Genomic DNA, 52,178 nt, shown 5'->3' with positions numbered 1-52,178 from the left:
ACGGCGAGATGTGAACTGTGGCAGGCGCTAGCGGTTTGAGCGGCTTTCTTTTGCCTACTTTTCTTTGCCGCTGGCAAAGAAAAGTAGGTGCCGCCCCGCACAGGGGCAACACCTGCATACCGACGCGAAAACAAGAAAAGGCCAAAGCAGCCAAAAGCGAAGCTCAAGCAACAACCCGCTTCCTAAGCCAACCAGCAGCATTAAGCGCAGGCTTCTCGAATAGCCGATAGAACACCCAGGCAACGGGAATCACGCCGAGCGTGAACCCAAACGAAGGCCAGATCGAAGTCTGCAGCTCGGAGCGAAACAGTAGCGACCCGAGCAGCACGAAGAGCGGCAAATGAATGAGATAGAGCGAGTAGCTGAAATCGCCGATCCTGGAGAACAGCGCCTGCAGCAAGCCGGGAGAAGCAGGCGCAGGCCGCGCAAGAGCCTTGACGAGATAGCAGGCAAACGCACAAGCCCAGAGCTGGAACGCCCCAAACTGCCCGAAGTGAAACGCCACACAACCGGCCACGGCGAAAAGCCCCGCAGCAGGGTAAGCAAACCGAAACCCCGACGACCCGCGCAAACGCACTTCGGCGATCCATGCGCCGAGCATCCACGAGAACCAGTACGACGTGAAAACGATGATGTCATGCCGCTCCAGCGTCAACGCGGAAACGACATTGATGAGGGCCACGGCGGCAAGCACGCCATTCAGGCCGAAACGGCGCCGCGCAGCGAAGAGCAGCGGGTACAGCAGATAGAACTGCACTTCAAGCGAAAGGGTCCAGAGCGCGCCGTTCGAGCCATACGTCTTGCCGGCCACGCCCTGCAGCGAGAACAGGTTCACGAAGAAATCGCGCGCCCCGATCTCGTTGATTTTGTGGCTCACAGGTAGCAGCGAAAGGCTGACCGAATCCAATGCCAGCGTGAGCAGCAACGCGGCGAGCAGAACCGGATAGATGCGCACGAAGCGGCGCAGCCAGAACTGCCGCGCGTCGAGCCGGAAATCGGGGTTCGAAAAGAGCCGCGCAGCGCCGCTGCGGTGAATGCAATAGCCGCTGATGACGAAAAAAATCGGCACGCCCGCCGATCCCCACGCGATGGGGAACGTCAGCCACGCGGCAAGGGTGCCGGGGCTCGCGAGGCTGGCATGCAGCTGGTGAAACGCGCCCATGCCGATCCAGGTGACCTGGCGGCAATGGAAATAGGCCACCAGCAGGGCCGCAAAGCCACGCAGGGCTTCGATCAGATGCTCGCCGGCAAGCTCGCGGGCCGCGGCCACGGGCCGCGCTGCAGTGGCAGCGGCGGCAGGCAGGGCGGATGCAGGCGGCATGGCGGTTTGGAGTACGGGATCGCTCATCGGTGTCAGCCGGTCCTTGGGGAGAGTACCCGGCGATCTTAGGGGCGCGCGCGCGAGGGAAGTAAGCAAAATATTTTCAAAATGTATTCGCGCGGAAATCAGAAATGGAGAAATAAATGGATTGAAAAACAAAGCGGTTTATTTATCGAATTTGGAATGCTAGTTTGAGTGTGATCGACTATGGTCGCTGGAGAATCCGATGAACCTGCACTTGCTGGCCGGCGTGGCCGTGCTGTTGATACTCGTGGGGGTGTCCGCGTATCGCGAGGCGTTGCGCAATGAGCCTATCCGGCGCGCACGCACGCGCTCCGCCGCCTTGCCGCCCGCCGACGAAGCGGAGTAGACTGCGCCCGAACAAGGCGCGTCATTGACACAGGATGGAGCAGGAAATTCATGCCGATCTGTCTGGAATTATTCGGTATGAATGGCAATAATTTCCGGTGTTATGCTGGAAGCGCGCAATCCGAATTTATTGGCCTTTTTTTATTCCATAAAAGGCGCTAAACAATTTTATTCAATACAAGAATCTGCCACGGCAGAACCTCGGGGAAGTCGGCTTGCCTCGCAGCGAGACCGAGACTCAAACGAACGATCTGGGAATGGACATCATGCTGAAAGTAACCAAAGCGGTATTTCCTGTTGCAGGCCTTGGGACGCGCTTCTTGCCCGCCACCAAGGCGAGCCCCAAGGAAATGCTGCCGATCGTCGACAAGCCGCTCATTCAGTACGCGGTGGAAGAGGCGATCGCTGCGGGGATTACCGAAATGATCTTCGTGACCGGCCGCAGCAAGCGCGCGATCGAAGACCATTTCGACAAGTCGTACGAGATCGAATGCGAACTCGAAGCCCGCAACAAGCAAAAGCTGCTCGACGTCGTTCGCAGCATCAAGCCAGCCAATGTGGACTGCTTCTACGTGCGCCAGGCCGAGGCGCTCGGTCTGGGCCACGCCGTGCTGTGCGCGGAAAAGCTCGTCGGCGGCGCGCCGTTCGCCGTGATTCTCGCGGACGACCTGCTCTACAGCCCCACGCCGGTCATGAAGCAGCTCGTGAACACGTTCAATCACTATCACAGCTCGGTGGTGGGCGTCGAATCGATCGCGCGTGAAGACAGCGCGTCGTACGGCATCGTCGACGGCCGCGAGTGGGAAGAGGATGTGTTCAAGCTGTCGGGCATCGTCGAAAAGCCGGCGCCGGAAGTCGCGCCGTCGAATCTCGGCGTGGTGGGCCGCTATGTGCTGATGCCCACGATCTTCGAACATCTGCGCGCGCTGAAGCCGGGCGCAGGCGGCGAACTTCAGCTCACCGATGCCCTGCAGTCGCTGCTCACCGATGAACAGGTGCTCGCGTACCGCTACATGGGCACGCGTTTCGACTGCGGCAGCAAGCTCGGTTACCTCAAAGCGACGGTGGAGTTCGCGCTGCGCCATCCGGAGGTCAAGGAGGAGTTCGAAGCGTATCTGCAAGCGCATCTGCCGGCGGCGCTGGCCGCTGCGGCATAAAAACTCCATAGCGGCACAACCACGCTACGGGGTACTTCAAGCGCGCGGGCTCAGGGCCCGCGCGCGTTTCGCCCATCTCGCATCACCTCCCCAACATTCTCCGCGAACTGGCCTTCCCGCGTCGCCGTGACAACTTTGCAATCGTCTCCGGTGTATAACGGTTCTGACGGGCATGCCGAATGCGCACAGCGCGTCGTTTGCGTTCGTGCTGCGTGGCGGGCCGCTCGTGCGGCGGGCATGCGGCGTGAATATCCCAACGATTTTGTACGGCATTCCGGGCCGGTTTGGCGCGCGGAACTCCCGTAATTCAACGCGTGTCCGAAGGCCAGAATCCAGGCACGCGCTTCATGAAGGAGAAACCGGCCATGACCAGGCACCTTCCCGTGGCAGGCAGTGAACATCCCGCACCCGCCGGCGCGCAGTGTGTCGGCGCTTGCGACCCGGCGGAGCGCTTCCGGATCGTGCTGATCCTGCGGCGTCAGGCGTCGGCGGAATTTCACGAGCTGGTGGACCGGCTCGCCGCGAACGATCCCGCCGCGCAGCCGGTGTCCCGCGAGGAATACGAGCGGCGCTTTGGCGCGAGCGCCGCCGACATCGAGCGTGTCGAGCAGTTCGCGAGCGCGCATGGGCTCGCCGTCGATCAGGCCGATGCCTCGGCGCGCCGCGTCGTGCTCTCGGGCACGGTGCAGCAGTACAACGCCGCCTTCGGCATCGACCTGCAGCACTTCGAGCATCAGGTCGGCAAAACCACCCATCACTTTCACCAGCCGAGCGGCCCCCTGCATTTGCCGGAAGACATGCACGAGGTCGTCACCGCCGTGGTGGGGCTCGACAATCGCGCGAAGGCGCAGCCGCACTTTCGCATCGTGCCGACGAATCTAACCAATGCGCCGGCAGCGGCAGACGCACCCGGTGCCCCCATCCGCCCGCCAATCCGCGCCGCGCGCGCGGTGACCAGATCGTTCACGCCTTTGCAGCTCGCGGAGCTTTACAGCTTTCCCGCGGGCGACGGCAGCGGCCAGTGCATTGCCGTCATCGAAATGGGCGGCGGCTACGACACGGCGGACCTCAGCGCGTATTTCAACGAGTTGGGCGTGAGCGCGCCGCGCGTGGAGGACGTCTCCGTCGATCAGGCGACGAACGCGCCGACCGGCGACCCCAACGGCCCCGACGCCGAAGTCACGCTCGACGTGGAGATCGCCGGCGCGCTGGCGCCCGGGGCGCTGATCGCCGTGTATTTCGCGCCGAACAGCGAAGCGGGTTTCGTCGATGCAGTGAGCGCCGCGCTGCACGACAGCCAGCGTAAGCCTTCAGTCATCTCGATCAGCTGGGGCGCGCCGGAGTCGGCGTGGTCGCAGCAAACGCTCGGCGCGCTGAACGACGCGCTGCAAACGGCCGTCGCGCTCGGCGTGACCGTGTGCGCGGCTTCGGGCGACAGCGGCTCGTCGGACGGCGTGAGCGACGGCGCCGATCATGTCGACTTTCCCGCCTCGAGCCCTTACGCGCTCGGCTGCGGCGGCACGCACATCGCGGCGTCGAACGGACGCATCTCGCAGGAAACCGTCTGGAGCGAAGGCGAAAACGGCGCGACCGGCGGTGGCGTGAGCGCGACGTTCGCGCTGCCGGACTGGCAAAAAGGCCTGCGCGTGGTGCGTGGCAGCGGCGGGGCGGGCGCGCTGGTGCGGCGCGGCGTGCCCGACGTCGCCGCCGACGCGGATCCCGCCACGGGCTACGAAGTGCGGGTGGCGGGCGCGGATACGGTGGTGGGCGGCACGAGCGCCGTCGCGCCGCTGTGGGCGGCGCTGATCGCGCGCATCAACGCGGCGCGCAGCACGCCCGTGGGCTTCGCGAACGCGAAGCTCTACGCGCAGCCCGGCGCCTTCAACGACGTGACGAGTGGCAGCAATGGCGACTTCTCGGCGGCGCCGGGCTGGGACGCCTGCACGGGCCTCGGCACGCCGGTGGGCACCAAGGTGGCAACCGCGCTCGGCTCGGCGTAGGATGAGCGCGGCGTACCACTGCGACGCGAGTTGAGCGCGAGAGTCAAGCGGCGGGCGCGATGCGGGTTGTATCCGAGGTTGCATTCGAAGTTGCATTCACTGTCTCAAACGCAAACACACAGAAAGTGGAGACGACATGAACGACGAAGCGCAGTCCACCAAGGGCAACGGCGGCGCTCAAGGGGCCAGCCCCGCGAGCGGCAACGGCAAGCATCGCTCCCAGGCCGATCAGCCGTGCTTCGATCCCACGGCTTACGGCAACGGTCCCGACGACTTCGTCACCGACATGACCGAGAACGCCGCGATCACGCATCACGCCATCCAGATCGGCAAGGAAGTGATTGCCTATACGGCAACGGCGGGTCACCTCGTGACGGTCGATCCGAGCAGCTCGCAGCCCAACGCCAAGATCTTCTACGTGGCGTTCACGAAGGACGGCGTGCAGGCGCAGGACCGTCCCGTCACGTTCTTCTACAACGGCGGCCCGGGCTCTTCTTCCGTGTTCGTGCTGCTCGGCTCTTATGCGCCCAAGCGCATCAAGACCTCGATGCCGGGCTTTACGCCGCCCGCGCCCTATACGCTCGAAGACAATCCGGACAGCCTGCTCGACAAGAGCGACCTCATCTTCATCAATCCGGTGGGCACGGGCTATTCGGCCGCGATCGCGCCGCATCACAATCGCGACTTCTGGGGTGTGGATCAGGACGCGGATTCGCTCAAGCAGTTCATCAAGCGCTACCTGACGGCGAACGATCGCTGGAATTCGCCGAAGTTTCTCTATGGCGAGTCGTATGGCACGGCGCGTAGTTGCGTGCTGGCCTACCGGCTGCACGAGGACGGCGTGGATCTGAACGGCATCACGCTGCAGTCGTCGATTCTCGACTACACGCAAAGCGGCAATCCGGTGGGCGCGCTGCCCACGGCGGCGGCCGACGCGTGGTATCACAAGCGCCTCGGCGTGACGCCCGCGCCGAAGGACTTGCAGGCGTTCGCCGCGCAGGTCGCGCAATTCGCACGCACCGATTATCTGCAGGCGCTCTCGAAGTTTCCCGATCCGAACGACAAGAGCATTCCGGCCACGCTCAAGACCTTGTCGCAATACACGGGCATCGACACGCAAACGCTGGAGTCGTGGAATCTCGACATCGCCTCGTACGACAGCCGCGGCAATTCGCTTTTTCTCACGTCGCTCCTGAAGGACAAGGGCGTGGCGCTCGGCTCGTACGACGGCCGCGTGACCGCCATCGACACGGGCATTGCCGGCAACATCGACCCCAACTCGGGCGGCAACGATCCCACCATGACGGCGGTGAGCGGCGTCTATACGGCGATGTGGAACAGCTACCTGAACGAGCAGCTCAAGTTCCGCACGAACTCGTCGTTCACGGACCTGAACGACCAGGCGTTCAGGAACTGGAACTTCGGCCATATCGATCCGACGGGCGCGCAAAAGGGCGTGGACGCGCAGGGCAACATCGTGCTCTACACGGCCGGCGATCTCGCGGCGGTGATGGCGCTGAATCCGGATTTGCGCGTGCTCTCGGCGAACGGCTACTACGACTTCGTCACGCCGTTCTACCAGACCGTGATCGACCTGCAGAAGATGCCGCTGCTCGACCAGAAGGTGCGCGACAACCTGAGCGCACGCTTCTATCCCTCGGGTCACATGGTGTATCTCGACGCCGGTTCACGCACGGCGCTCAAGGCCGATCTCGCGAAGCTCTATCAGGTCGCCGTGACGGACCGCCCTGCGGTGGCGCGTATTCGCGCACTCCAGCGCATGAGCACGATGAGCACCATGCATCACTGATGCTTTCGCAGGCGTCGGCGCACGCGTTTGCATGCGGTTATGGCGTGCGCCCCTGTGCCATGGCTTCGAGACACGCGCGCGCGTCGCCCTGCACGAGACGCGCCGCGCACGCGATCATCAGGTTCCTGGCCAGGCCGAAATCTTCCACCAGATAGCCGCGTTCGCACACGCGCCCCTGCGCGTCGGGCACGGAAGGCACGCGTTCGATGAGCGTGCCTTGGTCGGATGAGTAGGCCCAGATTTCCTTGCCGAGTGCAGCCGCATAGCCGATCTCGAAGGCGGTGCCGGAGTCGGGCTCGCCGGGGCCGCGAAAGTCGTTGACGTTTGCCATCACGATATCGGCGGCGCGGATCGATTCGACGTTCGCGCGATAGATCCACGCGGCCTGGCGAGGGCCGTCGAGGTCCGCGGGCGCTTGCGCGTCGAGCGGATAGACGCCCTCGAAGCCGAATTCCGCACACGCGGCGACGAGGCGTGCGCCGTGCTCGCGCGCGTCGCGCCGGAAGACGTCGAAGCCGGCGAGATACACGCGCGGGCGGCGGGGCAGCGGGGTCGAATTCATGGCGCGCGGTCCTCCAGTGCAAGGGGTCGTCGAGACCCGGTTCGACGATTCTAGCGCCTGGTCCCGGGCCAGCGAGGTTTCTTGCGTCTTCCTGTTGCTTACAAACGATTGACAACAATTGTTGTCCCTCGCTACGATCATGCACTTTGCATCGTGCCGTGCGCCGTTGCGCGGCACTGGCTTTGCACCATCATGTTGGAGACCATGAATACGATCGCCGGTGGCCAGTCGAAGGCCTCATTACAAAATCTCGAGACGCGCGCCTATTCCAAGGCGACATTGCGTCTGTTGCCGTTTCTTTTCCTCTGCTATGTGGCCGCGTATCTCGACCGCGTCAACGTAGGCTTCGCCAAGCTCCAGATGCTCAGCGACCTGCAGTTCAGCGAAACCGTCTACGGTCTCGGCGCGGGCATTTTCTTCATCGGCTACTTTTTCTTCGAAGTCCCAAGCAATATCCTCATGCACCGCGTAGGCGCGCGCGTGTGGATCGCGCGCATCATGATTACGTGGGCCGTGCTTTCGGCGGCCACGCTGCTCGTGAAGACGCCCACACAGTTCTATTTCGTGCGCTTCCTGCTGGGCGTGGCCGAGGCCGGCTTCTTCCCCGGTATCGTGCTCTATCTCACCTACTGGTTCCCGGCCGCGCGTCGCGGCCGCATGAATGCGCTCTTCATGATCGGCATTCCGATCGCGGGCGTGCTGGGCGGCCCGCTTTCGGGCTGGATCCTCTCGGCCTTCACCGGCACGAACGGGTGGACGGGCTGGCAGTGGCTCTTCGTGATCGAAGCGCTGCCTTCGCTCGTGCTGGGCGTGATTACGGTCTTCTATCTGCCCAACGGCATTCGCGCGGCGAACTGGCTCTCGGACGACGAGAAGGCCGTGCTCGAACGCAATATCGCGCAGGACCAGGCCGGCAAGGGCCACGCATCGATCGGCTCGGTGTTCGCCAATGGCCGCGTGTGGCTCATGGCCGTGATTTACTTCTGCTGCATGATGGGCCTGTACGGCATCAGCTTCTATCTGCCCACGCTCATCAAGGCGAGCGGCGTGAAGAGCGCGCTCGACGTGGGCCTGCTCACCGCCATTCCGTACGCGTGCGCCGTGTTCAGCATGCTGTTCGTCGCGAAGAGCGCCGACCGCACGGGCGAGCGCCGCTGGCACTTCGCCATCGCTTCGCTGGCATCGGCAATCGGGCTGTATTTCAGCACCGTGTTCGGCCACAACGTGCCGCTCGCCATGCTCGCGCTCTCGGTGGGCGCGGCCGGCATGCTCGCCACGATGCCCGTGTTCTGGACCTGGCCGAGCGCGATTCTCGCGGGCGGGTCGGCTGCCGCCGCCATCGGCATGATCAACTCGATCGGGAACCTCGCGGGCTTCGTGAGCCCGTCGATCATCGGCTGGATGAAGGACGTGACGCACAGCACGAACGCGGGCATGTACTGCGTTTCGGCGGCCATGGTGCTGGGCGCGGTGCTGGCGCTGCTGCAGCCGAGGAAGCTCGTCAACGGCTGATCGCGTGCGCCGCGACGATTGCGCAGCATGAGCGATGAAAGCAGCGGCCATGTCCGCTGCTTTTTTCATGATCGGTTTAACATCTCGGGACACCCTGGTATTTCCCGCATGTTGCGCGACGATCGATTGTGGCGACAAATGTATGCTTCGACCGCGCAAAATAACGGCGAGAGACGAAGCGTGACGACGAGGAACGACCCATGAACCGACTGAAGCTATTGTCGCTGGCTTGCTGGGCCATCGCGCCATGGCTCTCGCTGCTGCAGCCGGCGGCCGCCCAGGTCGCGCAGCCTACGCTCGAGAAGATCCGCTCGGCGAACATCATCGCCATTGGTTATCGCGAGACTTCGGTGCCGTTCTCTTACGTGATCGGCGACAACCAGGTGATCGGCTTTTCGCAGGACATCTGCGACAAGGTGATCGACGCCGTCAAGCTCAGGACGAAGCGCCCGAACCTGCAGGTGCGTTTCATTCCCGTCACTTCGCAAAACCGTATTCCACTCGTGCAGAACGGCACGGTGGACCTGGAGTGCGGCGTCACGACGAACCTGAAGGCGCGCCAGGCCCAGGTGAGCTTCTCCAATACGTTCTTCGTCGCGACCACGCGCCTGCTCACGCGCAAGGACTCGGGCATTCACGACTTCGCCGATCTCGCGGGCAAGACGGTGCTCACGAACCAGGGCACGACGTCCGAGCGCATCTTGCGGCGCATGAACATCGACAAGCAGATGAACATGCGCATCATCAGCGCGCGCGATTATGGCGAGGGACGCGCCACGCTCGAATCGGGACGCGCAGTCGCCTACATGATGGACGACGTGCTGCTCGCCGGCACGCGCTCGCTCACGGCGAAGCCCTCCGAATGGGTGATCGTGGGCACGCCGCAATCGTCGGAAGCCTACGCCTTCATGATGCGAAACGGCGACCCGGAGTTCCGGCAACTCGTGAACGACACGATGGCGGCGCTCATGAAGAGCGGCGAAATCAATGCGATGTACGCGAAGTGGTTCGAGAAGCCGGTGCCGCCCAAGGGCGTGAATTTCGAGTTTCCGATGAGCGAACAACTGCGCGCGCTCTATGCTGCGCCGAACGACCGCGCCTTCGATTAGCGCGGCGTGCCCGTGCGAACCGTGAGATGATCTCGATCCTGGCGCGGCGGAAGGCGCGGGCGGGTCATTGGCGCGAGCGTTGAGGCGCGCGTATGAGTCGTGGCCGCCGATGCGCGCGACGAATCAATTAACGTGTAGCAAGCGGGAAAGGCGGGAGCGGACATGCAAGAAGACGGCAGCACGGTGGTGATCGTTGGGGCAGGGCACGCGGGCGGCAACGCCGCGGCGCTGCTGCGGCAATATGGGTTTGGCGGCCGCGTCGTGCTGGTCGGTGAAGAACCGGTGCCCCCTTATCACCGGCCGCCGCTCAGCAAGGCCTATTTGAAGGGCGAGGCCGACGTCGAGCGCCTGTGGCTCAAACCGCGCGCGTTCTACGACGAGCAGCGCATCGAGCTGAAGCTCGGCGCGAGCGCGCAGTCGCTCGACCGCGCGAGCCGCACGCTCACGCTCGCCGACGGCAGCCAGCTTCAATACGACAAGCTGATTTTCGCCACCGGCTCGACGCCGCGCGCGTTGACGGTGCCGGGCCACGATCTCGCCGGCGTGATCGCGCTGCGCTCGCTCGCCGACGCCGACGTGCTGCGCGAGCGCGTGAAGCCGGGCGAGAAGCTCGTGGTGATCGGCGCCGGTTATATCGGCCTCGAAGCGGCAGCGGCGGCGCGCCAGCTCGGCCACGAGGTCACGGTGCTCGAAGCCGCGCCGCGCGTGCTGGGCCGCGTGACGGGCGAGACCGTTTCCACCTTCTACGCGAACGAGCATCGCGCGCAGGGTGTGGAACTGCGCCTGAACGCGAAGATCGAGGCGCTCGTGGGCGAGGGCGGCAAGCTCACCGGCGTGAAGCTCGCGGACGGCGAGATCGTACCCGCCACGCTCGCGCTGGTCGGCATCGGCATCCTGCCGAACGAGGCGCTCGCGAAAGCGGCGGGCATCACGTGCGCCAACGGCATTCAGGTGGACGACGACGCGCGCACGAGCGACCCGGACGTCTTCGCGATCGGCGATTGCGCGCACCGGCCGCTTGCGCACTATGGCCGCGCGGGGCGGCTGGAAAGCGTGCACAACGCGGTGGAGCAGGCGAAGCTCGCGGCCGCCGCGATCGTCGGCAAGCCGCGCCCCGCGTGCGACGCGCCGTGGTTCTGGTCCGATCAGTACGACCTCAAGCTGCAGACGGTGGGCCTGCTCGAAGGCTATGACGAGGCGATCGTGCGCGGCGACCCTGCCGCGCGGCGCTTCGCGGTGTACTACCTGAAGGAGCGCGTGCTGCTCGCGGTCGACGCCGTCAATTCGATGCCCGATTTCCTGTGCGGCAAGAAGCTCGTGGGCAAGGGCGTGAAGCTCGACCTTGATGCGCTGCGCGATCCCGCCACCGACATGGGCAAATTCGCCGCCGCGGCGCTCGCCTGAGCGGCCAGTCGAACGATGAAGTCAGGGGGCGGTGACGTCCCCGCTATGTTCGCGATCGGGATACGCTGCGCGCCGGATCAACACGCCCCGCAGCCCGATCGCCCGATGCCTCCCTCCGTCAACCCCGCCCCCGGCACCCCAGCGCGGCCTCCAGTCCCGCGCTTTGGTCCGCGCTTTGATCCGCATCGTCACGCGTCTCGGCTAGAATGCGAACGCGGCGCCGCCCATGAGGCGGCTCAATTCGATCAACAAGCCGCGTCAACCGGTGTTCGCGCCCGTCCGAACGCCGCCACTCGAGGAGAGTGACGCAATGGAACAACGCTCCCGTTTTGGGGCGAGCCTGCTGCCGTACCTGCTCGTCGGCCCGCAGCTTGCGGTGACCGTGATCTTTTTCCTGTGGCCGGCCGGGGTGGCGCTCCTGCAGTCCACCCAGGCGCAGGACGCCTTCGGCACGTCGTCGGTCTTCGTCGGCTTCGCCAACTTCACGCGGCTCCTGCGCGATCCGCTCTATCTGGCTTCGGTCCAGACGACGCTCGTGTTTACGGCGCTCGTCACGTTCGGCGGCCTCGCCATTTCGCTGCTGCTGGCAGCCATGGCGCACCATGTGACGCGCGGCAAGCGCTTTTATCAAACGTTTCTCATCTGGCCGTATGCGGTCGCGCCCGTCATTGCCGCCGTGTTGTGGGGTTTTCTGTTCAACCCGAGTATCGGCCTCGTGACTTTCGCGCTTGCACGCTTCGGCGTGACGTGGAATCACGCGCTCAACCCCGGCCAGGCCATGACGCTCGTTGTGATCGCATCGGTCTGGCAGCAGATCAGCTATAACTTCCTGTTCTTCTACGCGGGCCTGCAGTCGATTCCCCAATCGCTTTTCGAGGCGGCCGCCATCGACGGCGCGGGCCCGGTGCGGCGCTTCTTCGGCATTGCGTTCCCGCTGCTTTCGCCCACGAGCTTCTTTCTGCTCGTGGTGAACGTGGTCTACGCGCTCTTCGACACCTTCCCCGTGATCGATGCGGCTACGGGCGGCGGGCCTGGCCAGGCCACGCGCACGCTCGTCTACAAGATCTTCGACGAAGGCTTTCGCGGGCTCGACATCGGCAGCTCGGGCGCGCAATCGGTCGTGCTGATGCTGATCGTGACCGCGCTTACGATCTTCCAGTTCCGCTTTATCGAACGACGGGTGCAGTACTGATGGTCGAGAACCGCAAATACTTCAACCTGTTCTGCCACATCATGCTGCTGCTCGGTGTGGCGGTGGTGGCCTTTCCTGTGTACGTGGCGTTTTGCGCCGCCACGATGAACGAGAAAGAAGTCTTCTCGGTGCCGCTCTCGCTCGTGCCGGGCACCCATCTGTTCGCGAACATGGCCACCGTGTGGAACGTGGGCACGGGCAGCGCGGCGAGCCCGTTCGGCGCGATGCTCATGAACAGCGTCATCACGGCGCTCGTGATTTCGGTGGGCAAGATCGCTATTTCGATCATCTCGGCCTACGCGATCGTGTTCTTCCGCTTCCCGTTCCGGCGTCTCGCGTTCTGGCTGATCTTCGTGACGCTCATGCTGCCCGTGGAAGTGCGCATTTTCCCCACGGTGCAAGTCGCGGCCACACTGCATCTCACGAACACCTACGCGGGCCTCACGCTGCCGCTCATCGCCTCGGCCACGGCCACGTTTCTGTTCCGCCAGTTCTTCCTCACGCTTCCCAACGAGCTGATCGAGGCCGCGCGTATCGACGGCGCGGGGCCGCTGCGGTTCTTCTGGGACGTGGTGCTGCCGCTTTCCAAAACGAACATCGCGTCGCTGTTCGTCATCACGTTCATTTACGGCTGGAACCAGTATCTGTGGCCGATTCTCATGTCGAGCACGGCTTCGATGACGACCGCCGTGGTGGGCATCAAGAGCATGATTTCGAGCGGCGACGCGGCCACGCAATGGCATCTCGTGATGTGCGCGACGATGATCGCCATGCTGCCGCCGCTCGTGGTGGTGCTGGCCATGCAGCGCTGGTTCGTGCGCGGCCTCGTGGATGTGGAGAAATAAGCATGAATGCAATTCGGGGGACGGCATGGCGGCATTGAGCATACGGGGCGTCACGAAGTCGTACGACGGCGCGCAACAGGTGTTGCACGGCATCGACGTGCAGGTGGCGGACGGCGAATTCATGGTGCTCGTCGGCCCGTCGGGCTGCGGCAAGTCCACGCTGCTGCGCATGGTCGCGGGGCTGGAGACCGTTACGTCGGGCGAAATCGCCATCGGCGAGAAAGTGGTCAATCGCGTGGAGCCCAAGGATCGCGACATCGCCATGGTGTTCCAGAACTACGCGCTTTATCCGCACATGACGGTCGCGCGCAACATGGGTTATAGCCTCAAGCTGCAGGGGCTCGACCGCACGACGATCGACTCGCGCGTGGCGGCCGCCGCCGAAATCCTGGAACTGGGCAAGCTGCTGGAGCGCAAGCCGCGCGAGCTTTCGGGCGGCCAGCGCCAGCGCGTGGCGATGGGCCGCGCGATCGTGCGCGAGCCTTCGGTGTTCCTGTTCGACGAGCCGCTCTCGAACCTCGACGCGAAGCTGCGCGTGCAGATGCGCCTGGAAATCCAGCGTCTGCATGCGCGCCTGCGTACGACGAGCCTCTACGTCACGCACGACCAGATCGAGGCGATGACGCTCGCGCAGCGCGTGATGGTGCTCAACGGCGGGCGCGCGGAGCAGATCGGCACGCCCAGCGAGGTGTACGACCGGCCCGCTTCGATGTTCGTGGCGAGCTTCATCGGCTCGCCGGCCATGAACCTGCTGCGCGGGCGCGTGAGCGACGACGGCCGGCGCTTCGAAATGGCGGGCAACGGGCCGCATCTGCCGCTTGGCGATGCGCCGGCCTGGCTGCCGAAGGGCGCCGATTGCGTGCTGGGCGTGCGGCCCGAGCATATGCACGCGCGCGGCGCCAACGAGCCCGTCACGCTCGAGGTCGAGACCTGTGAGCTGCTCGGCGCGGACAACCTCGCGCACGGCCGCTGGGGCAGCGCGGATGTGGTGGTGCGTCTGCCGCACGAAACGCGGCCCGCGCCCGGCGAGCGGCTGGCGGTGCACTTGCCGCCGGCGCGCCTGCATTTCTTCGATCCGGCGACGGGCAAGCGTTTGGGCTAGGCCGTGCCTGCCGGTGCCAACACCGCGGCCTGCGCGCGAATGCGGCGCTCGCCGCGGTCCCGATTGTCGTAAACTGTCGCATCGCGCAGGCGCAATGCCGCCTGCGCCATTCGTATCGGCAAGTACCGGCGCGTACCGCACGTACCGGCACCAAACACGAACAGGCGACATGGCCGCAATCCTTTTTCTCCGCTTCCTCGCCCCATCTGCCCAATCCGCGCGCAACGCGTGTCAGGCGCGCCGGAGCCTCGCTTGAGCGCGCGCGACCTGCCCACCGGGCTGATGCTCGTTCACGGCAATCAGCCCGAGCGGATGCGCGACCTGATCGTGAGCTGGATCGGCCAGAACCCGATCGCGCCGCTCGAAAAGGAAATGTTCCTCGTGCAGAGCAACGGCATCGCGCAGTGGCTCAAGCTCGCGTTTGCCGCCGATCCCGAGGAGGGCGGCTGCGGGATCGCGGCGGCGTTCGAAATGTCGCTGCCGTCGCGTTTCCTGTGGCAGGTGTATCGCGCCGTGCTCGGCAACGACGCGGTGCCCGCGGTCTCGCCGTTCGACAAGTCGCGCCTCGTCTGGCGTCTCATGCGTATGCTGCCGGCACTGCTCGACGAGCCGGGCTATCAGCCGCTCAAGCGCTTCATGGCCAACGACGAGGACCAGCGCAAGTGCTTCCAGCTCGCGCAGCGCGTGGCGGATCTGCTCGACCAGTACCAGGTCTATCGCGCGGACTGGCTCGCCGCGTGGGCCGCGAACGAGGACGTGCTGATCGATGCGCGCAACGCGCGCGTGCCGTTGCCCGAGGAGGCGCGCTGGCAGGCGGCGCTGTGGCGAGCGCTGCTCGCGGACGTGGGCGCGCAGGCGCAAGACGGCATCGGCTTGCGCGACACGGGGCGCGCCGCCGTGCACGAAGCGTTCATGGCGCGCGCGCAGTCATGGCAGGAGGGCGACGCCCGGCCGAAAGGCCTGCCGCGCCGGCTCGTGGTGTTCGGCATTTCGAGCCTCGCGCGCCAGTCGGTGGAAGTCCTCGCGGCGCTCGCGCGCTGGAGCCAGGTGCTGATGTGCGTGCATAACCCCTGCATGCATTACTGGGCCGACATCGTGGCCGACCAGGACCTGCTGCGCGCACGCCACGCGCGCCAGCGCCGCCGCGCGGGCGCGCCCGACCAGCTCGACGAGGCGCAGCTGCATCTGCATTCCCAGCCGTTGCTCGCGGCCTGGGGCAAGCAGGGGCGCGACTTTATCGGCCTGCTCGACGAATACGATAGCGACGAAGCGCGCGAGACGTACACGCCGCATTTCACGCGCATCGGCCAGCGTATCGATCTGTTCGACGGCGAAGACGCGCTCACGCTGCTCTCGCAGTTGCAGGACGACATTCGCGATCTGCGGCCGCTCGGCGAGACGCGCGAGCACTGGGAACCAGTCAATGCGCAGGAGGACGAATCGATTCGCTTTCACATCGCGCATAGTGCGCAGCGCGAAGTGGAGATCCTGCACGACCGCCTGCTCGCCGCGTTCGCGGCGGACCCCACATTGCGTGCGCGCGACGTGATCGTGATGGTGCCCGACATCGAGGTCTACGCGCCGCATATCCAGGCCGTGTTCGGCCTGCTCGACGGCAACGATCCGCGCAGCATTCCGTTCAGCGTGGCCGACCGCGCGCAGCGCGCGTTCGACCCGCTCATCGGCGCGCTGGAAATGCTGCTTGCGCTGCCGTACTCGCGCGTGACGGTGAGCGACGTGCTCGACCTGCTCGAAGTGCCGGCCGTGCGTGCGCGCTTTGGCATCGACGCCGAAGACGTTCCCACGCTGCGCAACTGGATCGACGGCGCGAATATCCGTTGGGGCCTGCATGCGGGCCAGCGCGCGAGCCTCGGGCTCCCCCAGGCCGACGAACTGAGCGCACCCAACAGCTGGGCGTTCGGTTTGCGGCGCATGCTGCTGGGCTACGCCGCGGGCGAGCGTGCGGGCGCATGGCGCGGCATCGAGCCGTACAGCGAGATCGGCGGGCTCGACGCCGCGTTGCTGGGCCCGCTCACGCGCCTCGTGGATGCGCTCGACCACGCGTGGCGCACGCTGCGCGAACCGGCCACGGTGGAAGCGTGGTGCGAGCGTCTGCGCGCGTTGAAGGCGGCCTTTTTCGCGGCGCAGGACGAAGACGCCTACACGCTCGACCGCCTCGACGGCGCGCTCGAAACGTGGCGCGAGGCCTGCGATGAAGCCGCGCTCGCGCAGACCTTGCCGCTCGCCATCGTCGCGGAGAACTGGCTCGCGGCGCTCGAAGGCGGCGGCCTCTCGCAGCGCTTCTTCGCGGGCGCGGTGACCTTCGCGACGCTCATGCCGATGCGGGCGATTCCGTTCCGGCGCGTGTGCCTGCTCGGCATGAACGACGGCGACTACCCGCGCAGCCGCACGCCGCTCGACTTCGACCTCATGCGCCGCGACTATCGTCCCGGCGACCGCTCGCGCCGCGAAGACGACCGCTATCTGTTCCTTGAAGCGCTGCTCTCGGCGCGCGACCATCTGCATGTTTCGTGGATCGGGCGCAGCGTGACCGACAACACGCCGCGCCCGCCCTCCGTGCTGGTCGGACAGTTGCGCGATCATCTCAAGGCCGGCTGGCGGCTCGAAGGCAACGAAGGCAACGAAGACAACGATGGCGAAGCGCTGCTCGACGCGTTGACGATCGAGCATCGACTGCAGCCGTTCAGCCCGGACTATTTTCCGCCGCGGCCGGAAGAGGCGACGCTCTACACGTATGCGCACGAGTGGGGCAAACCCGCACAGGTGCGGCCTGCGGTTGAAGCGAACGCGGAAGTCCTCGCGCCGACTGAACGCGACGAGCCGCTGTCGATTCGCGAACTCGGCGAATTCCTGCGCGAGCCGGTTCGCAGCTTCTTCCGGCAGCGTTTGCGCGTGGCCTTCGAAAGCGAAGACGCGGCGAGCGAAAATCACGAGCCCTTCGAGGTGGACGCGTTGCAGGCGTGGCAACTCCAGGGCGAACTGATCCGCGCGCAGGTCATGGCGATGGAGCGCGGCGAAGACGATCTCGAACCGGCCGCGCTTGCGCGCCTCGAGCGCATGCATCGCAGCGGCGACCTCGCGACCGGCGGCTTTGGCGAGGTGATCGGCGAAGAACTGCTCGCGCCCATGCCCGAGCTGTTCGCCGAATATCGCAAGGCGCTCGCGCGCTGGCCCGAGCCGCTCGAGCGTCAATACGAAATCCGTCTCGATGCGACGCTGGAAGGCCGCATCGTTGCGCTCGACGACTGGCTCGACGATTTACGTGCGGGTCCGGACGGCGCACTCGGCCGCGTGATTCTGGAGCCGGGCACGCTCGTGAAGGACAGCCGCTATCGGAGCGACCGTCTCGTGCCGTATTGGGTCGCGCACGTGGCCGCACAGATTGCGGCCGGGCCGGTGACCACGGTGATCGTGAGCAAGGTGGGCGTGGCGGAGTTCGCGCCGCTCGACGCGCAGGTTGCGCGCGACTATCTGCTCGCGCTGCTGGCCGCATGGGACAACGGTGCGCGCCGGCCCTTGCCGCTCGCGGTGAGGACCGCGTTCGCATGGCTGCGCAAGTTGCCCGATCCATTCGACGGCACGCGCGCGATGGTGCCTGCCGAAGCGTGGGAAGCCGCACGCGCGGTCTACGAGGGCAATGGCCGCACGCCCGGCGAGCGCGAGACGAATGCGTATTTGCGCCGCGCTTTCCCCGCTTTCGACGCGCTCGTCGCCGACGACGATTTCATCACGCTCGCCACGACGCTGCTGCTGCCGGTAAGCCGCGCGCCGCTCGCGTCGTCGCGTACGAAGCGGGCCTCGAGCGACGCAGGAGGGACGGCATGAATCCGCTCGGGAATATGGACGCACAAGTCCTGGAGCCGCTGCGCTTTCCGCTTTACGGCAGCCGCCTGATCGAAGCGAGCGCGGGCACGGGCAAGACCTTCACGATTGCCATGCTGTACGTGCGCCTCGTGCTGGGGCACGGCGCGCTCAACGCAGCAAGCGACGAAGCCGATTTCGATGGCGAGGCGCGCACGGCGGGACGGGCGCTCACGCCGCCCGAAATTCTCGTCGTGACGTTTACCGATGCGGCCACGAAGGAACTGCGCGAGCGCATTCGCGCGCGCCTCATCGAAGCCGCCGAATGCTTCCGCGTCGAGCCTGAAGACGTGCCCGGACGCGAGCCGGGAGAAGACCTGTTGCACGACCTGCGTGAGGACTATTCGCCGGAGCAGTGGCCCGCGTGCGCACGCCGCCTGCAACTGGCGGCCGAATGGATGGACGAGGCCGCGGTCTCGACGATCCACGGCTGGTGCAACCGCATGCTGAGCGAGCACGCGTTCGACAGCGACAGCCTCTTTTCGCAGACGCTCGAAACCGACCAGACAGAATTGCGCGCGGAAGTCGTGCGCGACTACTGGCGCACCTTCATGGCGCCCCTCGACGCGGCGAGCGCCGCTGAAGTGAGGGCATGGTTCGCGAGTCCCGACGAATTGCACAGTGCGATACGCGGGCTGCTCGCGCACGCCGAGCTTTTGCCCGATGCATGCGACCCCGACGCGGCACTAGCAGACGCCCGCAAGCGCGCCCGCGACGAACTCGAAACGCTGAAGGCGCCGTGGCGCGTCTGGATCGACGAGGTCGAGGCGTTGCTCAACGCGGCGCGCGCGGCGAAACAGTTCGACGCCAGAAAGCTCAATTCGAAGCACGGCGAAACATGGATCGGCAAGCTGCGCGACTGGGCCAACGATCCCGAATCCGCGCATCCGGGCTTCGACGACAAGGCGGCCGTGTGGACGCGCCTCACGCCCGCGGGCCTCGCCGAGATCTGGGTGAAGGGCGAGCCGCCCGGGCATGCGGCCTTCGTGGCGATGGAACGCATGCGCGAGTCGCTCGCTTCGCCGCCCGAGGCGAAACAGGACCTGCTGTGCCACGCGGCGCGCTGGGTGGCGAAGCGCTTCGAGGAAGAGGAGGCGCGCCGCTCGCAAATGGGCTTCGACGATCTGCTCACGCGGCTGCGCGCGGCGCTGCAGCGGGAGAACGGCCCGCGTCTCGCGGAAATCATCCGCAAGCAGTACCCGGTCGCGCTGATCGACGAGTTTCAGGACACCGACCCGGTTCAGTACCAGATCTTCGATGCGGTCTATCGTATCGCCGAACACGACACCGAAACGGCAATCATCCTGATCGGCGATCCGAAGCAGGCGATCTACGCGTTTCGTGGCGCAGACATTTACACCTATCTGCGCGCGCGCCGCGCCTGCGAAGGGCGGCTCTATACGCTCAAGAAGAATTTCCGCTCGACGCGCGCGATGGTCGAGGCGGTGAACCGTTGCTTCGAGGCGGCGGAGTCGCGGCCCGAGGGCAGCGGTGCGTTTTTGTTTCGCAGCCCTGATGGACGCGAAAACGCGTTGCCGTTCGTGGTTGCCGATGCGCATGGACGGCCCGAGAAGCTGGTTGCCGCCGGTGCGGCGCTGCCCGCGCTCAACGTCTGGTGGATGCCGCCTGCGGCGGATGGCAAGCCGCTCAGCAAGGGCGCGTATCTCGCGGGCATGGCCGGCAGCTGCGCGACCGAGATGGTGCGCCTGCTCAATCTCGGCCAGGAGCAAGCCGCGGGTTTCTCGGGCGAACGCGGCATGCGGCCGTTGCAGCCCGCCGACATGGCGGTGCTCGTCAACAACCGCAGCGAGGCGCAGGCGATACGCGAAGCGCTGGCCGCGCGCGGCGTGCGCAGCGTCTATCTCTCGGATCGCGACTCGGTGTACCAGACGCCGCAGGCCGAAGAACTGCGCTTCTGGCTCGCTGCCTGTGCCGAGCCCGACGACGGCCGCCTCGTGCGCACGGCGCTCGCGACGCCCACACTCGGGCTCGCATGGGCCGAACTCGACCGGCTCGGGCACGACGAGATCGCGTGGGAGTCGCGCGTGCTGCAGTTCCGCGAGTACCGCGAATGCTGGCGCAGGAAGGGCGTTCTGCCGATGTTGCGCCGCTTGTTCAACGACTTTCACATGCCGCAGCGCTTGCTTGGCGAGGCGGCTGGCGCAGGGCTCAATGGCGAGCGCGCGCTCACCAACCTGCTGCATCTCGCTGAACTGCTGCAACAGGCGAGCACGCAGCTCGACGGCGAGCACGCGCTGATCCGCTATCTCGACGAGCAGCGCGAAGACGAAAGCGCGGGCGGCGGGGGCGACGCGCGCCAGTTGCGTCTGGAAAGCGATGCGGGACTCGTGCAGGTGGTGACGATTCACAAATCGAAGGGCCTCGAATATCCGCTCGTGTTTTTGCCGTTCGCGTGCGCGCACCGCGCCGTCAAGCCCGACGACGTGCCGTTCAAGTGGCACGACGAAGAAGGCGAATTGCGCGTCACGCTCGAAGCCGACGCGCACGTGCTGCGCCAGGCCGATCGCGAGCGCCTCGGCGAAGATCTGCGCAAGCTCTACGTCGCACTGACGCGCGCGCGTTACGCGACCTGGGTCGGCTATGGACCGGTGCAGGGCGTCGAGGCGAGCGCGTTCGGTTATCTGCTGGGCGGCGGCGCGGCCATTTCTGCTGAGGAAACCGAAGCATTTCTCGAAACCTTGCGTGGCTCGTGCGCGGACATCGCCGTCGCGCCCGCTCCCGAAGCGCGCCGCGACGTGCTCGCGCTGCGCGACACCGGCGCCGCGCGCGGCGAGGCGCGCACGCTCGCGCATCGCGAGCGCGAACGCTGGTGGATCGCGAGCTATTCGAGCCTGAAGACGCTCGAAACGTCGATCGGCTCGGGCGTTCCTGTCGAAGCGGACGATGCGCGCGGCGCACCCGACACGCGCAGCGAGGACGTGTTCCTCGAACTGCTCGACGCGAGCGTGCCGCCCGAGGACGACGAGGCATACGCAAGCGTCGGCGAGGCACTCGTCGCACCGGCGCTTGCGCCGATGCACGGGTTCGAGCGCGGCGCGGATGCGGGCACCTTCCTGCACGAACTGATGGAATGGGCCGCCAACGAAGGCTTCGCCGAAATCGCGCAGGACGAAGCGCGCGTGCGCGACATGGTCGCGCGCCGCTGCAGCGTGCGCGGCTGGTCGCACTGGATCGAGACGCTCACGGCGTGGATGCTGGAACTCGTGCGCACGCCGCTGCGTCTGCCGGACATCGAAGGCGAGCGCGTGGCGCCCGTGGCGTTCGCAGCGTTCGAACCCGGCGCGTATATGGCCGAACTGGAGTTCTGGGTCACGGCGCATGCCGTCGATACGCTCGCAATCGACGCGCTCGTCACCGAATTCACGCTGGACGGCGAGGCGCGCCCCGCGCTCGACGCCGCCACGCTCAACGGCATGCTCAAGGGCTTCATGGATCTCGTGTTCGAACACGAAGGCCGCTATTACGTGGCCGACTACAAGTCGAACTGGCTCGGCCCCGACGATGCGTCCTACACGAGCGCGAAAATGCGCGCGCAGATCCTGCATTCGCGCTACGAACTGCAATACGTGCTCTATCTGTTCGCGCTGCACCGCCTGCTCAAGTCGCGCCTGCCCGATTACGACTACGACCGCCACGTGGGCGGTGCCGTGTATCTGTTCCTGCGCGGCGGCCGCGCGCCGGGGCAGGGGCTGCATTGCGAGCGGCCGCCGCGCGAGCTGATCGAACGACTCGACGCGCTCTTTGCGCGTCGCAACGCGCTGGAGGATGTGGCATGACGAGGCGCCGCACGAAAGGGCAGGACGGCCTCACCGGCGATCTGTTCGAGCATCTGGACATGCCGGACGCCGCGCCGGAACCGAGGCTGGGCGCCGCGCGCGAAACGGCCGCGCAGATGCTCGGCGTGCTCGACAATTGGGTCGAGCGCGGCTGGCTCCGTACGCTCGATGCCGCGTTCGCACGCTTCTTGTGGACGGAAGCGCCGCACAGTCCGCCGTTGCTGCTGCTGGCGGCCGCGCTTGCGAGCCATCAGCTTGGGCGCGGTCATGTGTGTCTCGACCTGAAGGCCACGCTGGAGGATCCGGCGTTCGCGCTGTCCCTGCCGCCCGACGGGCCGCAAATGCTGGCCGCGGTGCCGGCGCAGCCGCCTGCCGAAGTGCTCGCGGGCGTGACACTCGCGCAGTGGCGCGCAGCGCTCGCGGTGCCCGATCTCGTAAGCGAGGAGACGGCGATTGCCGATGTGGCACAAGGCAATGCGCCGCTCGTGCTTGCGGACACACGGCTCTATTTGCGGCGCTACTGGCAATACGAGCAGGACGTGCGGGAGGGCATCGAGCGCCGGCTCACACGCGCGGCACAGCTTGAAGCCGCGTTGCCGCTCGACGTCGCGCACGCGGCGCTCGACGCGCTGTTCGCGCCGCGTAACGGCGAGCCAGGAGCCGGTCAAGCTGCGCGCGCCGCCGACTGGCAGAAGCTCGCGTGCGCGCTCGCCGCGCGCAGCGCGTTCAGCATCGTCACGGGCGGGCCGGGCACGGGCAAGACGACGACGGTCGTGAGACTGTTGGCACTCCTGCAGACACTCGCGCTCGGTCGTGCGGGGCAGGGAACGCGTGCCGCGCGGCCCCTGCGCATCCGGCTTGCCGCGCCCACCGGCAAGGCCGCGGCGCGCTTGAACGAATCGATCGCGGGCGCGGTGGAGCGGCTGCCCTTCGATGCACTGCAGGCGCACGTCGATGCCGTGGCGCTGCGCAATGCGATTCCGACCGTCGTGACCACGCTGCATCGCGTGCTCGGCACGCGGCCCGGCAGCCGGCGCTTCAGGCACGACGCCGCGAATCCGCTGCCCGTGGACGTGCTCGTGATCGACGAAGCCTCGATGGTCGACCTCGAAATGATGGCCGCCGTGCTCGACGCGCTGCCGTCCTCCGCGCGTCTCATCCTGCTCGGCGACAAGGACCAGCTTGCCTCGGTCGAGGCCGGGGCGGTGCTGGGCGAATTGTGCGACCGCGCGCGCGAAGGGCACTACACGCAGGCGTCGCGGGCGTGGCTCGAAGCGGCCACGGGCGAGCGCATCGACGCGGCCATGCTCGACGCGCACGGCCTGCCGCTCGACCAGGCCATCGCGATGCTGCGCGAGAGCCATCGCTTCGCATCGGAGAGTGGCATCGGCGCACTGGCCGAACTCGTCAACATGGGCGATGCCGTGGGGGTCGCGAAGATCTGGTCGCGCGGTTACGAGGATCTCGCGCGCCTCGTGTGTCCCGCCGACGATGACGGCCCGTTGCGCTCGCTGATCGTCGATGGCCGCGTGGGCGAACACAGCGCCGCGCAATCGCAGCGCCTGGGCTACCGCCACTACCTCGAAACGATGCGCTCGACCCGGCCCGAGCCCGGCGCGACGCCCGAAGCACTGTCCGGCTGGGCCGCTGGCGTGCTCAAGGCGCATGGCGCGTTTCAATTGCTGTGCGCGCTGCGGCGCGGTCCGTGGGGCGTCGAAGGTTTGAACCGCCGCGTGGCGCGCCTGTTGCACGAAGAAGGGCTCATCGACCCGCACGGCGACTGGTACGCGGGCCGGCCCGTGCTCGTCATGCACAACGACTACGAGCTTGGGCTCATGAACGGCGATATCGGCATCGCGCTCGACCTGCCCGTTGCAGCGGGCGAGCCGCCCGTGCTGCGCGTGGCCTTCCCGGCCGGCGACGGCTCGGGCGGCGTGAAGTGGGTGTCGCCGAGCCGGCTGCAGGGCGTGGAGACGGTGTTCGCGCTCACCGTCCACAAATCGCAGGGCTCGGAGTTCACCCACGCGGCGCTCGTGCTGCCCGATACGTACAGCCCCATTCTTACGCGAGAACTCGTCTACACCGGCATTACGCGTGCGCGTTCGTTTCTCACGCTCGCGATGCCCGAGGGGCGTTCCGTGCTCGATCGCGCGGTGCTCGCCAAGGTGCAGCGCGCAAGCGGCCTCATGGCCGGACTCGCGCGCGACGCTCAGGCTGCGTGAGCGGCCGGCGAATAAGCCGAGGGCCGCTTATAGCGGCCCTCGACTTGTGCTGCATGCGGCTCGCGGCTTAGACGATGGTGAGCGTCACGTCGATGTTGCCGCGCGTGGCGTTCGAATACGGACACACGATATGGGCCTTGTCGACGAGGGCCTGCGCGGCCGCGCGATCCATGCCGGGCAGCGAAATCTTCAGTTCGACTTCAATGCCGAAGCCATTCGGAATCTGGCCGATGCCGACATTGCCGGTGATCGAGACATCGGCGGGCAGGGCAATCTTGTCGCGCGCCGAGACGAACTTCATCGCGCCGATGAAGCAAGCGCTGTAGCCCGCGGCGAACAGCTGCTCGGGGTTCGTGCCGTCGCCGCCCGCGCCGCCGAGTTCGTGCGGCGTGGTGAGCTTGAGGTCCAGGTTGCTGGCGGGAATGACGGCGCGGCCATCGCGGCCGCCGGTGACGTTGGCTTCGGCGCGGTAGAGGACTTTTTCGATCGACATGACAGGCTCCTTTGAGCAAAGACGGTTCGTTGAAGGTACGGGGGAGTACGGCATTCAATTTAGTGGTGCAAGGCGACAACCTTGTGCACCAGGGTCCAGCAGAAGAGCAGCGCTTGCGAATTTCCGGTCGTCAATTTCTGCATTCTATCTACCACCAGATAGATTTCCGGCCGTCGAAACACGTTCATGATGCTCCTCTTTCTAGCTATCTATCAGAAGATAGAATTCATGGCCCAATAAAAGAGGCGGCTAGCCGCCCCGTTTTACGGGCAAGAATACGTTACTGAGCCACGCGCCACATGGCTTCGACATCTTCGAGGCGCGACTTCGTGTGGAACAGCCGGCTCGCCAGCACGCTGCCCTGTAAGGCCGCGAACAACGTACGGGCCGAGCTTTCCGGCTTGCCCCTCACGACCAGCGTGCCTTCTTTCGCGCCTTGAGCCAGCACCTCGGCCAGCCAGTTTTCGTTGGCGCGGAAAAACGCCTGCACGGCGTGGCGCACGGTTTCCGGCAGCGACTCGATGTCGGCGGCCAGCATGCCGCACAGACAGATCTGGTTGCCGTCGCCCAGCGTCTTGCCGAACAGCCGCGTGTACGTAGCCAGCTTTTCGCGCGCCGGCAGCGCCGCGTCGATCGATTGCAATCCCGCCATGACTTCACCGCTGTACTGGCTCACCGCTTCCAGCACCAGGTCGTCTTTCGACGGGAAGTAATAGTGGATGCTCGACGTTTTCACGCCCACCAGCTCGGACAGGTCGCGGTAGCTGAACCCGTTGTAGCCACGCAGCATCATGAGCGTGATGGCGTGGTCGAGAACCTGCTCCCGCACTGTCAACTTCGTATCCATGGGTTCCAATTTATCTACTGGAAGATAGATTGTCAAGCGCGGCACGCAAAAAAATCCGGTGCGCCGGGCGCGACCTCCTGGCCGCGTCCGGCGGGGCGACGTCAGATCCCGCGATGCCCGGCGCTAAAAATGAGGCGCAGGCCCAGCGCCGCGATCGCGCCGGCCGCAATGCGGTCGATCCAGCTCTTGGCGCGCAGATAAAGATCGCGCGGACGCTGGCTCGAAAAGCACAGCGCGACGACCGTGTACCAGCCGGTTTCGATCGCGAAGACGAGCGGCGGCAGCGCGAAGTAGCACCACAGCGGCGGGTTATGGGGCAGCAGCGCGACGAAGATGCCGCCGTAGGCAATGGCCGTTTTCGGGTTGCTCAACTGGGTGGTCAGGCCGCTCCAGTACGACTTGCCGGGGCGCTCGTCCGGTGTGGCCGTCCTGCTCACCGTGACGGGCGAACCCGCGCCGCGCCAGATGCGCGAAGCGATGTAGAGCAGATAGGCGCCGCCGGCGATCTTGAGCGCGGCGTACAGCCAGGCAACGGTGGCGAGCAGGGTGTAGAGCCCGGCGAGCGCGATGCCCGCGAAGCAGATCGCACCCGTGCCCATGCCCAGCGCAGTGGCGACGCCGTCGCGGCGCGAGAGACCGATCGAGTTGCGCGCGACGAGCACGAAGCTCGGGCCGGGACTCATGGCCCCGAGTAGAACAGCGAGGAGAATGCTGGCAACGGCGGCGAGGGGAGACATGCTGGCAGCTCCATGCGGCAGGGAAGCTCGAACACTAACATGCGCGCAGAGGCGCCGCGAGGGTATCCCACTGGCGCCGCGTGATCGTGCCAGCCGCCTGAATAGTGCCTTGTTATGTTGAGCGATTGTGCTTGTCGCGCTCGCGATTCCAGTGGTGCAGCAGCACGCGCGTCTGTTCTGCGATGCTCACCTTCAGAAAATCGGCCTTTGCTCTGTCGATGTCGTCCCAGCCGAGCATCGTGAGCGTGGTGCGTCGCGCGATGAAGAAAAGCAGGAACTGCCCATACAGGCTGAACATGCGCACCACGGTGAGCGGATCGTGGGCCGGCATGCCGGTAATGCGTTCGAGCAACTCCACGTTGATGGTGTTCAGCGGCGAGCGTACGCGCTCGCGCAGGATTTCCGAGCCGATCTCCGGTTCGCCGCCGCCCTGTTCGCGCGCGAAGAATAGACGCTGGTCCGGCCCGTGCTGCTTGACGAAGGAACGGTCGGCCACGGCCGACTGGATGTCGATGAAGGCGTCGATCAGCGCTTCGGTGTCCGCATTGCGCGCGAGCGCAACGCGCGCGCGCTGCACGGCCGGCTCGAATGACTGCCACGATTCGTCGGCGATCGACTCTGCGCAGGCGCGGTAGAGGCCTTCCTTGTTCTCGAAGTAATACTGCAGCGCCGGTGCATTCACGCCCGCGCGCGCGGCGATGTCGCGCGTGGAGGCGCCGTCGAAGCCGTGCTGACCGAACAGGCTGATGGCCGCCTCGATGATCTTGCGACGTGTCTCGTCGCCACGCGCATAGCCTCCTTCGGGCGAACGTCGCAGTTTCTTACCTTCGCTCATGCAATTCCTTTCGTATCCCTGCGAAATATAACACTTGACACAGTTTTTCCAGGTGGAATAATTTTGCCGACTGGAATAAATTGAGAATCAACAACATGTCTACGACTGCAGGCGCGCCCGGACGCGACGTGCCGGACGCCGCCGCTGCACCTGCGCGCAGCGGCGCGAAACGAACCCTTCTGATCCTGCTGGGACTGGCGGCGCTCGTCGCCGCGGCGGTGTGGCTGGGCCACTGGTGGGTCGTCGGGCGCTTCATCGAATCCACGGACGACGCCTATCTGCAGGCCGACAGCGTGACGATCGCCCCGAAGGTGAGCGGCTATGTGACGGACGTCTACGTGGCCGACAACCAGGCCGTGAAGGCGGGCGATCCGCTCGTGAAGCTCGACGCGCGGCAGTATCAGGTGGCGCTCGACCAGGCGCAGGCCACCGTCGACGCGCGCACGGCGGACATCGAGCATGCGCAGGCGCAGATCGAGCAGCAGCGCGCGAACGTCGCCCAGACCCAGGCGCAGCAGGAAGTCGCCCAGGTGAGCCTGCGCCACGCGAACGACGAAGTGGCGCGCTACGCGCCGCTCGCGGCCACGGGTGCGGAAACGACCGAACGGCTTGCCGAACTCAAGAGCGAACGCGACAAGGCGCAAGCCACGCTCGCCGCCGACGCAGCCGCCGTCACGTCCGCGCGCTCGCAGATCTCGGCGCTGAACGCGCAGCTCTCGCAGGCGCGCGCGCAGCTCGAGGCGGCGCGTGCGAACGCCGCGCAGTCGCAGCTCGACCTCGACAACACCGTGGTGAAGAGCGCGCTGGCGGGCCGGGTGGGTGACCGCACCGTGCGCGTGGGCCAATATGTGCAGCCGGGCACGCGCATGCTGACCGTCGTGCCGGTGCAGCGCACCTACCTCACGGCGAACTTCAAGGAAACGCAGATCGGCCGGATGCGCGCGGGCCAGCCCGTGGAGCTGCACGTCGACGCGCTGCCCGGCCACACGCTGCACGGCGTGGTGGACAGCTTCTCGCCGGGTACGGGCGCGCAGTTCGCGCTCTTGCCGCCTGAGAACGCCACCGGCAACTTCACAAAGATCGTGCAGCGCGTGCCGGTGCGCATCCGCCTCGAAACCGGGCCTGAAACGCGCGGCGTGCTGCTGCCGGGCATGTCGGTGACGGTCGATGTCGACACGCGCTCCGCGCGCGAGGACGACCGCCGTATCGACCAAGAGAACCACCGTGGCTAATACGGCGCGCGCAGCGGTGCCGCATCCGCATGGCGAGCGCGCGAGCGTGGCCGACTGGGTCGCCGTAGCGGCGGGTGCGCTTGGCGCGTTGATGGCCACGCTCGACATTTCCATCACGAACTCGGCGCTGCCGCAGATCCAGGGGCAGATTGGCGCGACGGGCACCGAGGGCACGTGGATCTCCACGGGCTATCTGATGTCCGAGATCGTGATGATTCCGCTCGCCGCGTGGCTCACACGGGTGTTCGGACTGCGAAATTTCCTGCTCGCGAACTCGGCGCTCTTCATCGCCTTCTCGATGATGTGCGGCTGGTCGAATACGCTCGGCATGATGATCGCCGGGCGCATTGGCCAGGGCTTCACGGGCGGCGCGATGATTCCTACCGGCCAGACCATCATCCGCACGCGACTGCCGCTTTCGCAGCTGCCCGTGGGCATGACGGTGTTCGGTCTGATCGTGCTGCTCGGTCCGCTGCTCGGGCCCGTGGTGGGCGGCTGGCTCGCGGAGAACATCAGCTGGAGCTGGTGCTTCTTCATCAATTTGCCGGTGTGTCTCGCGCTCATCACGCTGCTTCTGGTCGGGCTCGAACCCGACCGGCCGCACTGGGAAGCCTTTCTCAAGGCGGACTGGCTCGGCATTGCCGGGCTGGCAGTGGGCCTGAGTTCGCTGACCGTCGTGCTCGAAGAGGGCCAGCGCGAACGCTGGTTCGAATCGAGCTTCATCGTCACGCTCACGTGGGTCTCGCTCGCGGGTATGGCGCTCATCGCGCTTTCGCAGTTCACCGCGAAAAAGCCCATTCTGCGTCTGTCGCTCATGCGCAATCCGCGCTACGCGAGCGTCATCATCATCGTGTTCGCGGTGGGCGCCGGGCTTTATGGCATTTCGTACCTGCTGCCGCAGTTTCTGAGCCTCGTTGCCGGCTACAACGCGCAGCAGTCCGGCGCGATCATGCTGCTTTCGGGGCTGCCCGCGTTCCTCGTGATGCCGATTCTGCCGCGCTTGCTGGGCAAGGTGGATTTTCGCATCCTGGTGGTGTCCGGGTTGCTGCTCTTCACGCTGAGCTGCATGCTCGACATTTCGCTCACCGCGCAGAGCGTCGGTCACGATTTCGTCTGGTCGCAGCTCGTGCGCGGCGTGGCGCAAATGCTCGCGATGATGCCGCTGAACCAGGCCTCGATGGCGGCGGTGTCGCGCGAAGACTCCGGCGACGCGGCCGGTCTCTACAACATGGCGCGTAATCTGGGCGGCTCGGTGGGGCTTGCGATCATCGGCACGCTCATCGACCGGCGCGAGGCGTTCCATACGGCCGTGCTGCGCGAATCGCTCAGCGCCAATTCGGTCATCGGCCAGGAGCGTGTGGCCGCGAGCGCGGCCAACTGGTTCACGCAGACGGGCGACATGGCGCATTCGCAAATGCAGGCCCTCGGCCAGATCGCGGCGCAGATCACGCAGCAATCGATGGTCATCACGTACTCCGAAACATTCTGGGTGCTCGGCATCGCGCTGGCGACGTGCGTGCCGCTCGCGCTCCTGCTCAAGAAGCCGCAGCCCGGCGCACAAGCGTCGTCTGGCGGCCACTGAAGATTATCACTGACTCATGACGGCAACCCGTTACTCCCGAATCTCCTACGCCGTGCTGAGCGCGTGCGCCGCTGCCTGCGCGCTCGCCGCCTGCACCGTCGGCCCCGACTATCGCGGCGCACCGGCCGTCGCGCCGGAAGCGGCGAACGCCGCTTCGTTCCTGCGCACGCCGGCGCAAGGCGTGACGCCCGCGCGTGCACCGAGCCAATGGTGGCTTGCGCTGAGCGACCCGCAACTGAACACGCTGATCGAAGCGGCGCTCGCCCACAATCCCGATGTGCGCGCGGCGCAGGCGCGTTTGCGCGCCTCGCGCGCGCAGCTGCAGCAGCAACGCGCCGCCGAACTGCCGAAGGTCGGCGCGAGCGCGGCGGCGATCCGCATGCGCCAGCCGGACCTGAGCGCCTTGACGTCGTCGAGCAGCAGCTCGGGTCAGGGTGGTTCTTCCGGCGGCGGCCCGATCACGTTCTATACGGCGGGCTTCGACGCCTCGTGGGAAATCGACCTGTTCGGCGGCACGCGGCGCGCCGTGGAAGCGGCGAGCGATGAGGCCGATGCCGTGGACGCCGATCTTGCGGACACCCAGGTATCGCTCGCGGCCGAAGTCGCGCAAGCCTACATCGACCTGCGCGACGAGCAGCAGCGCCTCGCCATCGCGCAACGCACGGCGCAACTGCAGCAGGAGATGCTCACGCTCACCGAGCAGCGCCGCGCGGGCGGCACGGCGGCCGAGGTGGACGTGGAGCGGCTCACCACCCAGGTGGAAAACACGCGCTCGACGATTACGCCGCTCGCGGCGCAAGTCGAAATATCGCTGGATCAACTGGCGGTGCTCACCGGCCAGGCGCCAGGCGCGCTGGACGCGGAACTGGCAACGGCGCAGCCGCTGCCCACGATGCCCGCAAGCGTGCCCGTGAGCGATCCCACCACGATGCTCGCGCAGCGCCCCGATATTCGCGCGGCGGAGCGGCGCCTCGCCTCGAGCAACGCGCAGATCGGCGAGCACGTGGCGGACTTCCTGCCCAAGCTCACGCTGTTCGGCGACCTCGGCTTTTCGGCCGCGGAGCCGGGGCACCTGTTCCGCAAGAGCAATTTCAGCTGGGTGGGGGCGCCGTATCTGCAGTGGAACGTGTTCGACTTCGGGCGCACGCTGGGCGCGGTGCACGGCGCGCAAGCTTCGCGTGACGAAGCCGAAGCGCATTACGAAAAGGCCGTGCTCGCGGCGCTGCAGGACGCGAACGCGTCGCTCTCGCGCTATGGCTATCAACGCGAGCATCTGGTGACCTTGCAGAAGGTGCAGGTTTCAGCGGAGCGTTCCGCGACGCTCATGCGCCAGCGCTATCGCGCGGGGGCGTCGAGCCTCGTCGATCTGCTCGACACGCAGCGCACGGAATTCGCCGCGCAGCAGAACGTGGTGTCGGGCCAGGCCGATTTGCTCAAGGACTTCGTGTCGCTGCAGAAGAGCCTGGGCCTCGGCTGGCAGACCACCGCGACGGCCGCGGCGGCGACCGCCGCGACGCCGGGCTAACCGGGTTCGGCAGGCGCATGCTCGTGCGCGGCCGGCTCGCGATAGCCGAGCCGCGCCGAGATCGCCGCGCCCGCGCGCTTGAGCAAGGCGACGTAGTGCGCTTTCGTGTCCGCACCGCAGCGCATGGTCGGAAACGAGATCGAGAGGCCGGCGATCACATGCCCGAAACGGTCGAACACCGGCACGGCCAGGCATTGCAAACCCTCTTCCTGCTCTTCGTTGTCTTCGCCGTAGCCTTGCTCGCGCACATGCGGAAGGATGTTCAGCACCGCGTCGGCGGAAGTGAGCGTTTTCTGCGTCGACCTCCTGAATTCCACATGTGAAAGCGTTTCCTGTGCGTCGGCGGGCGGCATGAACGCGAGCAGCACCTTGCCGATTGCGGTGCTATGCAGCGGATTGCGCCGCCCGATGCGCGACTGCATGCGCAGGCCGTAATCGCAGTCGATCTTGTGGATGTAGATGATCGCGTCTTCGTCGAACGCGCCGAGATGAACCGCTTCGCGCGTGGCTTGCGCAATGCGCCGCATCTCGATGTCGGCCTCGCGCACGAGGTCGACGCTTTCGAGCGCTTTCGCGCCGAGTTCGAACAGCCGGATCGTCAGACGATAACGGTCGGTTTCGACTTCCTGCGCGACGTAGCCTAGCGCCTTCAGCGTTTGCAGCACGCGGTGCACGGTGGTTTTGGAAAGCGCAAGGCGCTGCGAAAGCTCGCTGATGCCGATCGGCCCGTTTTCGCCCAGCGCGCCGAGGATCGCAAACACGCGGCCGATCGACGAGACCGATTCGCCTTTCTCCGTGCCGCCGTCCATTTCGTTCATTGCGCGCTCCTGTGCGCTGCGCTGCCCCTTACCCGAATTTGCCGCTTTTTCCACGCTCGCTGCCATTGTTGCCGGTCCATGTGAATCTCTGACGGGAGCATACCGCGTCCTGTGCGCGCCGCGTGTGCTAGCGCGCAAGCCAGCCGCCGTCCACGGCGAGCGTATGGCCATGCACGTAATCCGCTGCCGCCGAGGCGAGAAACACCACGGGGCCTGCGAGATCGTCCGGCTCGCCCCAGCGCGCAGCGGGAATGCGGTCGAGGATCTCGCCGTTGCGCTGGGCGTCGTCGCGCAATGCGGCCGTGTTGGCGGTCGCCATATATCCGGGCGCGATCGCGTTGACGTTGATGCCGTGCGCAGCCCATTCGTTGGCGAGCAGGCGTGTGAGGCCCAGCACGCCGCTTTTCGAGGCCGTGTAGGAGGCCACGCGAATGCCGCCCTGGAACGACAGCATCGACGCGATATTGATGATCTTGCCGCCGCCGCCCTGCGCGACGAACTGGCGCGCGGCCGCCTGGGCGAGAAAGAACACGCTCTTGAGGTTGACGTCCATGACGGCGTCCCAGTCGTCTTCGCCGAAGGCGAGGGCGTCTTCCCGGCGAATCACGCCGGCGTTGTTCACGAGGATATCGATCCGTCCACAGGCTTCGACGGCTGCGCGCACGATGTGCTCCACGGGTGCGATCGAAGCGAGATCGGCACGCACGTCGACGAAGCGGCGCCCGAGGGCCTCGACACGCGCAGGCGTGTCGCCGGGCTCGCCCCTGCAAACGCCGACGATGTCGCAACCCGCCTGCGCGAGCGCGAGCGCCATGCCCGCGCCGAGGCCCGTGTTGCTGCCCGTGACGATGGCGGTCTTACCGCTGAGATCGAACGGATTGAACGTACTGGATGCCATGAGTGCGCGGGCCTCGTGTCGTAGGTCTATGCCTGTGCGTGGGTCAGCGCAGATCGCGCACGGCGAGATGGTCCATGTCGCCGAACACCTGGTTCTCCCCGACCATGCCCCAGACGAACGTATAGGCGCGCGTGCCGACCCCCGAATGGATCGACCAGCTCGGCGAAATCACGGCCTGTTCGTTGTGCACGAGAATGTGCCGCGTTTCTTGCGGCTCGCCCATCATGTGGAAGACGGCTGCGTCGTCGGCCACGTTGAAATAGAAGTACACCTCCATGCGCCGCTCGTGCGTATGGCACGGCATGGTGTTCCAGAGGCTGCCGGGTTCGAGTTTGGTCATGCCCATCGAAAGCTGGCAGGTGGGCAGCACCTCCGGCACGATGAACTTGTAGATCGTGCGCCGGTTGCTCGTGGCGGCTTCGCCGAGCGTTTGCGGCGATGCTTCGGATAGCGAAATGGTCCGTGTGGGATAGGCCGTATGCGCGGGCGCGCAGTTGAGGTAGAACTTCGCGGGCCGCGCCGGATCGTCGCTGCCGAATGCGACGGCCTGCGTGCCCTTGCCGATATAGATCGCTTCCTCGTTGCGCACGGTGTGGCGCACGCCGTCCACGTCCACCCAGCCGTCGCAGCCGATGTTGATCGCGCCCAGTTCGCGCCGCTCCAGCAGATAGCTCACGCCGATCGCTTTGCCGAGTGCGGCGCTCACCTCGACCGCGCGCGTGGCGGGCATCGCGCCGCCCACGATGATGCGGTCCACGTGGCTATAGGTGAGCGTCAGCGCATCGCGCTCGAACACGCGTTCGATGAGGAACTCGCGGCGCAGTCCCGCCGTGTCGAGCGTCTTCGCGTATTCGCTGTTGAGGCTTTGTCTGACTTCCATGCCATGTCTCCCATCGGCTGGGCGGTGCACCGTCTCTCGTGGACTATAGTGCAGATTCACATTTTCGGAACATCGGTCCGGAAATGTTGCGACGCCATGGCGTGTTTGGCAAGCGGTCTGCCCAAATAGTGAATCGTTAACGGGTAAACGCGGATGATTTTCCGCGTAAAAATCGGAACGGCGTTCCTTTCACGCTGCTATCCTGTTTCCGGAAAGGGAGCACCGCGAGAAAAAAGCCGGACGCGCCAACGTGCCGATCCGGCAACCGGATGCAAAGTCCACGGAGGAGGCATGAAGCTGAAGAAGGCCATAGACCGCATACCAGGCGGCCTGATGCTGGTGCCGCTGCTGCTCGGCGCCTGTGTTCATACGTTCGCGCCAGGCGCTGGCAAGTACTTTGGTTCGTTCACCAATGGATTGATCACCGGCACCGTCCCGATTCTCGCGGTGTGGTTCTTCTGCATGGGTGCGACGATCGACCTGCGCGCGACCGGCACCGTGCTGCGCAAGTCCGGCACGCTGCTCGTCACGAAGATGATCGTGGCCTGGATCGCCACGCTGGTCGCCGCGCATTTCATTCCCGTCGACGGCGTGAAAACCGGGCTCTTTGCCGGGCTCTCGGTGCTCGCCATCACGACCTCGATGGACATGACCAACGGCGGTCTCTACGCGGCCGTGATGCAGCAATACGGCACGAAGGAAGAGGCGGGCGCGTTCGTGCTGATGTCGGTGGAGTCGGGGCCGCTGGTCAGCATGATCATCCTCGGCGCGACCGGCGTGGCCTTTTTCGAGCCGCGGCTTTTCGTGGGCGCGGTGCTGCCGTTTCTGATCGGGTTTGTCTTAGGCAATCTCGATCGAGATCTGCGCGAACTGTTCGGCCGCTGCGTGCATCCGCTCATTCCGTTCTTTGGCTTTGCGCTTGGCAACGGCATCGATCTCAACGTGATCGTCACGAGCGGCATCCCGGGCGTGTTGCTTGGCCTTGGCGTGATCGTCGTGACCGGCATTCCGCTGATACTTGCCGATCGCCTGATTGCGGGCGGCAACGGTGCGGCGGGGCTAGCGGCTTCGTCCACGGCGGGCGCGGCGGTGGCGAATCCGGCCATCATCGGCGAGATGATTCCGCGTTTCAAGCCGCTCGTGCCGGCGGCAACGGCGATGGTCGCCACTGCCTGCCTCGTGACCGCGATCCTCGTGCCGATGCTCACGGCGCTATGGGTGCGCCGTCGAAGCGCGCGCGATGCGCTGCTTCAGGAACTCATGGAACCGCCCGTGCCGCCCGTGGCGGGGCGCGATGCGCCCGTTTGATTCACAGGCAAAGTTCCCGCGCGCTTTCCACGCGCAGGAACCTTGCGTCAACCGCGTGCCGCGCCGCGCGCCATGCTGGCGAGCACGCCGTCACGGCGAATGAGCGCGTGAAAGAGCGCAGCGCCCAGATGCAACAGCACGGTCGCATAGAGCGCCATGGCAAGCCACGTATGCGCGGCGCGCAGCCATGCATAGAGCGTGACGTCATGCGGCACGATCGGCGGCAGGTGCACGCCGCCGAACATCACGATGGGATAGCCGCCCGCCGATAGCATGGACCAGCCGATCAGCGGCATGGCGATCATCAACGCATAGAGCACGAGATGCGAGGCGTGCGCGCCGAGGCGCTGCCAGATGGGCAGATCGGCGGGCAAGGGCGGCGCGCCGCGCGCGAGCCGCACGGCCAGGCGCAGGAGCACGAGCGCGAGCAGCGCGATACCTAACGGGCGGTGGAGCGCGAGCAGGGTGTCATGCAGCCGCGAGACGGTCGAGACCATCCCCACGCCGACGAACAGCATCGTGACGATCAGGACTGCCATCGACCAATGCAGGAGGCGCTGGAGTGCGCTGAAGTGTTGGCCCGGTTGTTTCATGGCTGCGCGCCTCCATGCGTTTGCGCGAGGTTGGCTTCTTCACGCGTGCGTCGATTGAACGAAACGGCATACGCTGCCGAACGGGCGGCGAGCAAGGGGTCGTCCGAAGGCTTCAGGCCGTTGGGCAGGATGGTCGGATCGTAGTTCACGTCGCGGCACATGCCGTTCGCTTGCGGTTCGGCGCGCTGCAAGACGAGGGTGCCGGCGTCGATCTGCTGGCGGTCCGCGGGCCATGACTGCGTGGCGTCGTTCGTGGGGTCGCCGGGTGCTGCGACCGTGAGCACCAGATGCCAGCGTAACGGGGTCGCTGAGGGCCCGCCGGCGAAACGCGTGGTGAAGTCGTCGGCGAGGAAGTTCGGATCGGCTTTTTCTGCCGGCGTTTGCGGTGCATAAGCCACTTCGGGCACGGTCTGCCAGCGCACGGCATGCTGGTTGCCGGCGGCATCGGTCGCGATGAACGCGTTGACGCTGTAGAACGCCGTATTCGCGAAACTGGAGGAGGGCGGGTGCGCCTTCAGCCACTGGCGGAACGGCAGCGTTTCCGGGTTCGCCTGGAAGAAGGCGGCGAGCTTCGCGGGGTCGGGCTTGCCCGTCGACGGATCCGGTTTCGAGGCGACCAGCTGGCTATAGAACTGCTTCGGGGTGCGAACGACGAAGATCGGTACGGAATTCATGCCGGTGCGCCACTGCTCGCCGTCCTGCAACTGGAACAGCAGCGCCATGCTGCGCACGGGCGTGCTCGCGTCCGGCGCGCCAGGGTTGCTGCCGGGAATGGCGAAGCGTCCAATCACGGGCGTGCGTCCGGGTGCGAACACCGCCGCGCGCGAGACCTGCTCGCCGTTGCCGTTGCTTTCGAACCAGCCTTCCACGCAGAGCCCCTTGGCGTGATTGCGCCGATAGCCCGTATGGATGCCGTAGTTCGACTCGAACGTATTGATGATATGCGGCGCGGTGATGCGCTTTGGCGTGAGCCAGCCGGCCGTCCATGCAAATGCCGCGCCAGCGCAACCCACCACCGCCGCAATGGCCGCGAGCCGGCATGGCACGCAGATCGAGGCGCGGTTCACGCGCGGGCTCCGGTGCGCGCGCGCTGCAACGCATTCGAAAGCGAAAAGTATGCGAGTGTGTGCATGATGGATCCGGTCGATGGCCCGAGGGCCGTTACTGGCGTCAACAACACGTCACTGCGTTTTATTCCATGCGCGAAGGGAAATCGTGCAACGATGCTCGGGTGCGCGGGTTTACAGCACTGAAAGCGTTGACCAGAACACATGCGCGAAGGAGAGAGCGATGCTGACTGGCGGCTGTTTATGCGGCAAGGTCCGCTACCAGATTTCGGCTGCGCCGGTTGGCAGCACGGTATGCCATTGCGTGGATTGCCGGCGCGCAACGGGTGCGCCGTTCGTCGGCTGGCTCAGCGTGCCGTGGAGTGCGTTCCGGCTCGTTGCGGGTGCAACCAAAACGCATGCGTCGAGTCCGTGCGTCGAGCGCGCGTTCTGCGCCGATTGCGGCACGCCGCTCACCTACCGGCATGCGGCGTTCGCGGGCGAGATCGACGTTGCGACAGGCACGCTCGATCGCCCCGACGACGCGCCGCCCGACAATCATAGCTGGACCTCGCAAAAGCTGGCCTGGGTGCAACTCGCGGACGGCTTGCCGCAGTATCCGCGTGCGCTTCCCGGACCGTAAGCCGGGAAAGCGCGTGCGTTTTCAGCGTGCAGCGATCAACGATGCTCGGAAACGAACTTCGTGACGAGATAGGCTTCCATCGCCTCGCTGCCGCCTTCCGAGCCGTAACCCGAGTCCTTCACGCCGCCGAACGGCGTTTCCGGCAGGGCGAGGCCGTGATGGTTGATCGACAGCATGCCGGTTTCCACGTCGTCGGAGAGTGCGGCCGAAGTCGCACTCGAACGCGTGTAGGCATACGCGGCGAGACCGTACGGCAGACGGTTCGCTTCGACGATCGCGTCCTTGTAGCTCGAGAAACGCGAGACCGGCGCGATCGGGCCAAACGGCTCTTCGTTCATGATGCGCGCGGAGAGCGGCACGTCGGTGAGCACGGTCGGTGCGAAGAAGTAGCCTTCGCGGCCCACGCGCTCGCCGCCCGTCAGCACCTTCGCGCCCTGTTCGCGCGCGTCGGCCACGAGACGTTCCATTGCGGCGAGGCGGCGGTCGTTCGCGAGCGGGCCCATCTGCACGCCGTCTTCGAGACCGTTGCCCACCTTGATCGCGCGCGTCGTCGCAACGAAGTGCTCGACGAACTCGTCGTACGCGGCGTCTTCCACCATGAAGCGCGTGGGCGAGATGCACACTTGGCCCGCGTTGCGGAACTTCGCGCTCGCGAGCAGCCTGGCGGCGCGCGGCACGTCGGCGTCGGCGAACACGATGGCGGGGGCATGGCCGCCCAGCTCCATCGTGGCGCGCTTCATGTGCTCGCCGGCCTTCGAGGCGAGCAGCTTGCCCACCGGCGTCGAGCCCGTGAACGAGATCTTGCGGATCGCCGGATGCGCGATCAGGTACGACGACACTTCCGAAGGCACGCCGAACACGAGGTTCAGCACGCCTGCGGGCAGGCCCGCGTCGGCGAACACCTTCACGAGTTCGGCGCAGCTGGCCGGCGTTTCTTCCGGTCCCTTGAGCACGACGGTACAGCCCGAGGCGAGCGCGGCCGACACCTTGCGCACGGCCTGGTTGAGCGGGAAGTTCCAGGGCGTGAACGCGGCGACCGGACCCACCGGCTCGCGCGTGACGATCTGGCGAACGGCGTCCGAACGCGAGGGAATCACGCGGCCATAGGTGCGGCGGCCTTCTTCGGCGAACCAGTCGATCGTGTCGCCGCCCGCTAGCGTTTCGAGCTTCGCTTCGCCAAACGGCTTGCCCTGCTCGCGCGTCATGATCGCGGCGATGTCGTCTGCGCGATCGCGCAGCAGTTGCGCGGCGCGGCGCATGAGCTTGCTGCGCTCGAGCGGCGAGACCTTGCGCCATTCGCGGAAGGCGCGCTCGGCGGCGGTGGCCGCGTCCGAAAGGTCCTGCTCGCTGGCGAGGCTCAGGCGGCCGATTTCCGCTTCGGTCGCAGGGTCGATCACAGCAATCGTCTTCGCGCCGGCGCGCCATGCGCCGTCGATGTAGATCTGGGTGTTGGGATAGGGCTTCACGCTGGAACTCATGATGGGACGATCCTTTTCAACGGTTCAACGACAGGCTCTCGCCGCGCGCACGGCAATGCGCGCCAAGCGGGCGCCGGAAAATGCGGAGCGCCCATTGTGCCACTGGATCGCAGATGCTGCAGGGCGTGCCATTGCGAAGGGTGCGTTGGCCCTTTTTAACCCACACTATGAGAAGGAACGGATCCTCTGCGCAAAGGCAAAAAAAAGCGGCGCCCGAAGGCGCCGCATCCAGGGAAACAGAAAAGGAATCGTCAGGCTATGTCTCGCGTCGGGCTCAGCTCAGCTTCGTGACCGGCGCAACGGCCGCAGGGTCGCTGATGCTCGGCCGGCCGTTCTCGATGTGTCCGGCGAAGCGCCAGGCGTACGTCGCGTCGTCGCGGCTCGTGACCGTGAGGTCGTACCAGTGATGGCTCGACGCGAGGACCCAGACTTCGTCGACTTGCGCGCCGGCCGGCACGACCACGTTGCGCTCGTGCGCGCCATAGGCGTTGTCGCTCACGTTCAGGTGCGCGACGCTGCTGCCCGCATTCGAGAACCTGAGGAAGAGGTTGCCGTTGGCCACGTCGTAGTGCGCAGTCACGGCCGGAGCCGGTGCGCGGCCCGATTTGCCCGGACCCGATTGCGCGGCCGTACCCGCAAAGCGGCGCAAGAAGCCGTTCGGGCCATGCACCTCGAACGCATAGACGCCGTTCGTCACGCTCAGATCCCATGTGTCGTCGAGGGACTTGCCCGCTTCGACCGTATAGCGCCACGGCCCGTCACTGCGGTTCGTGCCGTACACGTAGAAGTGCGCGCCCTGGCGGCCCTTGTTCGCGAACGTGATCGACAGTGTGTTGCTCTGCGCTTCGGGCTTCGCGTTCACATGAAGCTCGTAGGGCAGCGCGCGTGCGTAGCGCACGCCGGGCTCCTGCGCGTCGATCGGCAGTGGCGTGGCCGGCACCGTGGGCGCCGAGTTGGCCGAGCACTGGTTGTCGGCGAGCGTCATGTAGTTGCTCGTGTCGGGCAGCGCGGGCATCGTGGCGTCGGGCGTGCGGAAGTCGAAGCACGTGGTGAGGTCGCCGCACACCGCGCGGCGCCACGCCGTGATGTTGGGCTCCTGCACGCCGAAACGCGCCTCGATGAAGCGGATCACCGAAGTGTGATCGAACACCTGCGAGCAGACGAAGCCGCCCTTGGTCCACGGCGAGACCACCGTCATCGGCACGCGCGGTCCGAGGCCGTAGGGCAGGCCGTCGGCGGTGTACTTGCCGCCGCGCAGCGGGTTGACCACGTTGTGGATCTCGCCGTCCACGCTCACCGTCGACTTGCCCTGCGTGGACGTCGTGGGCGGCTGCGGCGGCACGATATGGTCGAAGAAGCCATCGTTCTCGTCATACATGATGAAGAGCACGGTCTTGCTCCACACGTCGGGGTTCGACGTCAGCGCTTCGATGATCTGCGAGGTGTATTCCGCGCCGTAGGCCGGCGTGTACTTCGGGTGCTCCGAGAACGCCGCCGGCGGCAGCAGCCACGAGACTTGCGGCAAATTGTTCTGGAGTACATCATTTTTCAGGTCGGCGATGGTGCGCACCGTTTGCGCGCGCTGGTAGAGCGCCGAGCCGGGCTGCGCGTTGATGAAGTTCGCGAAGTTCTGCAGGATGTTCGTGCCGTAGTTGCCGTTCAGCGGGTCGCTGCCGTTCGTGCCCTGCTGGTAGATCTGCCAGGAGATGCCGGCGGCCTGCAGGCGCTCGGGGTAGGTCGTCCACGAAAGCAGTTGATACGTGGGCGGCACGTCGCCGTCCACGAAGTCGTTGTTGTCGAGCAGCGGGCCGCCCATCGTGCCGGTCGGATCGACCATGCCGGTCATCAGATACGAGCGGTTCGGGTGCGTCGGGCCAGGCAGCGAGCAGAAGTAGTTGTCGCACACCGTGAAGGCGTCGGCCAGCGCGTAGTGGAACGGAATGTCCGCGCGCAGGTAATAGCCCATCGTCATGTCGGTCTTGTACTGCGGCCACTGGTTGTACAGACCGTTGTTGATCGCGTACTGCGTCGGGTACCACGAGTGGTCGAGGTCGCCCACGCATTGCGCGCTCGTCTTGAACGTGTCGAGGTGGAACGGCAGCACAGGCTTCGTGGCGTCTTCCTTCGACGGCTGATACCACACCGGCAGGCCGCCCGGCAGCGCAATGGGCAGGCGGTCGTTATAGCCGCGCACGCCGCGCATATGGCCGAGGTAGTGGTCGAACGAACGGTTCTCCTGCATGAACACGACGATATGCTCGACATCGCGGATCGTGCCCGTGCGCGAATTGGCCGGAATGGCCAGCGCATTGCGGATCGACTCGGGAAGAACGGTCATCGCTGCGGCGGCGGCGCCCGATTGCGCGACGGTCTGCAGGAAACGGCGACGGCTGTTTGACGTCATTGTTGCTCACCTTTCTGCTTGGGGTTGGAGTGTCGTGCCCGACGGCGTACTCGCACAAGGGCACGCAGGTGCAATGCTTCAATGGCTGGATGTTGCGGGACTGCTGGAATCGTTGCCGTTGCTGGCCTGGGTCTGCGCGCTGTCGCCAGGCGCGTAGCTCAGGACCGGCGTGATCTGGTCGCTGTCGGCGGCGAGGCTGGCCTGTGCGCCTTGCACGGGGTCGCTCGCGGTGTTCGCGGCGGTGGCCGCGTTCGCGCCATAAGCGGGTATGGCGCTCGGGTTCGTCGAAGTGCTTGTCGACGTGTTCGTTGAGGCGTTCGCCGACGCGTTCGTGTCGGGCGTCGGCAGCGGCATTATCCGCGCGCTATTCGCCAATGGCGATTGCGATTGCGTTGCGGCGCTCTGGCTTTCCGGTGTATCCGGCGTCGACGAAGCCGCCGACGAGCCGTAGCCCGGGCCGCATGCATCGAGCATGATGGTTGCGAGTACAACGATCGCCGCGGTCGACAGGGTCGTCGACACGCGGTTGGGAAGGCGTATTCTCATGGGCGCATCCGTTCTGTGGGGATGGGTCGCGCACAGTTTCGCCGTCGATGAAGAAAGAATTGTGAAACGCACGAAAACGTTTGCAGGCGATGAATTTCCTTTGCAAACGTGGTGCACGAAAAGCATTCGCTGCCGGTGGCCAGCTAACGAAATGCTTTCACTTTGCGGAGCCGTGTTCGTGAGCCGGACGCAGCACGTCGGTCGCGCGATGCGGCATCTCGACTTGATCGATCAGGAACACTTCACCGCGCGAGTGCTCCGCGCGCAGCGGCAGGATCGCCTGATAGGCGCTCGAGCGATACCACGCGCGCGCGATCTCGCGGCTCGCGAATTCGATCATGATGAGGTCGCCGGAGAACTTGCCCTCGAGCCGCTCCACGCGTCCTCCGTGAATGATGAAGCGGCCGCCGAAAGGGGCGAGCGTGGCGTCGATCTTCTCCAGATATTCGACGATGGCGCGGCAAGGTTCGACGTCGCGCAGATGGGCAATGGCGTAGGCGGACATGGCAGGTCTCGTGAGCGTGAAAGGGTGGGTCCACGCTTGCGAGAATAGGGCGCGCCGGGCCGGGAATCGATTACCTGGGAGGTAAAGGCGCGGCTGCGATGGGCTTAGGCTGAAGGCGCGCGGCGGGGTAAAATACCCATCACCCGAAGTCCGGATCGAGACGTTTTCGCTTTTCGCCACCGCCGCCATGAACCCGTCACCCGAGAATAAACCCGCGCGCAAGCAGCCGCCCACGTGGCTGCTGAACACCCTCACGGCGCTCGTGGGCGTGCTTACGCTCGCGCTGGGTATCGGCTGGATCGTCTACAAGTGGGTCGTCGATCTGGAGATTCCGTACTTCGCCATTCCGCTCGTGATGTGCGTGCCGGTGATCGCCGCCGTGGCGTTCCGCAACATCTGGGATTGAGGCGCGCGAGCGCCTCTCTCATCTCCCGAAATCCCGCGAATCTTCAAATCCCGAAGCGCTCCGCGCACGCCGTGCGCACGCGCTCCACAACGGCGCTCCACGCTTCGTTCATGCGCTGGCGGAACAGGCGCATCGTGCCGGGGTACCACGGCGAATCTTCGCGCTCGTGCATCCAGCGCCAGTCAAGGTCGTGCTGCGGCAGCAGCACCCAGCACGGCTTGCCGAGCGACGCCACCAGATGCGCCGTGGACGTATCCACGCAAATCACGAGATCGAGCTGCGCGATGATCGCCGCGGTATCGACGAAATCGCGCACGTCGCTGCCGAGGTGCAGCAGCGGCAGGCTCGCAGGCGGATTCTGCGCCTCGTCTTCTCCCTGTCCTTTTTGCAGGCTTACGAACTGCACGCCCGGCAGGTTCCACAGCGGCGCGAGCGCGGCAAGCGAGGGCAGCGAGCGGTGCGCGTCGTTGAAATGCTTCGGGTTGCCCTTCCAGACGATGCCGATGCGCGGGCCCGGCGCGAGCGTGGCGAGGCGCGCGCCCCAGTGCTCGACGAGCGCGGGCTCGGGCGTATGGACGAGCGGCGCGGGGATCGTCTCGATCGTCGTGCCCAGGCGGTGCGGCACGCTGATCGGGCTCGCCCAGTAGTCGAACTGGCCGGCTGCCGCCGCGCCGGCTTCATGGCCGAGCACGGCGTCGATGCCGTCCACGCCGCGAAAGAGCCGCTGCAGGGGCGGCTGGCAGGCGAAGGCGATGTGCGCCGCGCCCTGCGCCTTGAGTACGCGCGCATAGCGGCCGAATTGCAGCATGTCGCCGAGGCCGTCTTCCTGCCACAGCAGCAGCGCTTTGCCGGCGAGCGGTTCGCCCCGCCAGGCGGGACATTGCAGCAGACGCTGCGTCGCGTGATGCACGAAGCCGGGCATGGTGTAGCGGCATTCGTAGCGCGCGAAGCCTTCTTCGAAGCGGCCCATGCTGATGAGCAGCGTGGCGAGACGGAATTTCGCATCGCCGTATTCCGGGTTCGCGTCGAGCGCTCGGCGGTAGCCGGCCTCCGCTTCGTCGAGCCGGCCGTATTCCTTGTGCAGGCTCGCGAGATTGAAGTGCGCCTCGGCGAAATCGGGCCGCACGGCCACGGCTTCGTGGAGCACCTCGAGCGCTTCGGCGCGGCGCCCGAGCGCCATCAGCACACAGGCGAGATTGTTATAGGCCTCGACGCGGCCCGGCATGCGGCGCAGCGTCTCGCGATACGCCGCCTCGGCCTCGGGCAGCCGCTCGAGCGTATGCAGCGCGACGCCGAGGTTGTACTGCGCTTCCGCGTGGTTCGGCGCGAGTGCGAGCGTCTGGCGAAACGCCACCTCCGCCTCGGGCACGCGCTTGAGGTCGGTGAGCACGCAACCGAGGTTGTTCAGCGCATCGATGAAATTGGGGCGAATCTGCAGCGCGAGGCGAACCGCGAGTTCCGCTTCGGTGAGCTTGCCGGACGCCTTGAGCAGTGTGGCGAGATTGTTGAGCGCTTCCGGATACTGCGGGTGGATCAGCAGGGCCTGGCGAAAGGCCTCGGCGGCTTCGTCGCCGCGCGCCTGGTCCCGCAGCAGTGTGCCCAGCGCGTTGTACGCCTTCGCATGGCGCGCATTCGCGGCGATGGCGCCGCGAAACGCGCTTTCGGCTTCTGCGTGGCGGCCTTGTCCCTGCACCAGGAGGCCGAGGTTGTAGTGGGCGTCGGCGTGAGCCGGGCAGTCCGCGAGCACGGCGCGAAAGGCAGCTTCCGCTTCGGCGTGGCGCGTCTGGCGCTGCAGGACGACGCCCAGGTTGCTGCGTGCGTCGGCGTCGGCGGGCGCGAGGCTCAGCAGCCGTTCATAGAGCGCCTGGGCTTGATCGAGGACGCCGAGCGCCGCAAAGAGTGCGGCGAGGCCGCTGTACGCCTGCGCGAAGTCGGGCTTTGCCGCGAGGCAGCGCTGCCACAACGCCTGGGCGCGCGCCGCGTCGCCCGTGCCCATCGCGCTCAGGGCCGCGAGATTGAGCGCCGGCGCGAGCGCGGCGTCGTCCGTTGCCCCGGGTTGGCCGCCGACATGCGGTTCGAGCAACGCGAGCGCGTCGGCGAAGCGGTGCGCTTCGCAGTGCGCATTGGCTTCGCGCAGGATGTCGTCGGGGGCGGGCGCGAGGGGCGTCGAAATGGTCACAGTGAAAATCGTAAGAGACGGGGGGCGGCGCGTGGGCGACACGGACAATGCGGCAGTGTCGAGATTACGACAGCTCGTGCTCAGTCAACGGCGCGAATTGAGCGCATCCGGTGCGCTTATTCGGGCAATAAGCGCATCCGGCCCGCAAAAGCTTGCAGATTGCTTGCAAAACGGGGCGAGCGCCGTGGATAGGCGCGTAAGCGTTTTAAGCGCTTGCGCGCGGAGAAGGGGGATCGTCGCCGTGAACCGATCTCCCCGATTGATTCGAATTCCGAACGATTCGTCATCGCGCGCGGCCGGACCGGGCCGCGCGCGATGAAGCGCATCAGGGCACCAGTATTTGCCGCCCGACCACCAGGCCCTGCACGAGCGCTTCGAACGCCTCGTTGATTTCCGTGAGCGGCCGCACAGAGACCGGCGAGGGCTGCATCTTGCCTTCGCGCATCAGCGTCACGAGTTCGCGCAGCTCGGGCAGTGTGCCCACGTAGCTGCCCTCGATCTTCAGCGGCCGCATCGGGATGATGGGCAGCGAGAGCGTGAGGTCGCCGCCCATCAGCCCGACGATCACCACGTGGCCGCCGCGTGCGCAGGAGTCGAGCGCGAGCTTGACAGTGGGTGTTGCGCCCACGAGGTCGAGCACCGCACGTGCGCCGCCGCCCGTTGCCGCGATGACCTGCTGCACGGCGTCGTCCGCGCGCGCGTCGATGGCTGCGAGCGCGCCCGCCGCCAGCGCGGCTTCGCGCTTGGCGGGGTCCACGTCCACGACGATCGCGCCTTGTGCGCCCATCGCCTTGAGCACTTCGAGCGCCATCATGCCGAGGCCGCCCGCGCCGATCACGACGACGGGGCCTTCGTGGATGCGCGCGCCGAACTTCTTCACGGCCGAATACGTCGTCACGCCCGCGCAGGCGAGCGGCGCGGCCTTCACGGGATCGAGGCCGGCGAGATCCACGAGATAGCGCGGATGCGGCACGATCACGTAATCGGCAAAGCCGCCGTCACGCAACACGCCGAGCGACTGTGGCTTCGCGCAGATATTTTCTTCGCTGCGCTGGCAGGCCGCGCATTCGCCGCAGCCGATCCACGGATGCGCGACTGCAGCCGTGCCCGCCGCGAGCGCCTCCGGCGCGCCTTGCGCGTCGGGGCCGAGCGCCACGACCTCGCCGCAGATTTCATGGCTCGGCGTGAGCGGCAGCTTGATGCCGCGGTCGGCGAGCGAGAGCTTCTTGCCGCCGCCCAGGTCGTAATAGCCTTCCCAGATGTGCAGATCGGAATGGCACAGGCCCGCGGCCTTCACGCGCAGCAATACCTCCGTGCCTTTGGGCTCGGGCACGTCGCGCTCGACCAGTTCGAGCGGCTTGCCGTGATGGATAACGCAGTAACAGCGCATTTGCATCGATGTCTCCGTGAGTGTTGTGTACGGCGGGACTCAGCCAGGCGATTGCGGCGTCTTCGCATCATAGCCGATGCGATATAAATTCGTCCGGTCGTTCTATTTTTGCTGCTGTGCGCTTGATTGGTCAGCAGGCAGACGTGTGCATTCGGTGCATATCGTTGCATAGCTAACTATATTGGGTTACCCTGTGCGCATGTTCGATCATTGCCTTTATTTCAACACCACGGCGCTCGCGCGGCGCCTCGAGCGCGAATGGGCGCAAGCCTTCGAGCGCTTCGAGCTAACGCCGCCGCAGGGGTTCATGTTGCGCGCCGTGCTGGAGCGTCCCGGTTTGCCGCAGCGCGAACTGGCCGATCTGCTGTCCATCGCGCGGCCCACGGCCACGCGCGTGCTCGACGGCCTGGAGGCGCGCGGCTACGTGGAGCGCCAGCGCACGGAGGGCGACGGCCGCGAAGTGGCGATCGTGCCCACCGCGCAGGCCGTGGCGATTCGCGAGGCGCTCAATGCCGCGAGCGCGACGGTCGCGAGCCGCCTGAAGCGCACGCTCGGCGGGGAGGCGTTCGTGGATACGGTCTCGCGCCTGCGCACGGCGCGGGCCACGTTGGGCTGATGGTGGGGTGGTGGTGGGCTGAAAGCGCGCGGCACGTCTTATGCGCAGCCACGCTTCAGAAGGGCATTAAAGAGTAGGGAGTGGCATCATGCGGCGCATCGGCGCTTTCTGTCTTTCAACCTGGCTTGCGGCCGCGGTTCTTTTTTTCGGGCGCCATTCGGTGCCGTTGATCGCACTCAGCGGTGTGATCGTGTTCGCCGGCTTCGACCTTTTTCGCCCTGATTCGGCCGACCAGTAAAGCCATGCTGCGAGCGCCCCGCATGCGGCGCGGCGCTCGCGGTCCTTCACATTACATCTCTTCGGCCCACGACATGTTTTCGCGCGCGAGCAGCGCCGACGATGCCGCCGGCCCGAACGTGCCTGCCGTGTAAGTGCGCGGGCGGTCGTTCAGTTCCTTCCAGCCGTTCAGAATCGGCTCGACCCACGTCCATGCGGCTTCCAGTTCGTCGCGGCGCATGAAGTGCGTGAGGCGGCCGCGGATCACGTCGATCAGCAGGCGCTCATAGGCCTCGGCGCGGCGCTCGGGAATGGCCTGCTGCAGATCGAGATTCAGGCTCACGGGCAGCATGTTCATGCCGCTGCCCGGCTCCTTCGCGAGCATCTGCAGCTGGATCGACTCTTCCGGCTGAAGCTGGATCACGAGACGGTTGCCGTAATGGCGCGGGCCGCTCGGGAAGATCGAGAACGGCAGGTCCGCGAATTCGATCACGATTTCCGACTGGCGGTTCTGCATGCGCTTGCCCGTGCGCAGGAAGAACGGCACGTTGGCCCAGCGCCAGTTGTTGATGTGCGCGCGCAGCGACACGAACGTTTCCGCCTTGCTGTCGGGCGGCACGTTGTCTTCCTGCAGATAACCCTTCACCGGCTGGCCGTCCACGGCGCCCGCCGCGTACTGGCCGCGCACGGTGTCGCGCGCGATATCGGCGAGCGACATCGGGCGCAGCGAGCGCAGCACCTTGAGCTTCTCGTCGCGCACGGCGTCCGGGTCGAGCGAGACGGGCGGCTCCATCGCCACGATGCACAGCAGTTGCAGCAAGTGGTTCTGGACCATGTCGCGCAGCGCGCCCGTGTGATCGTAGAAGCCCGCGCGGCTGCCCACGCCCACCGTTTCCGCCACCGTGATCTGCACGCTGCGGATGTACGGCGCCTGCCACAGCGGCCCGAAGATCGGATTGCCGAAGCGCAGCACCATCAGGTTCTGCACCGTTTCCTTGCCCAGATAGTGGTCGATCCGGTAGATCTGCGATTCGGCGAAATGCCGGCCCACCGACTCGTTGATGTCCTGCGCCGAGGCGAGGTCGTGGCCGAGCGGCTTTTCGAGCACCACGCGCGAGCTGCCGTCGATCAGACCGCCCGCCGTGAGGTTGTCGCAAATCGTCGTGAACAGTTCCGGCGAAGTCGAGAGATAGAACACGCGCAGCGCATGCTCGCGCGACGCCGCCTTCAGGTTCGCGTAATTGACGGGATCGTTCACGTCGATGATCACGTACTGGAACAGGTTCAGATAGCGGTCCCACGCTTGCGCGTCGAACGCTTTCGCGTCGATGAACGGACGCGACTGCTCTTCCATGAACTTGCGATAGTCGTCGATCGTCCAGTTCTTGCGGCCCACGGCGATGATGCGCGTTTCCGGCGGCAGGTTGCCGTGCAGGTGCGCCATGTAGAGCGCGGGCAGTAGTTTGCGCGCGGCCAGGTCGCCTCCGCCGCCGAAAATAATCATGTCGACGGGCTGTTCGGGCAAGGCTTGGGCAGGCTGATTCGTCATGGCAGGTCGGAGGTGACGCGCGCGTGGGCAACGTTGTTGAGCACGACCGCTAGCGCGCGGTTGCAAAACCCGCACCCGTCGCAAGAGCGGGGCGCGGCGAAAACGCTAATGGTGCATGGTTTCGCGCGAGTTTGCACGCATGGCGCGAACGAGGCGTTGCGCGCGACTTCTTCGGCGATAAACCGACCGGCCGTTCATCCATGCATCGACTGGCATTGCGCTGATCTTTACCCGAGCCCCGGCACCGCCACGCCGAACGTCGTGAGCACCAGCACGACATTGAGCGAGAGCACCGCGAACGCGCCCGCCACGGCCCCTGCCGCCGTGAGTGTGCGATTGCGATGAGGCCCCATCACGTCGCGGCGGCACGTGAACCACACGAGCGCGGCCATCGGGACCGGCAACGCGAGGCTCAGCACGACCTGGCTCATGACGAGCGCGTCGGTGGCGTTCACGCCCAGCGCCACCACGATGAAACTCGGCACCATCGTCAGCGCGCGGCGCAGCCACAGCGGAATGCGGAAGTTCACGAAGCCCTGCATGATCATCTGCCCCGCGAGCGTGCCGACCACCGAACTCGAAATGCCCGAGGCGATCAGCGAGACGAGGAAGATGCTGGCGGCCGCCGCGCCCAGCAGCGGCGCGAGCGTGCGGTAGGCGGTCTCGATTTCGGCGACATCCGCGTAGCCCTGGTGGAACGCGCCGGAGGCCATGACCACCATCGCCATGTTGATGAGCCCGGCCACCGTAAGCGCGACCACGACCTCGACGTTAGAAAACTTCACGAGGCGTTTGCGCTCGGCGTCGTTGCGCGCGAGCACCCGCGCCTGGGTGAGCCCCGAGTGCAGAAAGAGTGCATGCGGCATGACCGTTGCGCCAATGATGCCCACCGCGATCGTCACGGCTTGCGCGTCGGGCAGGCGCGGCGTGGCGAGGTGGCGCAGCACGCTCTGCCACTCGATCGGCGTAATGAAAAGCTCCAGAACATAGCAAATGCCGATCACGCCCACGAGCGCGCCGATCAGCAGTTCGAGCGGCCGGAAGCCCGCGCGTTCGAGAAACAGCAGCGCGTAGGTCACGATGGCTGTCACCGCCATGCCGGCGAGCAGCGGCAAATGAAAGAGCAGCGCAAGGCCGATCGCGCCGCCGAGGAATTCGGCGAGATCGGTGGCCATGGCCGCGATCTCGCTCACGATCCACATGAGCCACACGAGCGGCGCGGGCAGGCTGTCGCGGCACAGTTCGGCGAGATTGCGCCCGGTGGCGATGCCGAGTTTCGCGGAAAGCCCCTGAAACAGCATGGCGATGACGTTGGCGAGCAGCACGACCCATAGCAGCGCGTAGCCGTAGCGGGCACCGGCCTGGATGTTGGTCGCGATATTGCCGGGGTCGATATAGGCCACCGAGACGACCACGGCCGGACCCGCGAGCGGCAGCAGAAGGGCGACGCCGCGGCGGCGTCCTTCGAGCGCTTCGCGCACCGCGGCGGCCGTGTTGCGGGTGAGGCCGTCGGGGGCGCGCTGCGCCTCGTCATCGCGGGTCCGATGATCCATGCAACTTCTCGCGCAATCCGGGGTCTGTAGGCGCAGCCCATCGCCCTATGGCACGCATCGAACATTTGCGAATACGTTGAAAGTGCGTCATCGGAATCGGGCCCTCACGCGTTAAGCAGGCAATCCGCGCGCCTGCCTTGGCACTATCTCAGCACAAACCGGCGCGGCGCGCCTTCGCTGCTCTCTTTCCCTTACGAAATGCCTGAATTCCCGATCTTTTCGTTTACACCGGCTCACATGAAAAAAACGCTCGCGACTGCGCTGCTGATGAGCGGCCTCGCATGGGGCACGCTCGCCCACGCCGACGACAAGGTCATCGTGCTCGACTCGGGCGAGGCGAAGCTCACGCTCATCGACCAGGCAAGCCGCACGGTGGTCGGCACCGAGCCCACGGGCAAGGAACCGCATCACCTGATGATCACGCCCGATGGCAAGTCCCTCATCGTCGCCGATTCGGTGTCGAACGACCTGCTGTTCCTCGACCCGCATACGGGGCAGATACAGCGCCGCCTCGAAGGCATTGAAGATCCGTATCAGCTTGGCTTCTCGCCCGACCACAAATGGTTCGTGACCGCGGGCCTGCGGCTCGACCGCGTGGACGTCTATCACTACGACGGCCAGAACCTCACGATCGCCAAGCGCATTCCGCTCGGGAAAACGCCGAGCCACATCACGTTCGCCTCCGACAACAAGACGGCGTTCGTCACGCTGCAGGACACGGGCGAAGTGGCCGCCATCGACCTGCCGACGCAAACGGTGCTCTGGAAGCTGCCAGTGGGCAACACGCCCGCCGGCCTGTGGATGACCCCGGGCGACAAGTACCTGCTGGTGGGCATGACGGGCGAGGACAACGTGGCCGTGGTGGACTGGCACAACCGCACGGTCGTGAAAAAGATCCAGACCGGCCGCGGCGCGCATAACTTCCGCAACCTGGACGATGGCAAACATATCGCCGTGTCGAATCGCGTGGAGAGCACGATCAGCATTCTCGACTACACGACGCTCACGAAAGTCGCCGACATCACGGGCCTGCGCCCAGGTCCCGACGACATGGAACTTTCGGCGGACAAGCGTTACCTTTGGGTGACGTTCCGTTTCGCGAAGCATGTGGGCATCATCGACCTGAACACGCGCAAGCTGATCGATACGATCGCAGTGGGCCGCTCGCCGCACGGCATCTACTTCGCGAACAGCGCGCCGGTATACGCGCCGAACCCGGATTGATTGGGGAGTCCCGATGCTCGATACGCTGATTTCGCAGGCCGACAACCTCGTTTCGTGGCTGCAGACGCTCGTCTACGTGGACGTGGTGCAGCCGATCTTCTACAAGGTCGGCCTGATGGGCTACGACGAGGACACCTATGACGCGCTCTACTGGGTGATCGTCGGCGTGCTGCAGATCTGCGCCTCGTATGTGCTGCTGCGCCCGCTCGAAGCGCTGCGGCCCGCGGAAGACTGGGGCAATCGCCGCGCGCTGCGCGCCGACGTCTGGTACACGTGGATCGCGAAACTCGGCATTCTGAACATCGCGTTCTTCTTTCTGCTCACGCCATTGTTCAATCACTGGCAGAGCCTGATGGCGATCTACAGCGTGCCGAACATCGACGTGGATAGC

The 52,178-nt window shown here is 65.9% G+C and carries 42 protein-coding genes (1 of these 42 only partly in view); 23 read left to right on the top strand and 19 right to left on the bottom strand.

Annotation, left to right across the window (positions count from 1 at the left end; translation table 11 throughout):
* Positions 1-163: 163 nt before the first annotated feature.
* On the bottom strand, positions 164-1,348 hold the full coding sequence (locus A3CW_RS0125915) for an acyltransferase family protein (protein ID WP_028206156.1): 1,185 nt from the start codon (positions 1,346-1,348) through the stop codon (positions 164-166).
* Between the two features lie 199 nt (positions 1,349-1,547).
* Between A3CW_RS0125915 and A3CW_RS53405 the strand changes: the two genes are divergently transcribed.
* From A3CW_RS53405 to A3CW_RS47655, 4 genes are all read left to right on the top strand, one after another.
* Entirely contained in the window at positions 1,548-1,691 is a 144-nt protein-coding gene (locus A3CW_RS53405) for a hypothetical protein (RefSeq protein ID WP_169739118.1), read from the top strand.
* Between the two features lie 265 nt (positions 1,692-1,956).
* Positions 1,957-2,847 (top strand): UTP--glucose-1-phosphate uridylyltransferase GalU, encoded by an 891-nt coding sequence (galU, locus tag A3CW_RS0125905; protein ID WP_028206155.1) that lies wholly within the window; start codon positions 1,957-1,959, stop codon positions 2,845-2,847.
* A 365-nt stretch (positions 2,848-3,212) separates the two neighbouring features.
* Positions 3,213-4,847 carry a S53 family peptidase gene (locus A3CW_RS0125900; protein ID WP_028206154.1) on the top strand — a complete coding sequence of 545 codons (1,635 nt, stop codon included), beginning with the start codon at positions 3,213-3,215 and terminating at the stop codon, positions 4,845-4,847.
* A 136-nt stretch (positions 4,848-4,983) separates the two neighbouring features.
* Complete coding sequence (locus tag A3CW_RS47655; protein ID WP_051481716.1) at positions 4,984-6,657, top strand: S10 family peptidase; 1,674 nt, start codon at positions 4,984-4,986, stop codon at positions 6,655-6,657.
* A gap of 37 nt (positions 6,658-6,694) precedes the next feature.
* Here the strand turns inward: A3CW_RS47655 and A3CW_RS0125890 are convergent, their stop codons facing one another.
* Positions 6,695-7,219, bottom strand: coding sequence for a nucleoside 2-deoxyribosyltransferase (locus A3CW_RS0125890; protein WP_028206153.1), 525 nt, complete (start codon positions 7,217-7,219; stop codon positions 6,695-6,697).
* A gap of 204 nt (positions 7,220-7,423) precedes the next feature.
* Between A3CW_RS0125890 and A3CW_RS0125885 the strand changes: the two genes are divergently transcribed.
* The 9 genes from A3CW_RS0125885 to recD all read left to right on the top strand — a co-directional run bounded on the left by A3CW_RS0125885 (position 7,424) and on the right by recD (position 24,284).
* Positions 7,424-8,731 (top strand): MFS transporter, encoded by a 1,308-nt coding sequence (locus A3CW_RS0125885; protein WP_028206152.1) that lies wholly within the window; start codon positions 7,424-7,426, stop codon positions 8,729-8,731.
* Between the two features lie 200 nt (positions 8,732-8,931).
* Positions 8,932-9,840, top strand: a complete 909-nt coding sequence (locus A3CW_RS0125880) for a glutamate/aspartate ABC transporter substrate-binding protein (protein WP_035513953.1) — start codon at positions 8,932-8,934, stop codon at positions 9,838-9,840.
* Positions 9,841-10,002: 162 nt separating this feature from the next.
* A complete protein-coding gene (locus A3CW_RS0125875) occupies positions 10,003-11,244 on the top strand; it encodes an NAD(P)/FAD-dependent oxidoreductase (RefSeq protein WP_028206150.1) in 1,242 nt (413 codons plus the stop codon).
* A 310-nt stretch (positions 11,245-11,554) separates the two neighbouring features.
* Complete coding sequence (gene ugpA / locus A3CW_RS0125870; RefSeq protein WP_028206149.1) at positions 11,555-12,436, top strand: sn-glycerol-3-phosphate ABC transporter permease UgpA; 882 nt, start codon at positions 11,555-11,557, stop codon at positions 12,434-12,436.
* Entirely contained in the window at positions 12,436-13,281 is an 846-nt protein-coding gene (gene ugpE, locus A3CW_RS0125865) for a sn-glycerol-3-phosphate ABC transporter permease UgpE (RefSeq protein WP_028206148.1), read from the top strand. The genes ugpA and ugpE overlap by 1 nt, the downstream gene beginning before the upstream one ends.
* A gap of 25 nt (positions 13,282-13,306) precedes the next feature.
* Positions 13,307-14,383, top strand: coding sequence for a sn-glycerol-3-phosphate import ATP-binding protein UgpC (locus A3CW_RS0125860; protein WP_028206147.1), 1,077 nt, complete (start codon positions 13,307-13,309; stop codon positions 14,381-14,383).
* 252 nt (positions 14,384-14,635) lie between these two features.
* On the top strand, positions 14,636-18,229 hold the full coding sequence (gene recC, locus A3CW_RS47650; RefSeq protein ID WP_245623742.1) for an exodeoxyribonuclease V subunit gamma: 3,594 nt from the start codon (positions 14,636-14,638) through the stop codon (positions 18,227-18,229).
* Positions 18,226-22,062 carry an exodeoxyribonuclease V subunit beta gene (gene recB, locus A3CW_RS0125845; protein WP_028206146.1) on the top strand — a complete coding sequence of 1,279 codons (3,837 nt, stop codon included), beginning with the start codon at positions 18,226-18,228 and terminating at the stop codon, positions 22,060-22,062. Before recC ends, recB begins: the two co-directional genes overlap by 4 nt.
* The gene (gene recD / locus A3CW_RS0125840; RefSeq protein ID WP_081771810.1) at positions 22,059-24,284 is read left to right on the top strand and encodes an exodeoxyribonuclease V subunit alpha; all 2,226 of its coding nucleotides are present in this window, start codon (positions 22,059-22,061) and stop codon (positions 24,282-24,284) included. The genes recB and recD overlap by 4 nt, the downstream gene beginning before the upstream one ends.
* Before the next feature lie 67 nt (positions 24,285-24,351).
* Here the strand turns inward: recD and A3CW_RS0125835 are convergent, their stop codons facing one another.
* The 4 genes from A3CW_RS0125835 to A3CW_RS47645 all read right to left on the bottom strand — a co-directional run bounded on the left by A3CW_RS0125835 (position 24,352) and on the right by A3CW_RS47645 (position 27,196).
* Positions 24,352-24,777, bottom strand: coding sequence for an organic hydroperoxide resistance protein (locus tag A3CW_RS0125835; protein WP_028206144.1), 426 nt, complete (start codon positions 24,775-24,777; stop codon positions 24,352-24,354).
* Between the two features lie 280 nt (positions 24,778-25,057).
* Entirely contained in the window at positions 25,058-25,624 is a 567-nt protein-coding gene (locus A3CW_RS0125825; RefSeq protein ID WP_028206143.1) for a TetR/AcrR family transcriptional regulator, read from the bottom strand.
* Positions 25,625-25,725: 101 nt separating this feature from the next.
* The gene (locus tag A3CW_RS0125820) at positions 25,726-26,361 is read right to left on the bottom strand and encodes a LysE family translocator (RefSeq protein WP_028206142.1); all 636 of its coding nucleotides are present in this window, start codon (positions 26,359-26,361) and stop codon (positions 25,726-25,728) included.
* 112 nt (positions 26,362-26,473) lie between these two features.
* A complete protein-coding gene (locus tag A3CW_RS47645; RefSeq protein WP_035513948.1) occupies positions 26,474-27,196 on the bottom strand; it encodes a CerR family C-terminal domain-containing protein in 723 nt (240 codons plus the stop codon).
* Positions 27,197-27,291: 95 nt separating this feature from the next.
* Here A3CW_RS47645 and A3CW_RS0125810 point away from each other — a divergent pair, with 95 nt between their 5' ends.
* From A3CW_RS0125810 to A3CW_RS0125800, 3 genes are read left to right on the top strand one after another with little or no spacing between them, the layout of a single operon-like run.
* Positions 27,292-28,428: an HlyD family secretion protein gene (locus A3CW_RS0125810; protein WP_028206141.1), complete on the top strand. Its 1,137-nt coding sequence runs from the start codon at positions 27,292-27,294 to the stop codon at positions 28,426-28,428.
* Entirely contained in the window at positions 28,364-30,010 is a 1,647-nt protein-coding gene (locus A3CW_RS0125805) for an MDR family MFS transporter (RefSeq protein WP_081771809.1), read from the top strand. The genes A3CW_RS0125810 and A3CW_RS0125805 overlap by 65 nt, the downstream gene beginning before the upstream one ends.
* Positions 30,011-30,026: 16 nt before the next feature.
* Positions 30,027-31,535, top strand: coding sequence for an efflux transporter outer membrane subunit (locus tag A3CW_RS0125800; RefSeq protein WP_051481715.1), 1,509 nt, complete (start codon positions 30,027-30,029; stop codon positions 31,533-31,535).
* Here A3CW_RS0125800 and kdgR read toward each other — a convergent pair.
* The 3 genes from kdgR to kduI all read right to left on the bottom strand — a co-directional run bounded on the left by kdgR (position 31,532) and on the right by kduI (position 34,131).
* Positions 31,532-32,353 carry a DNA-binding transcriptional regulator KdgR gene (gene kdgR, locus A3CW_RS0125795; RefSeq protein ID WP_245623741.1) on the bottom strand — a complete coding sequence of 274 codons (822 nt, stop codon included), beginning with the start codon at positions 32,351-32,353 and terminating at the stop codon, positions 31,532-31,534. The two genes, A3CW_RS0125800 and kdgR, sit on opposite strands and share 4 nt — an antisense overlap.
* A gap of 127 nt (positions 32,354-32,480) precedes the next feature.
* Positions 32,481-33,251: a 2-dehydro-3-deoxy-D-gluconate 5-dehydrogenase KduD gene (kduD, locus tag A3CW_RS0125790; RefSeq protein ID WP_028206137.1), complete on the bottom strand. Its 771-nt coding sequence runs from the start codon at positions 33,249-33,251 to the stop codon at positions 32,481-32,483.
* A 43-nt stretch (positions 33,252-33,294) separates the two neighbouring features.
* On the bottom strand, positions 33,295-34,131 hold the full coding sequence (gene kduI / locus A3CW_RS0125785) for a 5-dehydro-4-deoxy-D-glucuronate isomerase (protein WP_028206136.1): 837 nt from the start codon (positions 34,129-34,131) through the stop codon (positions 33,295-33,297).
* Between the two features lie 291 nt (positions 34,132-34,422).
* On the opposite strand from kduI, the gene kdgT reads away from it, so the two are divergent.
* On the top strand, positions 34,423-35,439 hold the full coding sequence (gene kdgT / locus A3CW_RS0125780) for a 2-keto-3-deoxygluconate transporter (protein WP_028206135.1): 1,017 nt from the start codon (positions 34,423-34,425) through the stop codon (positions 35,437-35,439).
* 47 nt (positions 35,440-35,486) lie between these two features.
* Here kdgT and A3CW_RS0125775 read toward each other — a convergent pair whose 3' ends face one another.
* On the bottom strand, positions 35,487-36,032 hold the full coding sequence (locus A3CW_RS0125775; RefSeq protein ID WP_028206134.1) for a cytochrome b: 546 nt from the start codon (positions 36,030-36,032) through the stop codon (positions 35,487-35,489).
* Positions 36,029-37,099, bottom strand: coding sequence for a catalase family peroxidase (locus tag A3CW_RS0125770; RefSeq protein ID WP_028206133.1), 1,071 nt, complete (start codon positions 37,097-37,099; stop codon positions 36,029-36,031). Before A3CW_RS0125770 ends, A3CW_RS0125775 begins: the two co-directional genes overlap by 4 nt.
* A gap of 223 nt (positions 37,100-37,322) precedes the next feature.
* On the opposite strand from A3CW_RS0125770, the gene A3CW_RS0125765 reads away from it, so the two are divergent.
* The gene (locus tag A3CW_RS0125765) at positions 37,323-37,721 is read left to right on the top strand and encodes a GFA family protein (protein ID WP_028206132.1); all 399 of its coding nucleotides are present in this window, start codon (positions 37,323-37,325) and stop codon (positions 37,719-37,721) included.
* Between the two features lie 35 nt (positions 37,722-37,756).
* Here A3CW_RS0125765 and A3CW_RS0125760 read toward each other — a convergent pair whose 3' ends face one another.
* From A3CW_RS0125760 to A3CW_RS0125745, 4 genes are all read right to left on the bottom strand, one after another.
* On the bottom strand, positions 37,757-39,199 hold the full coding sequence (locus A3CW_RS0125760; protein WP_028206131.1) for an NAD-dependent succinate-semialdehyde dehydrogenase: 1,443 nt from the start codon (positions 39,197-39,199) through the stop codon (positions 37,757-37,759).
* A 274-nt stretch (positions 39,200-39,473) separates the two neighbouring features.
* The gene (locus A3CW_RS0125755) at positions 39,474-41,603 is read right to left on the bottom strand and encodes a phosphocholine-specific phospholipase C (RefSeq protein WP_028206130.1); all 2,130 of its coding nucleotides are present in this window, start codon (positions 41,601-41,603) and stop codon (positions 39,474-39,476) included.
* A gap of 78 nt (positions 41,604-41,681) precedes the next feature.
* Positions 41,682-42,149: a hypothetical protein gene (locus tag A3CW_RS47640; RefSeq protein WP_063750868.1), complete on the bottom strand. Its 468-nt coding sequence runs from the start codon at positions 42,147-42,149 to the stop codon at positions 41,682-41,684.
* Between the two features lie 157 nt (positions 42,150-42,306).
* Positions 42,307-42,654 carry a DUF1330 domain-containing protein gene (locus tag A3CW_RS0125745; protein ID WP_028206129.1) on the bottom strand — a complete coding sequence of 116 codons (348 nt, stop codon included), beginning with the start codon at positions 42,652-42,654 and terminating at the stop codon, positions 42,307-42,309.
* A 187-nt stretch (positions 42,655-42,841) separates the two neighbouring features.
* Between A3CW_RS0125745 and A3CW_RS0125740 the strand changes: the two genes are divergently transcribed.
* On the top strand, positions 42,842-43,060 hold the full coding sequence (locus A3CW_RS0125740) for a hypothetical protein (protein ID WP_028206128.1): 219 nt from the start codon (positions 42,842-42,844) through the stop codon (positions 43,058-43,060).
* 43 nt (positions 43,061-43,103) lie between these two features.
* Here the strand turns inward: A3CW_RS0125740 and A3CW_RS0125735 are convergent, their stop codons facing one another.
* Positions 43,104-45,239, bottom strand: coding sequence for a tetratricopeptide repeat protein (locus A3CW_RS0125735; protein WP_028206127.1), 2,136 nt, complete (start codon positions 45,237-45,239; stop codon positions 43,104-43,106).
* 325 nt (positions 45,240-45,564) lie between these two features.
* On the bottom strand, positions 45,565-46,629 hold the full coding sequence (locus A3CW_RS0125730) for an alcohol dehydrogenase (RefSeq protein ID WP_028206126.1): 1,065 nt from the start codon (positions 46,627-46,629) through the stop codon (positions 45,565-45,567).
* A 199-nt stretch (positions 46,630-46,828) separates the two neighbouring features.
* On the opposite strand from A3CW_RS0125730, the gene A3CW_RS0125725 reads away from it, so the two are divergent.
* On the top strand, positions 46,829-47,245 hold the full coding sequence (locus tag A3CW_RS0125725; RefSeq protein ID WP_028206125.1) for a MarR family winged helix-turn-helix transcriptional regulator: 417 nt from the start codon (positions 46,829-46,831) through the stop codon (positions 47,243-47,245).
* An 88-nt stretch (positions 47,246-47,333) separates the two neighbouring features.
* Entirely contained in the window at positions 47,334-47,483 is a 150-nt protein-coding gene (locus A3CW_RS53400) for a hypothetical protein (protein WP_028206124.1), read from the top strand.
* Positions 47,484-47,534: 51 nt separating this feature from the next.
* Here A3CW_RS53400 and zwf read toward each other — a convergent pair whose 3' ends face one another.
* Positions 47,535-49,010, bottom strand: a complete 1,476-nt coding sequence (gene zwf, locus A3CW_RS0125715; RefSeq protein ID WP_028206123.1) for a glucose-6-phosphate dehydrogenase — start codon at positions 49,008-49,010, stop codon at positions 47,535-47,537.
* A gap of 227 nt (positions 49,011-49,237) precedes the next feature.
* A complete protein-coding gene (locus A3CW_RS0125710; protein WP_028206122.1) occupies positions 49,238-50,563 on the bottom strand; it encodes an Nramp family divalent metal transporter in 1,326 nt (441 codons plus the stop codon).
* A 237-nt stretch (positions 50,564-50,800) separates the two neighbouring features.
* On the opposite strand from A3CW_RS0125710, the gene A3CW_RS0125705 reads away from it, so the two are divergent.
* A complete protein-coding gene (locus tag A3CW_RS0125705; protein WP_028206121.1) occupies positions 50,801-51,787 on the top strand; it encodes a YVTN family beta-propeller repeat protein in 987 nt (328 codons plus the stop codon).
* A gap of 13 nt (positions 51,788-51,800) precedes the next feature.
* Positions 51,801-52,178, top strand: the beginning of a protein-coding gene (locus A3CW_RS0125700; protein WP_028206120.1) for a sterol desaturase family protein. 630 nt of this gene lie beyond the right edge of the window; the window shows 378 of its 1,008 coding nt (coding positions 1-378); its start codon is at positions 51,801-51,803; the stop codon falls past the right edge of the window.

This window comes from Paraburkholderia nodosa DSM 21604 (assembly GCF_000519185.1).
Taxonomy (GTDB): Bacteria; Pseudomonadota; Gammaproteobacteria; order Burkholderiales; family Burkholderiaceae; genus Paraburkholderia; species Paraburkholderia nodosa.
This window is presented reverse-complemented; position numbering and strand designations above follow the sequence as displayed.

Coding starts and splice junctions, on each gene's coding strand:
- recB (WP_028206146.1), top strand. CDS start 18,226: ATGAATCCGCTCGGGAATATGGACGCACAAGTCCTGGAGCCGCTGCGC.
- A3CW_RS0125765 (WP_028206132.1), top strand. CDS start 37,323: ATGCTGACTGGCGGCTGTTTATGCGGCAAGGTCCGCTACCAGATTTCG.
- recD (WP_081771810.1), top strand. CDS start 22,059: ATGACGAGGCGCCGCACGAAAGGGCAGGACGGCCTCACCGGCGATCTG.
- ugpA (WP_028206149.1), top strand. CDS start 11,555: ATGGAACAACGCTCCCGTTTTGGGGCGAGCCTGCTGCCGTACCTGCTC.
- ugpE (WP_028206148.1), top strand. CDS start 12,436: ATGGTCGAGAACCGCAAATACTTCAACCTGTTCTGCCACATCATGCTG.
- A3CW_RS0125810 (WP_028206141.1), top strand. CDS start 27,292: ATGTCTACGACTGCAGGCGCGCCCGGACGCGACGTGCCGGACGCCGCC.
- zwf (WP_028206123.1), bottom strand. CDS start 49,010: ATGACGAATCAGCCTGCCCAAGCCTTGCCCGAACAGCCCGTCGACATG.
- A3CW_RS0125710 (WP_028206122.1), bottom strand. CDS start 50,563: ATGGATCATCGGACCCGCGATGACGAGGCGCAGCGCGCCCCCGACGGC.
- A3CW_RS0125755 (WP_028206130.1), bottom strand. CDS start 41,603: ATGACGTCAAACAGCCGTCGCCGTTTCCTGCAGACCGTCGCGCAATCG.
- A3CW_RS0125760 (WP_028206131.1), bottom strand. CDS start 39,199: ATGAGTTCCAGCGTGAAGCCCTATCCCAACACCCAGATCTACATCGAC.
- A3CW_RS0125800 (WP_051481715.1), top strand. CDS start 30,027: ATGACGGCAACCCGTTACTCCCGAATCTCCTACGCCGTGCTGAGCGCG.
- kdgR (WP_245623741.1), bottom strand. CDS start 32,353: ATGAACGAAATGGACGGCGGCACGGAGAAAGGCGAATCGGTCTCGTCG.
- kduD (WP_028206137.1), bottom strand. CDS start 33,251: ATGGCATCCAGTACGTTCAATCCGTTCGATCTCAGCGGTAAGACCGCC.
- A3CW_RS53400 (WP_028206124.1), top strand. CDS start 47,334: ATGCGGCGCATCGGCGCTTTCTGTCTTTCAACCTGGCTTGCGGCCGCG.
- A3CW_RS0125805 (WP_081771809.1), top strand. CDS start 28,364: ATGTCGACACGCGCTCCGCGCGCGAGGACGACCGCCGTATCGACCAAG.
- A3CW_RS53405 (WP_169739118.1), top strand. CDS start 1,548: ATGAACCTGCACTTGCTGGCCGGCGTGGCCGTGCTGTTGATACTCGTG.
- A3CW_RS0125730 (WP_028206126.1), bottom strand. CDS start 46,629: ATGCGCTGTTACTGCGTTATCCATCACGGCAAGCCGCTCGAACTGGTC.
- kdgT (WP_028206135.1), top strand. CDS start 34,423: ATGAAGCTGAAGAAGGCCATAGACCGCATACCAGGCGGCCTGATGCTG.
- A3CW_RS0125880 (WP_035513953.1), top strand. CDS start 8,932: ATGAACCGACTGAAGCTATTGTCGCTGGCTTGCTGGGCCATCGCGCCA.
- A3CW_RS0125775 (WP_028206134.1), bottom strand. CDS start 36,032: ATGAAACAACCGGGCCAACACTTCAGCGCACTCCAGCGCCTCCTGCAT.
- A3CW_RS0125835 (WP_028206144.1), bottom strand. CDS start 24,777: ATGTCGATCGAAAAAGTCCTCTACCGCGCCGAAGCCAACGTCACCGGC.
- A3CW_RS0125740 (WP_028206128.1), top strand. CDS start 42,842: ATGAACCCGTCACCCGAGAATAAACCCGCGCGCAAGCAGCCGCCCACG.
- A3CW_RS47645 (WP_035513948.1), bottom strand. CDS start 27,196: ATGAGCGAAGGTAAGAAACTGCGACGTTCGCCCGAAGGAGGCTATGCG.
- A3CW_RS0125900 (WP_028206154.1), top strand. CDS start 3,213: ATGACCAGGCACCTTCCCGTGGCAGGCAGTGAACATCCCGCACCCGCC.
- kduI (WP_028206136.1), bottom strand. CDS start 34,131: ATGGAAGTCAGACAAAGCCTCAACAGCGAATACGCGAAGACGCTCGAC.
- A3CW_RS0125820 (WP_028206142.1), bottom strand. CDS start 26,361: ATGTCTCCCCTCGCCGCCGTTGCCAGCATTCTCCTCGCTGTTCTACTC.
- A3CW_RS0125860 (WP_028206147.1), top strand. CDS start 13,307: ATGGCGGCATTGAGCATACGGGGCGTCACGAAGTCGTACGACGGCGCG.
- A3CW_RS47655 (WP_051481716.1), top strand. CDS start 4,984: ATGAACGACGAAGCGCAGTCCACCAAGGGCAACGGCGGCGCTCAAGGG.
- A3CW_RS0125725 (WP_028206125.1), top strand. CDS start 46,829: ATGTTCGATCATTGCCTTTATTTCAACACCACGGCGCTCGCGCGGCGC.
- A3CW_RS0125915 (WP_028206156.1), bottom strand. CDS start 1,348: ATGAGCGATCCCGTACTCCAAACCGCCATGCCGCCTGCATCCGCCCTG.
- A3CW_RS0125705 (WP_028206121.1), top strand. CDS start 50,801: ATGAAAAAAACGCTCGCGACTGCGCTGCTGATGAGCGGCCTCGCATGG.
- A3CW_RS0125745 (WP_028206129.1), bottom strand. CDS start 42,654: ATGTCCGCCTACGCCATTGCCCATCTGCGCGACGTCGAACCTTGCCGC.
- A3CW_RS0125890 (WP_028206153.1), bottom strand. CDS start 7,219: ATGAATTCGACCCCGCTGCCCCGCCGCCCGCGCGTGTATCTCGCCGGC.
- galU (WP_028206155.1), top strand. CDS start 1,957: ATGCTGAAAGTAACCAAAGCGGTATTTCCTGTTGCAGGCCTTGGGACG.
- A3CW_RS0125885 (WP_028206152.1), top strand. CDS start 7,424: ATGAATACGATCGCCGGTGGCCAGTCGAAGGCCTCATTACAAAATCTC.
- A3CW_RS0125875 (WP_028206150.1), top strand. CDS start 10,003: ATGCAAGAAGACGGCAGCACGGTGGTGATCGTTGGGGCAGGGCACGCG.
- A3CW_RS47640 (WP_063750868.1), bottom strand. CDS start 42,149: ATGAGAATACGCCTTCCCAACCGCGTGTCGACGACCCTGTCGACCGCG.
- A3CW_RS0125825 (WP_028206143.1), bottom strand. CDS start 25,624: ATGGATACGAAGTTGACAGTGCGGGAGCAGGTTCTCGACCACGCCATC.